Below are 57671 nucleotides of genomic sequence, written 5' to 3' on the forward strand. Positions count from 1 at the left end.
CAAGTATAATTTTTTTCAAAAACCTCTTGACTATTTATAGTTTGTCACCTCCTTTTGTACAGACATATCTAGAAACGTTTCATCTTATACCCTTTTTTATTGCCAATAAGTGCTTTTAATTTTTTCTTATAAACTTTATAACTAACTTTTACACCATTAATTTCTGTATGTCTCTTATTATTCTCATCTACAGTTGATGTATATGAGACACCTTTTGAAGAAAGTTTTCCATTTTTGTACTTGTAAAACATCCGGTCCAAAGAGCCATGACTAAAACCTCTGTCAATATAATTGCTTTTTTTGTATATTGCACAATAATCATCATGTTCATATGGATTGAAATATTGTGGCATCTTAATAACCGGTTTCACTTTTCCCTTTACAATGGAATATACTGCTGTTGTTTCACCAAAACTATATATGTCTGCCGTATTGCATTTGGATGCATCAACATAGCGCAAAATGCACTCATCCACACCATTCTTATCAATATCTGCAAACACATAAAATGTACGTGGTTTTTCCGTATAATTCTCCACTTTGGAACTTAATTTCTTCATACGTGTATCATACTTTTTGATAAGACTTTGATACATTTTGTGCTGCTTTTTCTTGCTTATTTTTGCACTTGACGCAGGACTATATAACTGACCTGCTATCACGCCAAAAATCAACATAAATACACATAGGATTTTTTTGTATTGTTTCATAAAATAAAACTCCTTTTTCAGAATTGATATCATGATGAAATATCTAATTTTGTTACTTTTCCATTTTTATCTACCACTATGCTCAACCCTAATCCATTGTAGAGTTTTGCCAGTTTTAAGAAACTTTTTTTAGTCAATTTATCTGGACGCCCTTCTCCTCCGCTGGATATCATTTTACATTTTTTCTTTAAAGGAAAAACTGTTTTTTTGTATTTGAGGTTAACTCTTTTACCTGCCCAAAAATTCTTCATTGACTTTGAATACTGAAACTTACCATATACAATTAAGCGATTTGCCTTCATTGAAAGTTTCTTAATATTAATATCGGAATATAAGTCTTTTCTTTTCCCAGTTAAACCACTAAAATATATGCCCTTCTTTAATTTAGCATGAACACCTTGTGGATACAATATTCCAGCTAATAAAACAACCATTAACAATACCATCATTGTTTTTTTCATTGCCATCTTAATTCACCGTCCCCTGATTTTGTTGTGAATATTTCATGTAATCAATACATTGCTGAATCATTTGATGTGCCGTTTCTGCCATCTGATTATTTTTTACCGCAATTCTTTGCTGGGTTCCCACCATATGAATAATCAAAACATTTTGATTTCTAGTAATTCCAGCAATATCTTGATATTTTACATAATAATCTCGACGGATTGTTAAACCTAATATCGGTATATAATAACTTCCTTCTAAATGATAATCATATACCATAAGTCTGGTTTTTGCAATTCCAAACAAACTACACAAAGATGCTATTGCCGCTAAAATACTAACGACACCAAATACAATAAGCATCGTCCTTGCCCCTTCACCAACTAAATATCCGCCTCCATAACTGCCGGAGTATGACATCGCACCACCATAAACTCCACTATACACCGAATGTGTTGCATGTTTCATCTGTGAAATCACAATAATAACAATTCCCAAAACAGCAAGTATTCCACCACCTACACCTGACATAACAACTGCCTTTGTCGGCGCACCTTTTGATTCAAATAATAATCTCTCCATTTTTTTTGCTCCTCATATTTTTAGTTTCTATTTTACCTTTGCACTTCTCTTTTTAGACCATTTGCCATACACTATTTTCCCATGTTCCTTTCTATATCCTCTTACCTGAACATAGTATTTTTTTCCCTTCTTAAGTTTCTTAACCGTTTTTCTTGTTGTATTTTTTCCTACTTTTATAACCTTAACAGACTTTTTAAATTTGGGGTTTGTTGAATAGCGGATTTGGTATCCACTTACATCATTAATCCTATAGTAACTAATCGAAAATCGTTTCTTTCCAGAAATCACTCCCCCAAAAGTACTGATTTTTCCTTTTGCCAACTTCTTTTTTGCTGTATAATTGCTCTTATACTTTTTCCCACACTCTCTGCATACATTAAGTGTATACCCTTTTTTTGTATAGGATGATTGAACTATGGTCTGTTCATAATCGTGTTGACAATACTTATACAAACTTTCTTTCGGAAACACACTAAATGAATATTTTCCTACTGGTATTGATGCGCCATTTCCATCACACCCTACCCACGCTGCCATTCCTGAATGCAACACAATGAAGTACTGTGTATTTTGTTCCAACTTAATATTCCCTGACATTTCTACATTATTGCTATACAGCGTGGCAATGCTTTCTCCCAGGTTACTGTACAAATGCATATGTACATAATATGGATGTCCTCCAATGCTGCCCGGGTTCAGTCCCATGCTCTTTGCATACATCCTATAGATACTTTTATTGCCAGTATTAAAACTATACCAATCATCATCACCAGTTCCATCTAAAGTATTAGTAATAATCTGGTCTGTTCCTATTTGTGTTGATGAATCTTTACTATCACTCACATTATCCTTATTACAATCAATCCGTAATCTGATAAATCCTACCGATGAGCTTTCACAAGACAAACTACTACCTGCGTGAACATTAACATAATACTTTGTATTCTTTTCTAATTTCACACTTTCGTTGTTCTCTCCATTTTCGTATATTCCATATACCTGTATTATCTCTTCTCCTAATTGAGAATACAAATGAACATGTGCTCCTTGCGTATGACCTCCTATTGTTACCGGTAACAAAGACACATTTTTTACATAAAAATTATAATATGCATCCTCATTAGGTGTAATGATATAAAACCACGAATCACTGTTTGCCGATGTTATCTGGTTAGCGTATGATTTATTATATTCTGTCAATTGAACTGCACTCTGTTTGGTCCTGCCTCCAGTCACTATCATATCTGCAGCTTTACTAATTATTGGACTTCCCAAACCTTCCCAAAGCACAACACATAACACAAATATAATTGCCATTCCCCTAATTTCTCGTATCACATTTTTTTGATTTTTCATAGTCAATTCCTCCATCGTTTTTTTAGGTAGTGTTAAAAAACCACCTCTTTTTTTGTTCTAAAATAACCATGGGCAAAACTCCACACATTAAGTATTTATACAGGTTTGCGAAGCATGGCAACCTCTTTTATCACTACAAATTTATAGTAACAACCCACTCCAAATGGTATAATTAAGTTGTCAAAATCAATTCACCGAAAGGAGCTGATTGTTATCTACCGTCAAGAAATTTTGAAAGACATCTGTCTTTTCACTTCACAACCAGTTGCAAAGTTTTACGATTCACTTTTTCTGAATCTTGATTTATCCTTTGTTCCGGAATATCCCCAAAATGGACGAAAAGGTTTTTCTAAGCACACCATGCCGGACTTGGAATTTTAAACTCAAAGCATCTCCATTTTCTTCTGTTTCAGAAAGGTCTTTATTATATATCCAAAAATTTGTGTACGGAGCTACATAGGACGAAAGTGAAAACACATAGTAAGCATTTTTCGGAATCACTACCTTAAACCAATCCTGGTCATCTGTTGCCGTAATTGCGCCCGTAATCGTAGTTCCCAAAGTATACGTTTGCGGCGAATCATAAGAGTGCGCATTATTATCGTTTACTCCATAACTGGTAAACGATGCATTTAAACGATATTTACCTATATATGACCCATTATCAACTTTTAAATAATAGGTTCCCTTTGATAATGAATAATTTGCTACCGCTGTATCCGGTTGTGTTATATTTCCATCATATGCATTATCCCTGTATAATTCTTCGGAAAAATCAGATGTATACAACTGAAAATATGTAAATCCATCAATATATGACATCACTTTTAACTCAACACGTCCATCTGATGAAATAACCAGTTTATACCAGTCCTCCTGTTCCTCTGACATAAGCCACTTATCACTGCTCCAAGTTCCTGTAAAACTCAAATTCTGTGCCAAACTGGCCGCATCCTGCTGAGCTTTACTTGTTGTCGGTTTATTTGTTATCTGATGTGATACTAGCAACACCATTGCTAAAACGATAGCAACTATTTTCTTTTTCATTTTTCCAACTTCCTTTCAGTTTCTAATTCTACTTTTATTACATACAATTTGTTTTTACTATCCCCACAAATATTTTTGTTCTTCCAGCCAGTGCATATGTTCCATGCGATTCGCAATTTGACTTTGATTGTACTGCATAATCTGATTGCTTTTTCGTATATCGCATAAAACCTGACCATTGATAACTTGCTGCTCAAACATACTTTTAGTCATTTTTTGAGATTCTGACACAACATCATACAACATTCTTTGATTCTGTTTTATTTCTTTTATGTCACTCGAAATGGAATCTAATGTGCTAATAATATGTCCCAAACGAAGTTCATTTTCATATAAATTGTATGCCCCCTCATGTCCTGTCAACCCATAACACCTTTCCGATAGCATATATTCAAACAACGATGCTATAGCTGGTAAAGAACGATATTTGGGATATATTACATTGGTGGAATAAAATTTATTAAGTACTGCTTTTGTCTTCTTTCTTTCATCTGCCAAAAGAGCATATTCATCGTTTAGTGTCTTTCCCTTTTCCAGTAAATTTTTTCTATAACGCTGAATTTCCTCAATATTTTCCTGATTTGTAATACGCACCTGCTGATTATATGATTGCGTCTGAACCACATTAGACACAACCAAAATAATTCCACCTACCACAAAACAAACAAATATACCAATAATTCCAAGCATAATGTTTAAAAACCATCCTGGAGCTCCACCTTCTGGTGATTTCAAAAAAACATAACCAAAATAAACTAAAATTGCAAAAAAAGCACATACAATTGCTGTTATAATTCCTCCCACCACACTTGGTCTTTTTTCTTGATAAATTTCTGGTTCCAACTTCATTTGATAATTCACACTACCAATAGAATCTCGTAAATGTTCTAAAATCTCATTCTGTTGGTATAACATTTTTTCTAAATCAAATACATGCTTAAGGTAATTCGTTATGTCTTTTGATGTTGCTAATTCATTCGCCATATTTTTTCCTCCATACTTTATTCTTTCCGTTCCACCATATCTAACAAACGGCTTTCATCCTTTTCATCCGAATTAATACTTACACTTTTATTCGTTTGATAATATGTAGTTCCATCTTTCTCAACCAATTCATCATCCTTCAGTTCAAGAGAATGACTTGTTACATCATTCTTCAAATTAATGGTATTTCCATCTATTTCATACTCAAATATTTGTTTTCCTTCTACACTCATCTCACCACCTTCTACAATTCCGATGTACGCTTTTCCTGATGAGGAAATACAACAGTATTTACGACTTTGACCTTGCCATGCACCAATAAATTTATTATTCTGCTCCGCATTGGTCTGATTGCTATTGTCACTACTTCCACACCCCACTAACACCAGAAAACACATACTAAATAACACAAATAATTTCTTTTTCATTTCTCCAACTTCCTTTCATTTAACATTTTGTTCCATTTTATCACTCCTGCCCCCAAACTTTTTTCCTAATTTTCAACAAAAAAAAGAAAATGTGAGATGTCCGCTATTTCATTAATAGACAACAATCTCACATTACCTTCAATCTCTTAAATCATTTTCCTAAATTTTAACACAGTGAAATTATTCTATTTATCCCCCCAACAACATATTTCGGTCATACGTTTCATCTCATTTTGTCCAAAAAGTATGCTCACAAAACTGAATACTTGGCACCAATTTACATTCTATGCAACTTTCCACCTCCCCCCTCGAACATTACTAAACAACAAAAAAACACCTCGTGGGAGACTATAACGCTCTGCGTTATCCCGTCTCACACGAGGTGTTTCTTTGTTGTTACTTACTGCTCTGTTTTTTCTTAGAAATTACATCAAAGGCAACGGTTGCTACTGCGGTAATGATAACACATTTTGCGATATCACCGTAAAGGTTACTCTGCTGATAACCATTTTTCTTTGCTTTGATTCGTTTCCAAATCACGGAAGCAATAAATCCTGCACAAATCAGGACACCGGCAATTCGTTTTTTGGCGTTTGAGCCTTTATGCTACGGCTTGTTTACAGCAATCTGGTCGCCACTTACACCGCAGGCAGTTAATAAAAATGTCATGATAACTGCCAACAGACAAACTAGCAGTGCTTTATGATAAAAAACACATTTTTGTTATTCTGTTAAATCGACACAAAAAAATACGAATCTACTTGATTTGTACCATCCTGTCCTAAGACATACACTTTTCCCAAAATTCATCTTCCGGGTTTTCTACAATAAACGCATAGTGTTTTTGATATACTTTTTTCTTCATCACCTAAACACCCTCAAATGAAAAGAAAACAATAAACCACAAACTGTAATTTATTGTTTTCTTTTTTATCAAATGATTTCTCGCCTAAAGATTAGTTTTTCTCAGCCAATTCTGCTTTCAGCATCTCTGTCAACTGAGGAACAATCTTATTCAAATCGCCTACCAAACCATAGTCAGCTACATCAAAGATTGGAGCTGTCTCATCTTTGTTAATAGCAACGATAATGTCAGATTCTTCCATACCTGCAACGTGCTGAATAGCACCGGAAATACCAATTGCGAAGTATACGTTAGGACGAACGGTTTTACCGGTCTGTCCTACCTGACGCTCAACCGGAAGCCAGCCATTCTCTACAACAGCACGGGAACAACTTACTGTTCCGCCAAGTACATCTGCCAAATCCTGAAGAAGTTTGAAGTTTTCTTCGCTTCCAACACCACGACCGCCGGATACCAAAATCTTAGCATCTGCGATATCTACTGTGTCAGCTACAGACTTCACAACATCAAGAATCTCAACATATTTATTGTCCGGAGTGAATCCCGGATTGTACTCGATTACTTCAGCTTTTGCACCCTTAATTGGGTCAATCTTCTGCATAACACCGGCACGAACGGTAGCCATCTGTGGACGGTTGTATGGACATGCAATCGTAGCGATTGTATTACCACCAAACGCAGGACGTGTCATAAGAAGCTGATTTGGAATGGTCTCCTTTGTCATGTTATCGGTGAAATCACCAATCTCAAGTACTGTACAGTCAGCAGTCAGACCAGTTGCTACACGTGCCGATACACGAGGACCTAAGTCACGGCCGATTGCTGTTGCACCAACCAACATAATTTCAGGTTTGTACTCATTGATTACAGAAGCAAGTGCATGAGCATATGGCTCTGTACGATATACTTCAAGTTCTTTGTCATCCACTACGATTACTTTGTCTGCACCATACTCAGCCAAAGAATCTGCAAGGTCTTTAACACCGTAACCAAGCAAAACAGCGGTAACTTCTGCGTTCAAATCTTTTGCCAGATCTTTTGCTTTACCAAGCAGCTCGTAAGCGATTCCGCTTACTTCTCCGTCTACCTGCTGTGCAAAGACATATACACCTTTATATTCTTCTAAACTCATTTTTTTCACCACTTTTCCTTTATAATAATTAGATTACATGTTTCTCTTTAAACTTATCTACAATATACTGAGCAGCTTCTGTTGGGTCAAGAGTAACGACTTCGCCGGCACCTTTACGAACCTTATCGGAAGCTCTAGCAATCTTTGTTGGAGATCCTTTCAAACCAAGGTTAGAATCATCTACATCCTTAAGGTCTGCACGTCCCCAAACGGTAATCTCTTTGTCAAATGCGTCCATGATTCCGCCCGGAGTCATATAACGTGGCTCATTCAACTCAGAAAGAGCAGTGATCAGGCAAGGCATTTTAGCCTTTACTACATGGTAGCGGTCCTCATACTGACGCTCAACGATTACGCTGTCACCTTCCACTTTGATATTCTGTGCATAAGAGATAACCGGAATATCCAAGTGCTCGGAAATCTGTGGACCAACCTGTGCAGTATCACCATCGATAGCCTGACGGCCTGTGATAATCAAATCGTAATCAATGTTACGAAGTGCACCGGCAATTGTTGTAGAAGTAGCCCAAGTATCAGCACCACCGAGTACACGGTCTGTTACAAGGATACCATTGTCAGCGCCCATTGCCATTGCCTCACGAAGAACTTCTTCTGCTTTTGGAAGTCCCATGGTAAGAACAGTAACTTCTGCACCTGTTTCTTCTTTAATTCTCAGTGCTGCTTCCAAACCGGCTTTATCATCCGGGTTCATGATGGTAAGCATCGCACCTCTATTCAATGTACCGTCCGGGTTAAATACAACACCGCCCTTAGTATCCGGCACCTGTTTAATACATACTACTATTTTCACGAGAGCACCTCCTATTTCAATAAGCTGCCAGAGATAACCATACGCTGAACTTCTGAAGTTCCTTCGTAGATTTCTGTGATTTTTGCATCACGCATCATACGCTCAACGTCATATTCTCTGATGTAGCCATAACCACCGTGTAACTGAACTGCTTTTGTTGTTACTTCCATAGCAACTTCTGCTGCGTACAATTTTGCCATAGCAGCTTCTACGCTGTAAACTTTCTGCGTAGCTTTTGCCATTGCTGCACGATACACAAGCATCTTAGCAGCTTCCACTTTTGTTGCCATATCAGCAAGCTGGAACTGTGTATTCTGGAACTGTGCAATCGAACGACCGAACTGTTTTCTTTCTTTTACATAATCGATTGTTGCCTGCAAAGCACCTTCTGCCAGACCAAGTGCCTGAGCAGCGATACCAATACGTCCACCATCCAGTGTATGCATGGCAATTCCGAAACCTTTGCCCTGTGCACCAAGAAGATTTTCTTTTGGAATACGGCAGTCCTCGAAGATTAACTCGTATGTGGATGAACCACGGATACCCATCTTCTTCTCCTTTGTACCAAAAGTAAATCCAGGAGTATCTTTCTCAACGATGAAAGCAGAAATTTCTTTTACTTTTCTACCACGTTTTTCGATGATACCGGTTACAGCAATGATAATATAAATATCTGCTTCTTTACCATTTGTGATGAAGCATTTAGAACCATTGAGTACCCATTCGTCACCATCTAAAACAGCCTTTGTCTGCTGTCCCTGTGCATCCGTACCTGCACCCGGCTCAGTCAAACCGAAAGCGCCTAATTTCTCACCACTTGCAAGTGGTACAAGATATTTCTTTTTCTGCTCTTCTGTACCGTACATCATAATTGGGTCAGCACCAAGAGAAGAATGAGCGGATACAATAACGCTTGTTGTACCACAAACTTTAGCTAACTCCTCAACGCACATTGTGTACATCAATGGGTCACAGCCCTGTCCGCCGTACTCTTTAGGAATCGCAATTCCCATGAAACCAAGTTTCATCATTTTGTCAACAGTCTCACGAGGGAATACTTCTGTTTCATCGGTTTCCTGCGCAAGTGGCTTTACTTCGTTCTCAGCAAAATCTTTGAACAACTGTCTCGCCATTTCATGCTGTTTGTCTAATTTAAAATCCATGATAACATGAACTCCTTTCTATAATATTATTTGGAATAATCAAAGAATCCAACACCAGTTTTACGTCCGAGTTTGCCGGCACGTACCATTTTACGAAGCAATGGATGTGGACGGTATTTCGGGTCACCAGTCTCTGCCTGAAGAACTTCCATAATAGCAAGGCAGATATCAAGACCAACCAAATCACCAAGTGCAAGAGGTCCCATTGGGTGGTTTGCACCAAGCTGCATAGCAGCATCGATACCCTCAGCAGAAGCAACACCATCAGCAAGGATGCCAACTGCTTCGTTAATCATAGGAATCAAGATACGGTTTACAACAAATCCGGCAGCTTCTTTTACCTCAACCGGTGTTTTACCAATTTCTTTTGCAATAGCAACTACTTTATCGTTTACTTCATCTGTTGTGTTCTCGCCGCGGATAACTTCAACAAGCTTCATAACAGGAGCCGGGTTAAAGAAGTGCATTCCGATAACCGGATGAGAAATGCCTGCACCGATTTCTGTAATGGACAAAGAAGAAGTATTCGTAGCGAAAATGCAGTCTTCTTTCTTTACGATATCCTGCAGTTCTTTGAATGTCTGTTTTTTAACATCCATAACTTCCAAAGCTGCCTCAACAATCAAATCACAATCAGTACAAATGTCTTTTACGCCAGTTGTAATCTTAGCTAAGATTGCATCAACATCTTCCTGTGTTTTCTTTCCTTTTGTAACCAGTCTCTGAAGACCTTTTGCAATCTTGTTTTTACCGTTTGCAGCAAACTCTTCATTGATGTCACACAAATATACTTCATAACCTTCTGTCTGCGCAAATGCCTGCGCAATTCCGGAACCCATTGTTCCAGCTCCAATAATACCAACTTTCATTGTATTTACCTCCATTGTATTTGATTCAAATCCCAGACGGGATGTCGTCACGAATTAACAGTTTTTGAATGGTACCACTTTTAATTTTTTCTCTTTATCTTTCTCTAAGAAGTTACCCATTCCGGCTTTCTGGTCTTCTGTCTCGAAGCAGTCACCGAACAATTTCTCTTCGATTACAATTGCCTCATCCATATTTACCTGAAGACCTTCATTAATTGCCTTTTTACAGTTGCGGACAGCAATCGGTGCATTCTTAGCAATACCGGATGCCATCTTCTTTGCTGCATCCATCAGTTCTTCCTGTGGATATACAGCATTTACAAGACCAATGCGGTAAGCTTCGTCTGCTTTAATATTTCTTGCTGTATAAATCATCTGTTTTGCCATACCAGGGCTTACTAAACGAGCAAGTCTCTGTGTACCGCCAAATCCAGGAGTAATACCAAGACCTGCTTCCGGCTGGCCAAATACGGCATTGTCAGAGCAGATACGGATATCACAGCTCATGGAAATCTCGCATCCACCACCAAGAGCAAATCCGTTTACTGCAGCAATTACAGGAATCGGAAATGTCTCTAACTTACGGAATACATCGTTTCCTTTTTTACCAAAGGCTTCGCCTTCTGCTTTTGTCAATGTGCTCATCTCTCCGATGTCTGCACCTGCAACAAAAGATTTCTCTCCGGCACCTGTCAAAATCAGGCAGCGGATTTCGTTCTGGTCAACTGCATCCAAAGTCTGATTCAGTTCATCCAAAACAGCACTGTTTAACGCATTCAATGCTTTTGGGCGGTTGATGGTAATAATACCAACTGCACCTTCTACTTCATATGTTACAAATTCCATTGAAAGTATCCTCCATTTAAAATTTCTTTTTTACATCACAGGAACGAACCGATAGAATACCGGCTCGTCCCAAAAGTAAAATTAGTCTCTCTCAACAATTGTGGAACATCCCATTCCACCACCGATACAAAGTGTTGCAAGACCTTTCTTTGCATCGCGTTTCTGCATCTCATGAAGCAATGTAACAAGGATACGGCATCCACTTGCTCCAACCGGATGTCCAAGTGCAATTGCACCACCGTTTACATTCAATTTGCTAAGGTCAAATCCAAGGTCACGACCTACTGCTACAGACTGTGCTGCAAATGCCTCGTTTGCCTCAATCAAATCAAAGTCATCAATGCTCATGCCTGTTTTAGCAAGAACCTTCTTTGTAGAAGCGACCGGTCCAATACCCATGATTTTTGGATCCACACCGCCAAGAGCACCGGCTACAAATGTTGCCATTGGTGTTACACCAAGCTCTTTTGCTTTTTCTTCGCTCATTACTACGATAGCAGCTGCACCATCATTAATACCGGAAGCGTTACCAGCTGTTACCACGCCGCCTTCTTTACCGGAGCAGCATCTAAGACCGCTAAGGCTCTCAACTGTTGTACCAGGACGTGGTCCCTCATCGGTATCAAATACGATTGTTTTCTTTTTAGACTTGATTTCAACAGGAACAATCTCATCTTTGAATTTACCTGCAGCAATAGCAGCTTCACATTTCTGCTGGCTGTTTGCAGAAAACTCATCCAACTCTTCGCGAGTAATTCCGTACTGCTCTGCTACGTTCTCAGCAGTAATCATCATGTGATACTGATTGAAAGCATCCCACAATGCATCGTTTACCATGGTATCCACAAATTTACCATTGTTCATACGGTAACCAAAACGAGCATTCATAGCTGCGTAAGGAGCCATGGACATGTTCTCCATACCACCGGCAACAACAATATCAGCATCTCCTGTCTGAATCATCTGAGCTGCCATATTTACACAGTTCAAACCGGAACCACAAACAACGTTTACAGTAACTGCTGTTGTCTCGATTGGAAGACCAGCACCGATGGATGCCTGACGAGCTACGTTCTGACCAAGACCTGCCTGGATTACACATCCCATGTAAACATGGTCAACGGCATCCTTTGGCACGCCTGCTCTCTTAAGAGCCTCCTCAATAACGATAGAACCTAATTTTGGTGCTGGAGTTGTGCTTAATGCACCACCCATTTTACCAATTGCCGTACGGCAAGCACCTGCTAATACAACTTTCTTAGACATGAATATATCCTCCTTATAAATTTTTTACTAATACTACTTAATTTATCATCACTGCTTTCGCAGTTTCTGATCATACTTTTCTCTGAATGCCTTCTGAACAACTTCCGGCACCAGTTTCGATACATCCGAGCCATAAAAAGCAACTTCTTTCGCAATGGTGGAACTTAGGAAAGCATACTCAAGACTCGTAGTAAAAAACATCGTATCAATCTCCGGCTCAATGCTGTGATTAGTCTGTGCAATCTGCATCTCGGATTCAAAATCCGTCACGGCACGGAGACCGCGGATAATCAGCTTTGCATCATTTTGTTTGGCAAAATCAATTGTCAATCCGGTAAATGTTAAAACCCTCACATTTGGAAATTCTTTCGTGGTCTGCTTTAACAGTTCTACACGCTCTTCCCTTGTAAATAAAGGCGTTTTTTCCTGATTCACAAGCACTCCTATAATCAATTCATCCACTACTTTGGATGCTCTCTTAATAACATCTAAGTGCCCATATGTAACGGGATCAAAACTACCCGGATATATTGCTTTTATCATATCTTTTTCCTATCTGTAAATCAAACTACAATTTACCACTTTTTATGATTCAATCCTTACTCATAATAACAAACGAAAACGATATTGTCAACAATTTAACAAACTTTTTCCATGAACATTTTGTGAACCGACTGGCTACTTGACCACACCATGCGATAATGCTAAAATAAACGTATTGCAAATATAGTTACCAGAATGGAGGTTTTACCAGATATGAACGAATTATATAAGAGTAAACTTGTGACTGCCAAAGAGGCAGCCGAAGTGGTAAAGTCAGGAAACTGGGTGGATTACGGCTGGACCGTGACAACACCTGTGGATTTCGACAAAGAACTTGCCAAACGTCTGCCGGAGCTTCACGATGTGAACTTCCGTGGCGGTATCCTGATGTGGGAACCGGAGATTTTCAAAATTGAAGATCCGGCTGCACACATGACATGGAACTCCTGGCACATGAGCGGAATCGAAAGAAAAGCTGTTGCAAAAGGATTTTCTTTCTACTCTCCAATCCGCTATTCGGAACTGCCACGTTATTACCGTGATTTAGAAAATCCTGTGGATATTGCTGTTATGCAGGTAGCACCGATGGATGAACACGGATACTTTAACTTTGGACCAAGTGCTTCCCATTTGGGAGCTGCCTGCGAGCGCGCGAAAACCATTATCGTTGAGGTAAACAAAAACATGCCACGCTGTCTTGGCGGATTTGAAAATGGAATTCATATTTCTAAAGTAGATATGATTATCGAAGGATCAAACCCACCAATCGCAGAAATGGGCGGCGGTGCTGCTGCAACAGAAGTTGACCACGCAGTAGCAAGACAGATCGTTGCGCAGATTCCAAACGGTGCCTGCCTTCAGTTGGGAATTGGCGGTATGCCAAACGCTGTCGGCTCACTGATTGCTGAATCCGATTTAAAAGATCTTGGTGTTCACACCGAAATGTATGTCGATGCTTTTGTTGACATTGCCAAAGCCGGAAAAATCAATGGTTCTAAGAAAAACTTAAACAAAGGCCGTCAGGTATACGCTTTTGCTGCCGGCACAAAGAAATTGTATGACTATTTGGATAACAATCCTGAATGCATGAGTGTTCCTGTCGATTATGCCAATGAAATTGATGTCATTTCCGCACATGATAACTTCATTTCAATTAACAATGCTGTTGACATTGATTTGTTTGGACAGGTTAATGCTGAATCCGCCGGCATAAAAAATATCAGTGGAGCAGGTGGCCAGCTTGATTTCGTATTAGGTGCTTATAAATCAAAAGGCGGAAAGAGCTTTATCTGTCTCTCTTCTACCTTTAAAAATAAGCAGGGCGAAGTACAGTCCCGTATCCGCCCAACTTTAGCAAACGGTTCCATCGTTACCGATACCCGTGCAAACACAATGTATGTCGTAACCGAATACGGTATGGTAAACTTAAAAGGACTCTCCGGCTGGCAGAGAGCTGAATCATTAATCGGCATCGCTCATCCGGATTTCCGTGATGAATTGATTAAAGAAGCTGAGAAGATGCATATATGGCGTAGAAGTAATCGATGATTAATCTTTTTGGGATCCGTAATTAAAAAGAAAAGTTTGTGATTCGTGGGCACTCCCGTTAAACAAACGCGTAAGGGTATCGGCGTGCAAAACACGCACGCCTGATACCCACGTGTTTGTACCCACTCATCGCAAATCTTTTCTTTTTTAATTACCGGAAACCAAATAGATTAGCATCGAATACATTCTTACAAACAGAATCACTTAGTTACTTGAGGGTATCGCATAATGGCAAGTTTACTCTGTAAACAAACAAAAGCTGTTTCATACGAACTAAGCATAAAACAACAAAAAAGAGGGTTCCTTTGTGGAGACTATAACGCAAAGCGTTATCCCGTCTCTCACAAAGGAACCCTCTTTTTTGTTGTTTTATTTAGTTAATGACTAACCGCTTTTTGTTATTTTACAAAGTAAACTTATCAGCAATCTTCTCAAGCTGCTCTACAGAATCCATACAGGTATCAACAAGTTCTGCATTCTGTGCTGCCTCAGTTACGACACTTCCGGTCTTTTCTGCAATATCTGTCACACCAACGGTTGCTTCGTCAATCGTTGTGTTAATACCGGTAATTGCGTCAGCAATCACACCAATCGAATCGGTAAGTGAAAGAATAGCATGCTCTACATTTTCCATGCTTGTCTTTACAACATCTGCATCATTATTATACTGGTTGCTGATAGCTCTGAACTGGTCATAATCTTTTAATACCACTTCGTCTAAGAACTTCGTTGTTCCCTCCATACTCTGAACCATTTCATCCACAGAAGAGTTTACTTCAAGTACAATCTCATTAATGCTTGTTACCGAATCTGATGTCTCGTTCGCAAGTTTACTGATTTCCGAAGCAACGACAGCAAATCCTTTTCCTGCCTCACCGGCACGGGCTGCCTCAATTGAAGCATTCAATGCCAAAAGGCTTGTCTGAGAAGAAATCTGCATAATGGATTCCGTCATCTCATTAATCTGTTTTACACAATCTGCAGCACTTACTGCTTTTTCTACCTGTGTCTTAATTGTATCGTACATAGAACCAGCACGATCCATCGCTGAATTTGCAGACTCACCAAGTGCGGTTGCTCTCTCCGAAATCTCATCGGAAAGTCTCACACCATCTTTGGAAAGCTTTGCGATATCGGATGCACCTTGTCGCATGTCTCCGATGTTCTGTGTAATTGTTCCCATCGTTGCAGAAGTTTCCTGCATGCCGGCTGCTAACTGCTCCGTAGTTGCAGAGTTATCCATACACTGCTCACGAATCTGTTCACTGACATCATTTACTTTACTTACTTCTTCGCAAATCTTCTGACTGGAATCCTTCAAATTCACAATACTCTGTCGAAGACTTTCTCTCATATCAGCCACGGATTTACCCATCAAACCAACTTCATCACGGCGAAGTGCAATCTTCTTCACTTTATCATCATTTGTAAAATCCAGTCTAGCCGTCTCATCAATAACATCCGTAAGCCTTACCAGCGGACGAACAATCAAAACAACTGCAAATAAACCAACTAAAACACTTAAGATAATTCCAATGCCAGCAACTGAAATTCCACGTACCCACATGGAATTTGCAACTGACATCACATCTCCCTTGTCTGCTGTGATAACCAAAATACTTTTGTCATTAAGTACATGATATGCAGCATATTTCGTTTCGCCCTTAAATTCATACATCACAAAATCGTTTGTGACTTTCTCCCCCTTTTTCATGCGGCTTACTGCGTCTTTTACAACAGCATTTTCTACTGACTTACCAACCTTTGATTCCGTTGGGTGAAAACGCATAATGCCTTCTTTATCAACCAGATACGCATAAGAAGTATCTAACCCGGAAATTTTAACATTTCTTAAAATATTAGCATAACCATCATAAGATAAGACACGTTTTTCCATCAACTTGTCATTTAAATCTGTTGAATACGCTTGTGCCAAATTTGTCATCTCATTCTTTGTCAAAATTTCAATCTGTTTGGTGCTGCGTGGAACAATCATTAACATTGTAACAGCTGAAATTACTGCTCCTGCCAAAGCAATAATTAGTACCATTTTAAAACCGATTTTGTTAAAGAAACCTACCTTTTTTCTGCTTGCCTTTTCCATGCTCAATTCCTCCATATTATTTAATAATCTGTTTTTCCATTACAGTTTTTGCACACGCAAGTGCTTCCGGAATCTTTTCCGGTAACTTTCCACCAGCCTGTGCCATATTCGGACGGCCACCACCGCCACCGCCTACAATGGATGCAACTTCTTTAATTAAATTGCCAGCATGGGCACCCTTTTTCATCGCACCATCAGTTGCCATGGCAATTAAATTCACTTTTTCCCCAATCTGGCTTGCAAATACAATAAATGCCTCACCAAGCTTCTGTTTTGCCTCATCGCCCAAATCACGCATGCCGTTCATATCAACATCCGTAAGCTGCTTTGTCAGAATATGGATTCCATCTACTTCTTTGGCCTCGGACAACAAGTCTCCTGCGGCTTCTTTCGCAAGTTTTGCTTTTAATTTATCATTTTCTTTCTGAAGTTGTTTTACTTCATCCTGCAATGAAACTATTTTTGCACTTACCTCTAACGGCACTGCTTTCAAAAGTTTTGCTGCCTTTTGCAGTTCACTCTCCATCGTATTGTAATACTCAAAAAGAGCTTTTCCTGTCAGTGCTTCAATTCGACGTACACCTGCTGCAACACCGCTTTCTGAAATAATCTTGAAAGCAGAAATATTTCTGGTGTTACTTACATGAGTACCACCACAAAGTTCAGAACTAAATGTTCCCATCTGAACAACGCGGACAACCTCGCCATATTTTTCACCAAACAGAGCCATAGCACCGGTCTTCTTCGCATCTTCTATTGACATTTCATTTGTCACAACATCAAGTCCTGCCGCAATTTCACGATTTACAATTTCTTCTACTTTTGCAATTTCCTCCTCCGTCATTGGCGAGAAATGCGTAAAATCAAAACGAAGCTTATCCTTGTCCACTAACGAACCTTTCTGCTCTACATGGCTGCCAAGCACCTCACGCAATGCCTGCTGCATCAAATGGGTCGCACTGTGGTTGTTTGCTGTCAGATTTCTCTGTTCTTCATCCACCGTAAGTTTTACGGTTTCACCTTTTTTGATAACACCTTTTGTCACACGTCCAACATGTCCAATCTTCGTTCCCTGAAGTTTGATGACATCTTCAACAACAAATGTACCATCTGCTCCTTCAATCACACCGGCATCTGCTACCTGACCACCCATCGTTGCATACATCGGGGTCTCTTCTACAAGAATCGTTCCCTCTTCGCCTTCTTTCAGCTCATCAACAATGGCATCTTGGGTTGTCAAAACTGTAACCTTCGACTCATGTGTCAAACGATCATAGCCGACAAATTTACTTTCGACAGAAGCATCAATGGACTGATAAATCGTAACATCTTTTCCCATGTAATTGGTTGTCTCTCTGGCATCACGTGCTGTCTGACGCTGGTTCTCCATCGCTTTCTTGAACCCATCTTCATCAACAGAAAATCCTTTTTCCTCTAAAATCTCAATCGTCAAATCAATTGGGAAACCATAAGTATCATACAGCTTAAATGTATTTTCACCGGAAAGAACTTTTTCACCGCTCTTTTGCAAATCTTCCATCATCGTATTCAAAATAGCGAGTCCCTGATCGATGGTCTTATTAAAGTTCTGTTCTTCCACGGTAATTAACTTAATAATATAATCTTTACGGTCTAACAATTCCGGATATCCTGTGTGAGACTCTGCCATCACTGTCTCGCTTAATTTAGCAAGAAACTCGCCCTGAATACCAAGCAGTCTTCCATGACGTGCGGCACGGCGGAGAAGTCTTCGAAGCACATAGCCGCGTCCCTCATTAGATGGCGTAATACCATCGGAAACCATAAAGGTTACAGAACGAATATGGTCGGTAATAACACGAATGGAAACATCTGTCTTGTATTCCTCTCCATAAGATACACCAGCAAACTCACAAATCTTATCACGGATTGCTTTTATGGTATCGACATCAAAAATCGAGTCTACATCCTGCATTACCGTAGCCAGACGCTCTAATCCCATACCGGTATCAATGTTTTTATTTTCCAATTCTGTGTAGTGGCCTTCCCCGTCATTTTCAAACTGAGTAAATACATTATTCCAAATCTCGATGTAGCGGTCACACTCACAGCCAACCGTACAACCGGGCTTTCCACAGCCGTATTTTTCTCCACGGTCGTAATAAATCTCAGAACAAGGACCACAAGGACCGGCTCCATGCTCCCAGAAATTATCTTCTTTTCCAAAACGGAAAATACGGTCTTTTGCCACACCAATTTCCTTATTCCAGATATCAAACGCCTCATCATCTTCTAAATATACAGACGGATACAGACGGTCTTCCGGGATTTCCAAAACCTTCGTCAAAAATTCCCATGACCAGGCAATCGCTTCATGCTTGAAATAATCACCAAAGGAGAAGTTACCAAGCATTTCAAAAAAAGTACCATGTCTAGCCGTCTTTCCTACATTTTCAATATCTCCGGTACGGATACACTTCTGACAAGTTGTCACACGTGTTCTCGGAGGAATCTCCTGTCCGGTAAAATATGGTTTCAGCGGTGCCATGCCGGCGTTAATTAACAACAAACTTTTGTCATTCTCCGGCACAAGTGAAAAACTTGGCAACGCCAAATGTCCTTTACTTTCAAAGAATTCTAAATATTTTTTTCTTAATTCATTCAATCCATATGGTTTCACGCCACTAGCCTCCTAAATGTGTCTTCAATAGCACAATTATAAGTTTTTTATAGTAAAATGTCAACCTTCTGACATTTGCCTGAGCGCAAGAATTTCGTCTCTTGCCATATCTGCAATTTTGGCGGCTGTCGGGGTTCCTTTTTCAACCTCGGACGGTGTAAAGAACGAGCCGATAAAAACAGCCACTCTCCCCTTTGGGACAATCCATCTTCCAATACTTGAGAGTCGTTCCGGTTTCATATAAACCGGAACGATTGGCTGCTTTGCATCCAGCCCGATAAAACCACCCTTTCGGAACTTATGCATCTGCTCATCATAATAGCTGCATTCTCCCTCCGGAAATAAGACCAGATTTCCCTTGGCAAGTGCCTGATGCATGGAAACAATATTGTTTTTTATCGTTTCCGGTTTTTTTGCTCCCCGTTCGAGCGCCACACAACCAATCGAATCCAAATAACGGGATAAAATTGGATAATGCCAAAGTTCTTTCGCCGCCACAAAACTAATCGTATCTTCAATTGCTGCCAGTAGAAAAACCACATCAAAAAAACAACGATGGTTTGACACGAGCAAAAAGTTTTCCAATTTTGGAAGTGCCTCTTTTTGAACAATCTCTAATTGAATTTTGGCAGATTCTACAATCTTTTGACAAATTTCTTTGCATATTAGGAAATTGTGGTCCGGGTCATTATTCAACTTCTTATAATTCCGTATCATTTCAAAAACAAGTCGAAAAAAAACACGAATTAACCGCAAGCCATTTCCTATCATCTTCATACGTCACCTCAAAAACTCATTTTTTTACTGCCTGATTTGTCCATCTCCTAAAATAATATATTTAGTCGTTGTCAGTGCCTTAAGTCCCATTGGTCCCCTCGCATGGAGTTTCTGGGTGCTGATTCCGATTTCCGCACCAAAGCCAAACTCAAAACCATCGGTAAATCTTGTCGAGGCATTGACATAAACCGCCGCTGCGTCTACATCATTCAAAAATGTCATCGCATTGTGATAGTCGGATGTGACAATTGCTTCCGAATGTCCGGTATTATAGTGATTGATGTGCTCAATCGCTTCCCCCAGGGAACCTACCGTTTTGATGGAAATAATGGCATCCAGATATTCGGTTCCATAATCTTCTTCTGACGCTTTAATAATTCTACGATCACACTGCATCGAGTATTCATCACCACGCATTTCCACACCATGTTCTGCTAAACGGTCAGCAATTTTTGGCAATACGTCCTTTGCAATTTTTTTATGTATAACCAGCGATTCACAGGCATTACACACACCATAACGCTGCGTCTTTGCATTTTCAATAATATTTACTGCCATATCAATGTCTGCACTCTCATCGACATACACATGACAATTTCCGGTTCCGGTTTCAATGACCGGTACGGTACTTTTTTCCACAACCGTCTTAATAAGTCCTGCACCGCCTCTTGGAATCAGCACATCAATGTACTCATTCAGACGCATAAACTTCTCTGCTGTCTCATGGGAAGTATCCGTCAAAAGTTGAATACTGTCTGCCGGCAAATTACACGCAGAAAGTGCCTCTGCAATCACTTTTGTAATCGCAAGATTTGAATTTAGGGCATCACTTCCTCCCCGCAGAATGACAGCATTTCCTGTTTTAAAACAAAGCCCAAACGCATCCGCTGTTACATTTGGTCTGGATTCATAAATAATACCAATCACACCAAGAGGCACCCTCTTTTGTCCAATCTGCATACCAAGCGGTGATGTCTTCATCTCCGACACCTCGCCAACCGGGTCTTCGAGTGCCACAATCTGGGTAAGTCCCTCTGCCATTGCCTCGATTCTCTCTTCTGTCAAAGAAAGTCTGTCCACTAACGATTCCTTCATCTGATTCTCTTTTGCCTTTTTCACATCTTTCTCGTTTGCAGCAAGGATTTTATCCTGATGTAAAATAAGTGCTTTCGCTACCGCTTCGAGCCCCTCATTTTTTCTCTTTACACCAAGTCTATTTAACTCACGGGACGCTTTTTTTGCCCGCACTCCAAGCTCTTTTAACATCTTTTCAGCTGATTCCATGATTTACCTCCTGTCTGTCAAAATCCGGTTTACCCGAATATCACATGCTTCTGCATCAATTTCTTTCACCCGCTGCATTTCAAATGCCAGCATAAAACGGCTTCCAATATATCCCCCCATCTGAGTTAAAAAGCGGTCATAATAACCGCCCCCATAGCCAATGCGGTTTCCCTTATCATCAAAGGCAGCCCCCGGCATCAACATCAGAACTTTCTCCGGTTTCAAAGACGCAAGTTTTTCTGTAAAGGGCTCTTTTTCCTGCGGCTCCAAAATCCCCTGATAGCCCGGTATTAAATCCGCATCCGAATATACCCGGTAAAATGCCATCTCTTTTCTGTCCGCATACGTTTTTGGCAGATAAAGAGATTTGCCGCTCTCACGGATTTTCCGATTCATTTCCGTCGTTTCCACTTCTGAACGGAATGATTGATATGACAAAACCACCTCTGCTTTTTGAAATTCTTCCAATGTAAATAGTCGTTTTGCAATCTCTCTGCTTTTTTCCCTGCGCTCCTTCTCCGATAAAGAATCCCGCAGAGAAAGCATCTTTTTTCGCATTTCTTTTTTTGTCATCAATGTGTTTCCTTTTTTCTCAATTTATGAATGGTGCCATCGGGCTCCTGAATCGAGGTATGCTCTAATGTATTTCGCAGATTATTGCGAATTGCAGCAAGATACTCTGCACGCAGAAGGGACTGCTCGTCTTTTTCCTCCGGCGTAATTGTCCCTGCCTTCTGCTTTTTATACAATTCATTAATACGGTTAATTTTTTCCTGATTCATTCTGTCTCTCCTATTTTCTATCGGTCTAAATAATTTTTCAAATGAAAATGTGTTGTCTTATGAGCCTTAAATAATGTACCAATTTCCTCACCGGCAAGAAGCTGATTGATGTGCTCCATGTCATCGCCATTGATAATTACCATATCCGCTCCGGCATCATTTGCAATACCGGCCGCTCCGACTTTGGAACTCATACCGCCGGTTCCCATATCGGTCGACGGTCCTTTTGCCATGCCTAACATTTCATCCGTAATCCGCTCTACATAAGGAATCAATTTGGCATCCTTATTTTTATTCGGGTCATCGGTATACAGTCCGTCAATATCACTTAATAAAACAAGCAAATCTGCGCCAATAATTGCCGCCACAATCGCAGACAAAAAATCGTTATCACTAAAACTTAAATCAATCTCATCGGTTGCCACGGTATCATTTTCATTCACAATCGGAATGACTCCTAAGTTTAATAATTCACGGAATGTATTTTGCGCATTGTGTCTGCTGATATCATTGGCAATCGTAATTTTAGTCATCAAAATCTGTGCGGTATTTTGATTGTATTCCGAAAAAAGTTTTTGATACACTGTCATCAGGCGGCACTGTCCAACCGCTGCACAGGCCTGTTTCACCGAACGCTCTGTCGGTCTTTCCATATTGCCAAGTGCCTTTCTTCCTACCAAAATTGCACCGGAAGAAACGACAACAATTTCTTTGCCCTGATTATGTAAATCGGTAAGAATCCGCACAAATTTCTCCATCTTGACAAGGTCAAGTGCTCCTGTCTCTTTATGCGTCAATGTGGAAGAACCCACTTTGAATACAATTCTTTTTTTATCCTTTAAATTCTCACGCATGATTTGATTCCTCTTTCTTTTTTTCCTGTATTTTCATTGCAATCCGTAATCCATCCATTGCCGCCGACATAATTCCTCCGGCATATCCGGCGCCCTCCCCGCAGGGATAAAGGCCTGCCAGAGAAACACTTTCAAAATCCTCATCTCTTTCAATACGAACCGGTGATGAGGTGCGTGATTCCAAACCAAGCAACAATGTATCCGGATGGTCAAATTCATGAATTTTCTCTGCAAACTGCCCCATTCCGTCAATTATACCATTGATTATAAAATTTGGCAACGCTAAGCGGATATTTGAAAACTGCCATTTTCCCTCAACACATGGCACAACTTTTCCAAGTGCTTTCGTCGGCTGATTGTTACAAAAATCTTCATAGCGCTGTACCGGAATTTCCCCATCAGCAAGTTCATACGCAAGTTTTTCATACTTTCTCTGCAATGCAACACCTGCCAGACAATCGTCTCCTTCAAAATCTTCTTCCGAAACAGAAACAACAATCGCACTGTTTGCAAATCCGGATGCTCTGTCAGCATTACTCATTCCATTCACGACAAGTCCGCCCTCTTCGGAGGATGCGTTTACTACATAACCGCCCGGGCACATGCAAAAAGAATAGACACCTCTTCCATCTGTTGTCTTTCCCGTCAGTTTATACGGCGATGCCGGCAGTTTTTCATCATTAAATCCATACTGTGCGCAGTCAATATCTTCCTGCCTGTGCTGCACACGAACGCCCATGGCAAATGGTTTCTGCGACATCGTAATATGTTCTTTCTTTAAGAGTTCAAACGTATCTCTGGCACTGTGTCCGATGGCAAGAATCACACGGTCACACAAAATAGGCTCTTCTTTTTCTCCATTCTGTGTAAGCACGCCACGCACACGTCCATTTTCTTCTAAAATCTTTATCATTTTCGTGTGAAACAAAAATTCACAGCCCTTTTGTTCCATTGCAAGTCTCATATTCGTAATCACCGTCTGCAAAACATCCGTACCGATATGTGGCTTTGCATCATACAGAATCTCTTCCGGCGCACCAAAATTCACAAAACTCTGTAAAACAAACTGTTTTCTTCCGGTTTTGTCTTTCACTCCGGTATTTAATTTTCCATCCGAAAATGTACCGGCACCTCCCTCGCCAAATGCCACATTGGAGTCCGGTTTTAAGACACCCTCCTGCCAGAATTTCAAAATATCATCATGGCGTTCTTCCATCTTTGCTCCCCGCTCAATGACAATCGGGGAATAACCGCACAGACTCAGATAGTAGGCACTAAAAAGTCCTGCCGGACCTGCCCCCACAACAACAACACGCTCGGGATTTTTAATTTCTTCTATCTGTCGCCACAAAGAAGGTTCTTTTTTGGCAATGGTTAAATTTTTATTCTTTCGATTTCTTTTCAGAACTTCCGATTCCCTGCGGCACAAAAATCTCACAGTATATAATACAAAAAGATTCGGCTTTTTTCTGGCATCCAGACTGCGTTTTACAATTGTAAACTGCGTAAAATCCTCCACCGAAATTCCAAGCAGTTTAGCTGCCTTTTTTTGCAGTTTAGAAAAAGAATCTTCCTGCCACGACAATTTACACTGAGATAATTGAAGCATTATTTTTCATTCTCCTTCCTCAACTGCAAAATATGTTTTGCTGCTATCATTGCGGTACTCCATGCAAAATGCAGGTTATAGCCGCCACAAATTCCATCCACATCCAAAAGTTCACCCAAAAGATACAACTGTTTTTCTTTTTTTGATTCCATGGAATCCTGCACCACTTCTTCTACCGGCACACCGCCTGCGGTAACCTGTGCACGCTCCATGCCAAAGGTATCACGGATTACAAACCGGAAGAATTTTACAAATTCCACCGGATTTTTTGCCCGTTTGCAAAGTGGCACCCATTTTTGTGGCAGTAAACCATCCACACCATGTTTCTTAATCCAGTTTTTTACCTCTTCCTTAGAAAGGGAAGGAACAAAATCAATCACACCTTCCACCAACCGGTTTTCATCCAGTGCTTTTGCTGCGATACGGCACATTTGAAAAACCGGGATGCCGGATACACCGTTTTTTACAATCTGGATTTCTCCGGTTTCAAAAGCCTCTGTCTTCCCATCAATCATCAACGAAATTGTTCCCTGAACCCTCGTTCCCGCCGTCTTATTCCATACCACACCATCGCATACAAGACCGGTTAATCCGGGATATAACTTAGTAACTGTATGGTGGAAACTTTCTGCCAGCGAATAACCGCTTTCACTTCCTCCGCTCTCTTTCCCTGCTTTTCCTCCGGTTGCTAAAACAACATAGGTACTATTAAAATCTCCTTTTGATGTATGGACAAGAAACTCTTTTTTCTTTGTAATCTGCTCTACTTCACAGTCTTCATAAATTGTTACACCAAACTGTGTGCAGGCATGATACAGCCCATTCACAACAGTCGCAGCCTGATTCGTATGCGGATAAACATAGCCATCTTTTTCCCGGTGCAAAATACCATACTTTTCAAACTCTGCAATCACGCATTTTGCTGACACCTCTGTCAAAAGATGAGAAATAAATTTCGAATTCCCATAATAACAATTCTCATTCATATGTAAATTGGTAAAATTGCATCTGCCATTTCCGGTTGCCGATAGTTTTTTACCAATTCGATGATTCTTTTCTAAAACTGTCACCTGCACGCCTTTCCTAGCAAGCATGACAGCACACAATAAACCAGAAGCTCCCCCTCCTACAACAATCACATCACACTGTGTCTTCATGACATCCTCCGTCTCTTCCTTTTATCTTCTCTATTATACCTTAACTGGAAAAGTTTTCAAGGACGGAATACAGCTCTTTTTCTGTCCGCACGGCGTATCCTCCCTGCAGTATCTTTTTATCCTGCTTGGATAAATTTTCTTCTTTCAGACCGGTTTTCTCAAACGGTTCTTTCTCGTCCTTTCGGTAGATAACCACTTCGCCATCCTTCAATCGTAAAATATATCCCTGCTCACTCGATTTGTTATATACCTTGCGAATAACAATTTTATCCTCCGAAAATGACTCCAGTGTAATTTTTACAAGACCTTCTTTTTCTTCCTCCCATGACTTATCTTTAATTTCTACAGTCAGCTGCTTTTCCAGTTCTTCCCTTGTAAGACCGGCATACTCCGGTGGCATGTCTCTTTCTTCTTTTACCAGTTCTTCGGATTCTTCTTCCCACTTTTCAATCACTAATTTTGTCTCGCTTGTAACCCGCTGCTCCTGCTTGGTGCTTGTCTGAGCTGCATTTTGCTGCGCCAGTTTTTTCTGTTCCTGCTTTTTTGCATACTCAAAACTTCCGTAACACAATAACGACAATACAAAAAACGCCACAAAAAAACTGCATATCACAATATATTTTCGATTCATGTTGTCCACCATCCATTCTTTTCAATCAGTCGTTGCTCTTAGGGACAGTATCGTCAAAAATATCTGCCTTTATACAAAAAAGCACAAAACAACTGCGCGAACGCCTTTGCTTTGTGCTTTTAACATTTACTGTTTTATAGAACTAATTCATAACTCGTCCGATTTTAGCCGGATGACGATAATAAGCATTACTAATCTTAATACCATCACGAGGGTTGCTGGCATGAATTACCATACCGCCGCCAATATACATCGCAACGTGGTTAATACGGCTTCCGTTGCTGTAGAAGAACAAATCGCCCGGTTTTGGTGACGAAACTTTTCTTGTGCAGCCAGCCTGTGCTGCAGCGTTATGCGGCAGGGAATGTCCATACTTCGCATACAGACTCATTGTAAATCCAGAACAGTCTGTTCCGTTTGTAAGACTTGCGCCTCCCCAAACATAACGGTTACCTAAGAACTGTTTTGCATATTCCACAATCGATGCCTGACTTGACGATACACCGCTTGATGAAGATGCTTTCACAGTGCTTACCTTTGTCGCACGTTTCAGCGTATACTGCTCTTTCACAAAATCTTTTGCAACAAATGCATAATCATCATCCACATAAATGCAGATAAAGTCTTTCAACTGTTCCTGCATTGCCTCATATCCGCCGGCTCTCTTAATTGCATCTTTGGATATTTTCTGTTTTTTCACAATCTTTTTCACATAATCTAAAGTTAGTTCGCCCTCTTTCATGGTGAACTCCTCGCCTTCCGATACAACGGAATAAATCGGAGCAGATGTCGATGGAAGGGCACGTACACGGAGTGAATCTGTCTGGATTTCTACACACTCACGGCCTACTTTCGTCGCCAGTTTTTCTGCTTTCTCATCCGTTGTCAGATAAGACGCCTTTACATAGCCTTTTACCTTACCGGAAACAATCTTAGCCCAGCCTTTTTTGATGTGGTATACATGACATCCGGCATTCTTTGTCATCTTGCCTACTACTTTACCACTTTCCGATGGCTTCTTTCTAACATTCAAATAGGTATCCACTTTATTGGCAACACCTAGTCTTGAATAATTTAAATTCAGTTCTACATGTGTATCCTTGTCCGTTTTCTTTGCTGTATCCGCTGTCTGCTCTGATGCTGGTGCTGCAGTCGGTACAGCTGTCGCATTTGGCTCCGATGCTACCAATACTTCAGATGTCTTTACATCTACAGTACCATTTGCCACATTGCTGCAATACTGCTCCAGCAATACGGTAGCACCCTCTACCTGCTCTTCTGAACCTACCATGGCAGCCTGCACGGAACATACACTGCCTACAATCAAACCACTCGCTAATGCAAGTGCAAAAAGTTTCTTTCCATATTTTTTCATCTTATTACCTTCTTCTTTACAAATTGTAATTGTTACAAAATTGTTACATTTGTTAAGAATTATAGCAACATCTATGTAATCTGTCAACCTTTCTTTCGCATTATTTCCTCATGTACTTCTTCCAACTCCATACGCATCATGGAAAACAAATCAATCAGACGCGGATTAAACACACCGCAATCACCTTCAATAATCATTTCAAATGCTTCTTCCGGTTTGTATGCCGGCTTGTAAATTCTCTCACTGATAAGTGCATCATAGGCATCTGCCACCCCCACAATCTGAGCTGCAATCGGAATTTCGTCTCCCTTTAATCCCAGCGGATAGCCATCACCATCATAGCGCTCGTGATGATACATACAAACCTCTGCACAACATTTATACAGTGCATAATCCGCACTGTCTTCTCTTGTAAGTTTCATCAGACGCTCAAAAATCTGTCTGCCCTTTCTCGTGTGATTTTTCATAATTTCCAATTCATTAAAATCAAGTCTTCCTGCCTTATGTAAAATCCGATCCGGAATAACAGTTTTTCCGACATCATGTAACATTGCCGCAAAGCAGATTGTATCCACATCCTCTTCCGATATTTTATAATCCGGACAGAACCGAATCACTTTTTCAAGCAAAATCCTCGTAAAACGCTGCACTTTTTCACAATGATACTCTGCATAAAAATCTCTATTTTCGATAACAGAAATCACATAACTAAACAACATATCTTTTCCCTGTATCATATCTTCACCCCCTAATGAGCCAATGTATCAATGCGGTTATCATGTTTTACAAATTCCACATTGTTGTATATTTCCTTAATTGCAAATGGATCCTCATTCAAAAACAGTAACGTACCCGGATAAGCCCGCCCGGACACCTGAATCCTTGCCTCTTTTTGCTTTGTCATCTGTTCCATCTGGGCATTCCGTTCTGAAAAAAGCTCCTTACGGCTGCTCTTTAACGTATATACTGCTCGTGTCAGCCGCTGTATCATCATCGAAACTTTTTCATCATGCACCGGTTTCGCCATTAATTTATTCAATCCATTTTCACACGTCTGCAATTCCGCCTGTGTCTGCTCAATCTTTTTCTGTAGTTCCTGATAAGCCGTCATATCTTCTTTGTCAATTCCCACACTGACAACGGTTGCAATTTCTGCTATATTTCCAATTCCATTACATGAAACACCTAATTTTGCACAGGTTTTGCCACCAATAATCACACCTTTTCTTCCTTCCACCAGAAGTTTTCCGTTTGCTTTTAATTGGCAGTTCAGCAAATATGTTGCTTGCACATCTTTTCCCGCCGTCAGAACTGCCGACTCAAAAAACTGGCCCACAATACTTTTTCCTGCGATAATCTTTCCAAGCCCCTTTCCCTGACAGCCCTTTCGGATAATTACATCGCCACCGGCTTCAATCTGGCTCGCTTCACAGTGTCCGTCAATTACAATGTTTCCAGCCGCCTGCACAGAAAATCCGGACGTCACATTCCCCATGATATTTACATCACCATTAAAACGAATGTTTCCGGTTGCGGCATCGACATTACCGGGAACCGTATATAAATTTCGTATTTCTAACTTATTTTCACCCTCGTGCCACTCAATAATTCCATCAATATCCGCATAATATTTCTTTTTATCTTCCGATACGCGCACGCCAATCACACGAAGTGCCGGAAGCTCTTTCCCTGGTTTTGGACTAATCATCTGTCCTGTTACATTATAACCAAAAGTCCCCGCCGTCGCCGGAAAATATTCCGCAACCAATGTATCTTTTTTAATAAATTCAAATAATTCCATATTTTTGTAATCCACAGTTCCATCCGCAAGCACTTTCGGTTTCGGATTCACTTCTTTTTTAAAATAATAGGAAAAATGTGCATCCTCACCATCAACCGGCTCTTTTCCTTTGGCTACAACAACTTCTTTATCAAACTGTTTTTCTCTTAGCATCGCAATAATTGACTCTCGCAAAATTCCCTGCTTGACATCCTTGTGTTTGAGAAGTTTTAAAACATCTCCCACATCCATTTTCGAAAGTTCTTCTTTCAATACTTCACTTGCAAGCGAAAAATTAATACTTGCCTGCATCTTATCTTCTGATACAAACACACAGGATTCCAGCAAATAATCATCTGTCTGTTTCTCCGGTACTTCCTCCTCTTGTTCTACTACTTCTGCTTTTGTTTCACTTAGGAATTTACCCACTTCATCATCTAATAGAAGTTCACTCTGGCGTTTTTTTTCAATTTTCTCAAGCATCTGCTCCGGCTCAAAATATTCTTTGGCAAATTCGGTAACATCAATTCCTTCTAGTAATCCTTTGCGAAGAATTTCCATCTGTTTTTGTGAAAAACACGGTTTTGCATAGACTTTTACATCAAGCCCCTGCTCTAAACCGTACCGGATTTCCCGCATCTGAAACCAATTTAACTCCGGGTCTGCATACACTGCCACATTCAGATTCTTCTGTAAACCAAGAATAATTTCATGAAGCTGAACCCCATGAAAACTTTTTCGTATGTATGGAAGCAGATTCACTCCCGCTTCAAACGCATCATTAATTTCTTTTAACTGTTCCTCATCATAACCATCTTTCAAATATGGGGTAATGTCATGGTTCATCCGGATACCACGTCCAATTTCAAACAAGAGTTTTCCGGCATATCCCTGTTTAGCAAAAGGTGCCAGTAAAATTCCCTCTTCCATGCCTTTACGCACTGCACGCATCGTCGTATATTTGTAGGATGGGTCCGCATAACAGGAAATATCCATTTTACTTTCTAATCCCTTGCGGATTTCCCGCATCTGGTACCAGTCATAACGAGTATCACAATAACTATCTACCACAATGCCCCGCTCTAATCCCTTGCGGATTTCTTTCATCTGTGGTGCCAGAAAATGCACATTCAAATATTTTTTTACATCCAGTTTTTCCTCCACACCTTTTACAATTTCCTGACACTGAAGCCAGCTAAATCCCTGCTCGATATATTTTTCAATGTCAATTCCAGCCTCTAAGGACGTACGGATTAGTTCCATCTCTAGCCAGCTTTTTGCCGGATCCATAAATAGTTCAACATCAACTTTACTCTCCAATCCCTTACGAATCTGCTCTAACTGCAGGGCATTAAAAGAAAGACGGCGATATCTTTCAATATCACCGCCTGCTTTTTTGCACAACAATAACTCCTTCTCATAATTCTTCTTTTGAATTTCCGCATCAATCTGTCGTTTCATGTACACCCCTTCTTCCCATGTAATTCTTCCATCGAACCTCAAATCATTCTCTTTTATAAGAATACCATGATTTTATGCTCTTTGTCAATTTATCATATGATAATGCAGACTAATCCGCCGTTTGAATCGTTTACCACTTTTTGTATGGTATCCTGCAACTTCACCTGACTTTCTTCTGTCAAGCGGTTTACCTTGGAATGGATTCCTTCATCCACTAATTGGCGGATTGTTTTTCCGAAAATATTAGTATCAAAAATGCCATCCGGATTTTCTTTTGCATTCTGACTGATGTAATCAATCAAATCCTTCGCCTGTTCTTCGCTGCCGACAATCGGTGCAATCTCCGTCTCAATGTTTGCCTGAATGATGTGCATGGACGGGCAGCTTGCTTTGATTTTTACACCATATTTATTGCCATGACGAATCAGTTCCGGGTCAGCAATCTGGATTTCCTTCTCCTCCGGCGGTACAATGCCATATCCTTTTCCCCTTACCTGATTGCAGGCAACTGCAAGAGATTCATAATTGTTTCTCATGCCTGATAGTTCTTTCAACAGCGAAATCAAATCGTATTCTCCCTCTATATTGGTTCCCACCATTTCACTCAAAATTTCATAATAATAACGGTCTTCAAAATCCACCGATAGATTGACAACACCATTTTCCAATTGTTTATCGCGGATGTACACGTCTTTGATATAAGGTGCCTGCATCTGAATGGAATCGTCCTGAATATCCTTCATGGTATGCACCTTCTGTATGACATTTCTGCACTTTTCAATCAAATCCTGTTTCAGCCAGTTATCCGGCTGCAAAAATTCAACCCACTTAGGAAGCAGGAAATTGAGCCTTGTAATCGGAAAATCCGCCAACAGCTGCTCCATGATACGAAACACATCCTCTCTATCCATTGTCTTACAATTTACCGCCATCACGGTTTTTCCATACTGTGCCTCCAGCCGTTTTGTAAACTGTATAGTTTCCTGCGGATCCGGACGACTTGTGTTTACAAGAATCAAAAAAGGCTTTCCTGCTTTTTCGCACTCCATCACCGTTTTCTGCAGTGCCTCTTCAAAGTTTACTGCAGGAATATCACCAAAAGAACCATCTGTTGTAATAATCAATCCCAGATTGGAATGTTCCCTGATTACTTTACTCGTGCCAATTTCTGCCGCCTTTGAAAAAGGAATTTCTTCTTCCGACCACGGTGTTTTTACCATGCGCTCTTTTTCTTCCTCAATGGCACCAACGGCTTCCGGAACCAAATATCCCACACAGTCAATCAGTCTTATTTTCCCGGTTTCCTGATTGGAAAAATGAATCACTGCCGCCTCTTTTGGAATAAATTTCGGTTCTGTTGTCATAATCGTTTTTCCGTCTGCCGACTGTGGCAGCTCATCAATTGTTCTCACTTTTTCGTTGTCATCCGACATTTCCGGAATCACAACAAGCTCCATAAAACGTTTGATAAAAGTCGATTTACCGGTGCGAACCGGTCCGACTATTCCCAGATAGATTTCGCCTCCTGTACGCCGGCTCATATCCTGGTAGACATTGTATTTGTCCATAAAAAAATCCCCCTTGCATTGCTGGAGACACACTCGTATCTGCCTTCTGCTAAACTATATGCAAGGGGAATCTTAGTTATTCTAAGGTTTTATTTTTTCACCAAAGTTTTTTGTACTAAATCAGAAAAATATTCATATTTCATCATGTAAACAATGTAGTCTTCCAAAGAAGCATTATCGCTTGTTGCCGATTTGAAATTCTTGCGGTAATCGGCTTCTGTGATATTATTGCTCTTGCAGATTTCTGCAATTTTATCTTCAAAATCCTGCTTTGTCACACGATAGCCTTCTGCCTGTGCTACCGCTTCAGCCAAAAGTCTTTCTTTGGCAATGCTTTCATAGTAGCTGTCCTCAGTCATACCATACATGCTAAGAAGTGTGCTCACATCCGTTCCGGACTGTGTTGCCTGACTCTCCAATGATTTTGACTGAATTGCCTTAATCTTTTTAATGAGTTCATCCGGCACTTTACTAATCTTTGCTTCGCTCGTAATCTTACTCATCGCCGTTGAAAGCATCTGCTGCTCGTTCTGGCTCTCTAATTCTTTCTTTGCTGCCTCTTTAAAAGCTTTCACGGTTTTCGTATTATAAGTAGAATCCAGTTTGGCAACTAAAGCATCCGTTGCTTCTTTGTAAATGTAATTTACTTTCAGTGTAAATACGGCTTCTTTTCCTGCCAGTGATGTCTCACGGTAATCTTTCGGGAAAGTCACTTTGGCATCTTTTTTCTCGCCAACTTTCATACCAACTAAGGCATCTTCAAAGCCGTCAATCATTTTACCGGAACCAACACGTAAAAACTGTGACTCAGCCGTTCCACCGTCAAAAGCTTTGCCATTCACTTTTCCTTCATAATCAAAGTTAATCAGCTGATTCTTCTTTACCAGCGTATCCGAACTTTTCACTTCTTTTTCATCACCGGCCGCAATCATAGAATCCAGTGCGGACTGAACATCACCATCGGAAACGCTCTTCTCAACTTCGATGTTTTTGTATTTGCCAAGAGTTACATAATCCGACGGGTCATACCCGAGAGATACATATTCCTCTTCACCAAATAACATCGCATGGAAACTTGGGATACTGTCAGTCGAGCATCCGGTCAGCATACAGGTCATAAGACCAAGTAAAATTGCTACAATATATTTCTTCTTCAATTTTCTTTCCTCCTTAGATAACGATAATCTTTTATCAGTATAGCACAAGATGGGAAGTATGAAAAGTGATTTTTTAGTGTCCTTATTGTGTCCTTTTATGCTCTCTCAACTGCTTGTTTCATAGACTGCACATATTCTTTCACATAAGGAACGCAGTTTTTACCGTATTTAGCTACAATTTTTACGATTGCGCTGCCAACAATTGCTCCATCCGATATCTTTGCCATTGCTTCTGCCTGTTCCGGTGTTGAAATTCCAAAACCAATCGCACATGGAATGGAACACTCTTCTTTCACTGTTTGAATCAAATCTCCAATTGCTGTTCCGATTTCCGTTCGGACACCGGTTACACCAAGTGAGGAAACACAGTATAAAAAGCCTTTTGCCTCTTTTGCAATCATCCGCACACGGTCTGCCGAAGTCGGTGCCACCATTGAGATAACCACCAGTCCTTCTGCTTCAAAACTGCCACGGATTTCTTCTTTTTCTTCAAACGGCACATCCGGTACAATAACGCCGGCAGCACCGCATGCTTTCGCGCGTTTTGCAAATTTCTCCACGCCGTATACATAAATCGGATTAATATATGTCATAAAAACAATAGGCACATGGATTTTGTCTGCGATACCATCCACCATATCGAAAATTTTATCCGTTGTTACCCCGGCGGATAAGGCACGGTCATCTGCTTCCTGAATGACCGGTCCCTCTGCTACCGGATCCGAAAACGGAATTCCGATTTCAATTAAGTCAGCGCCAGCTTCCTGCATCGCCAAAACCAATTCACGGGTAACATCAAGAGATGGGTCCCCTGCCGTAACAAACGGTATAAATGCTTTTTTATTTTTGAATGCGTCTTCTATCTTATTCATCGATTTCAATCCCCCTGTATCTGGCAATCGCTGCCACATCTTTGTCTCCTCGTCCGGAGATATTAACTACAATTATTTTATCCTTATCCATCTGCGGTGCTAATTTTCTTGCATAAGCCAAGGCATGAGAACTCTCAATCGCAGGAATAATTCCTTCAATCCGGGATAAATACTCAAATGCTTCCACTGCCTCATCATCGGTAATCGGTACATATTCTGCTCTTTTTGTGTCATACAAATAAGCGTGTTCCGGTCCGATTCCCGGATAATCAAGTCCGGCAGAAATCGAGTAAACCGGTGCAATCTGTCCGTATTCATCCTGACAGAAATAGGATTTCATGCCGTGGAAAACACCCATTGTTCCGGTTGCAATTGTCGCTGCTGTTTCCGCTGTATGGATTCCTCGTCCCGCAGCCTCACATCCAATCAAACGGACACTTTCATCCGGAATGAATTCATAAAATGCACCCATCGCATTACTTCCGCCACCTACACAGGCAAGCACGGCATCCGGAAGTCGTCCCTCTTTTTCCATTAACTGCTGTTTAATCTCGCGTCCAATCACACTCTGGAAATCGCGCACCATCATCGGAAATGGATGCGGTCCCATAACGGACCCAATTACATAGTGGGTATCCTCAATGCGTTTTGTCCACTCTCTGAGTGTTTCGTTGACGGCATCTTTTAATGTCTGTGTGCCGCTTGTCACAGCATGTACTTTCGCCCCTAATAATTCCATGCGGTATACATTCAAAGCCTGCCTGTCTGTATCCACTTTTCCCATGAAAACTTCACATTCCATTCCGAGAAGTGCTGCTACAGTCGCTGTTGCCACACCATGCTGGCCGGCACCGGTTTCCGCAATCAGACGGGTCTTTCCCATCTTTTTTGCTAACAAGGCCTGACCCAGTGCATTATTCAATTTGTGGGAACCGGTATGGTTTAAGTCCTCACGCTTTAAATAAATTTTCGCACCGCCCAAATCCTCGGTCATATGTGCCGCATAGTAAAGCCCTGACGGTCTTCCTACATATTCATGAAGCAGTGTATCTAACTCCTTAATAAATTCCGGATCTTTCTTATAATGTTCGTATGCTTCTTCCAATTCAATGACTGCATTCATTAAGGTTTCCGGTATATACTGTCCACCGTGAATGCCAAATCTTCCTTTTGCCATAATCTCTATTCTCCTTTTAATTGTTGTAACATTTGTTCTTTGTTTTCGCTTCGCATAAAGGTCTCACCAATCAATACCGCATTGACACATCCCTTTTCCAGTTCGACAATATTTTCTCTTGTCTTAATACCGCTTTCTGCCACAAAAAGGATTTCTTTTGGCACCTTTTCGCGAAGTCGGATTCCGTTATGAATATCCACCGTGAAATCTTTTAAGTTCCGGTTATTTACACCGATAATTCTTGCTCCTGCCCGGACTGCCATCTGAATTTCTTCTTCATCATGTGCTTCCACCAATGCAGACAATCCCAGTTCATCACAGTGCTTGTGGTAATGGGTCAGTGTCTCTTCATCTAACAGAGCACAAATGAGTAATACAGCACTGGCTCCTGCCGCCTTTGCCTCATCAATCATGTATTCATCCACGACAAAATCTTTACGAAGAAGCGGCGTCTGTACGTGCTCCGCAATTTCTGCCAGATAATCAATACTGCCTAAAAAGTAATCGGGCTCCGTCAAAACAGAAATTGCATCGGCACCTGCTTTTTCATAGTCTTTGGCTATTGCCAGATAATCAAAATCCTCGGCAATTACACCTTTGGACGGTGACGCCTTTTTCACTTCGCAGATAAAAGAAACGCCATCCTTTGCCAGTGCTTTTTCAAAACGAAACGGCTCTGTCGCTTTTGCTTTTTGTTTCGCTTTTTCTGCCATCACATCCGGAGAAATTCTCTTTTTTGATTCTGCTACACGCACTCTTGCTTTTTCTGCAATTTCATCCAGTATCATGTCGTCCTCCTTTATTGCTGTGTTGCTTTTACAAACTCTTCCATCTTCTCATATGCCTTGCCGCTGTTAATGAGCTCTTCTGCCTTTTTAATTCCCTCTTCCATCGTCAAATTTTCAGAGCCATGATAAATACCGATACCGGCATTCATAAGAACAACGTCACGTTTCGCGCCTTTTAATGTTCCGGAAAGAATATCCTTTGTAATCTGTGCATTTTCTTCCGGTGTGCCGCCAACTAACTCAGCCAATGGGTACGTAGAAAGTCCAAACTGCTCCGGTGTAATCTCATATGAAGTCAGTTCTCCATCCTTAATCTCACAGCAGTATGTAGGACCCGTTACCGTAATCTCATCAAGTCCATCGCTGCCGCATACCGACATTCCTCTTGTGACACCAAGATTTGCTAAAACTTCTGCCAGTTTTTCCACCAGTTCTTTATCATAGACACCAAGAAGCTGACGGGAAGCATTTGCCGGATTCGTAAGTGGTCCAAGAATATTAAAAATCGTTCTCTCTCCCATTTCTTTACGAACCGGTCCGACATTTTTCATTGCCGAATGATATTTCTGTGCGAACAAAAAAGCCATATCCGTCTCTTCGAGCACTTCTTCTGCCCGGTCTGTCTCAAGCATTAAATTCACTCCTAATTTTTCAAGAATATCTGCGGCACCGCTTTTACTGGAAACACTACGGTTTCCGTGTTTTGCTACCGGGATTCCCGCTGCTGCGATAACAAAGGCTGATGTTGTGGAAATATTAAAGGTTCCGACTTCGTCACCACCGGTTCCAACAATTTCAAGAACTTCTTTCTTTGGCTGCAAATGAGTTCCAACAGCTCTCATTCCTTTGGCACATGCCGTTATTTCCGTAATGGTTTCACCTTTCATACGAAGTGCCGTCAAAAACGCTGCCATCTGAATCTGAGAAGCCTCTCCGGTCATAATTTCTTTCATCGTCTCAAGTGCTTCCTCGTAAGTTAAATCCTCATTGTTAATTACTTTGTGTAATGCTTCTTTAATCATAACAGTCACTCCAATCTAATGTATTTTCAAAAAATTATTTACCAGTGTCATCCCCTGCGGGGTAAGAATTGATTCCGGATGGAACTGAAGTCCGTATACCGGATATTTTTTATGGCAGACTGCCATGACTTCATCATTTTCGTCTTTGGCAATCACCTGTAACTCATCCGGCATGGAAGCAAGGTCAGCAATCAGTGAATGATATCTTGCCACCGGAATCTGTTTGTCCAATCCCATAAAAATAGGGTTTTCGTTATCAATCGTTACCACACTTTGTTTTCCATGCATTAACTGTTTCGCATGACAGATTGTAGCGCCAAACACTTCACAAATTGCCTGGTGTCCAAGACACACACCAAGAATTGGAAATTCACCTTTTAACTGCCCGATTACTTCCTCACAGATACCGGCATCTTTCGGATATCCGGGACCCGGTGACAAAATAATGTGCGTTGGCTTCATCGCCCGAATTTCATCAATGGTGCATTCATCGTTGCGGACCACTTTGATATCCGGCTCAACTGTTCCAAAAAACTGCACCAGATTATACGAAAAGCTATCGTAATTATCAATTAGAAGTATCATGGTTTCAGCGCCTCCTTTGCATTTTCAATCGCAAGCATCACAGCCTTTGCTTTGTTGGCTGACTCTTCGTATTCCATCCGTGGTTTGCTGTCTGCCACGATACCGCCGCCTGCCTGAACATAAACTTTACCATTCTTTTTCACTGCCATACGGATGGCAATGCAGGTGTCTAAGTTTCCACTGAAATCAATATATCCAAGCGCTCCACCGTAAATGCCGCGCGGTTCTTTTTCCAGTTCATCAATAATTTCACAGGCGCGGATTTTCGGTGCTCCCGATAAAGTTCCCGCCGGCAATACGGAAGCGATGGCATCCAGCGCATCCTTATCTTTGCGGATATTGCCTTCCACCTGTGAGCAGATGTGCATGATTTTGGAATACTTGTGAATCATTTTGTATTTGGTCACTTCCACCGAACCAAACTCAGAGATTCTTCCCAAATCATTTCTTCCCAAATCCACTAACATGTTGTGCTCCGACAATTCTTTTTCATCGGATAACAAATCTTCAACAAGTGCTTCATCTTCTTTTTCATCATTTCCTCGCGGTCTTGAACCGGCAACCGGGAATGTGATTAAACGCCCATTCTCTAAACGAACCAAAGTTTCCGGTGAGGTACTCATGATTTCTACATCTTCCAAATTCATATATACCATGTATGGTGACGGATTCGTTGTCCGTAGCACACGGTATGGATGAATCAGACTTCCCTCATAATCACTGGAAAAGCGTCTTGATAAAACTGCCTGAAAAATATCACCATCGTAAATATATTCTTTTGTCTTTTCAACAATCTTCGTATATTCATCTTCTGTGACATTGCACTCAAATTTCACTTTGTCATAAATTGGCTCTTCCGGAATCCTCGACTCATCGCGAATCAAAGCAATCATTCCTTTGATATCCGCTTTTGCCTTTGCATAGTTGGCGGCAATATCACCATCCGCCCGGACATTTACAATGAGGACAATTTTTTGTTTCAAATGGTCATAGGCAATCACCTTATCAAACATCATCAAATCATAATCCTCAAATTCGCCCCGCTTAACCGAGAGTTTCTTTTCCGCCTGAGCAATCATCGCATAGGCAAAATATCCGACAAACCCACCGGCAAATGGTGGCATTCCTTCAATCTTAGGAGCTTTATGCTCTGCTAAGATATCTCTTAATATCCGGAAACAATCGTCTGTCTCAACCGTTTTTGTCTCCTGTCTTTGTTTTATCGTTACTGTATTTTCCCTGCAGGAAACCCGCATAACAGGGTCATATCCGAGGAACGAATACCGTCCCCATTTCTCTCCTCCCTCAACACTCTCTAACAAGTAATAATTCTTTTTTCCTGCCGCGATTTTTCTTAATAACTGAATCGGCGTAACCAAATCGGCAAAAATTTCTTCCTGAATCGGTACTAAATCGTACCCTTTTGCCAGTTCTTTCACTTCTTCTAACGTTTTTGTTGTCATACTTACCTCCATTCTAAAGCATTTATCGCTTTTTGGAACGGTGTGATTGAATCAGAAGTATAATCAGTAATCTTAGGAAATAAAAAAGCTCTTATCCCTATCCTTCTTCGGATATAGGGACAAGAGCTGTAAATTCTCCTGCGGTACCACCCACATTGATTACAAAGTAATCCACTCAATCATGCACCATCATGCATTCCTGTAGATAACGGTCCAGGTTTCCGTCAGCGTCTACTCTCAGACTTGATTTCAAGCTGCCCTCCCGAGTCCATTCACTGTCCACTGGCTATTGCCTCGCACCTGCCGGCAACTCTCTGAAAACGACATAGACACCTACTATTCTCGGTCAACGGTTTTTCCATCTGCTACTAATATACTCTCATTTTTTTTTGATGTCAACATTTTTTATAAATTTTTCACTTTAAACTCCCGTTCTGCCGCTCGGCGCTGATCTTTTTTAGCAATATCCTGACGTTTGTCATATAATTTTTTACCTTTTGCCAAAGCAATCTCGACTTTTATCAAACTTCCCTTAAAATATACACTGAGCGGAACTAACGTATAACCTTTTTGATTCATCTTTCCAATCAGTTTACGAATCTCATATTTGTGAAGCAGAAGTTTTCTTACACGCAGCGGATCTTTGTTAAAAATATTTCCTTTTTCGTACGGATTGATATGCATACCGTAAATCTGCACTTCATTATTTTTGTCAATCCGGATAAATGCCTCCTTAATGCTGCAATGCCCCTGCCTGACGGATTTCACCTCCGTGCCAACAAGTTCTATACCTGCTTCATACTTTTCTTCTATAAAATAATCATGCCATGCTTTTTTATTATTTGCAATTAATTTGCGTGTTTCTTTTCCCATGCTTTTTTCTCCTTTATTCACTGTCTTTTGGCGAATTATCGGCAATCGCAAAATCAATCGTTCTGGTCAGCCGGTCCGCTCCAATCACACGAATCTTTACGGTTTGCCCCATACTATATTCTTTTCCGGAATAATGCCCAATCACGCGGTACTTTTCCTCCTGATATTCGTACTGGTCATCATCCATATCCGCAAGGCGAATCATTCCTTCCACCGTGTTGTCAAGTTCTACATAAATTCCCCACGACGTGACACCGCTGATAATTCCCTCATACATTTCTCCGATATGAGCCTGCATATATTCTACCTTTTTCATTTTATCCACTTCACGCTCTGCCTCATCAGCAAGACGCTCACGGTCGCTGCATCGCTTTGCAACTCCCGGCAAAATGGATTCATAATGGGCAATTCTCTTTGGGGAATGTCCATACCGCAAATTCTCTTTAATAATTCGATGAATCTGCAAATCCGGATAACGGCGGATTGGCGAAGTAAAGTGACAGTAATACTGCGTCGCCAGACCAAAATGTCCGGTGTTTACCGTTGTATATTGTGCCCGCTTCATTGCCCGCAAAGTCAGACGGCTCAAAAAAGCCTCTTCCTTAGTTCCTTCTATTTCCTCAATTAATTTTTGAATTTCCCACGGATGAATCTCTCCCTGGCTCAGTTTGATATGATGTCCAAAGCCAGCCGTCATGCGCGCTAAATCCTGAATCTTCTCCGCATCCGGATATTCATGTGTACGATATAAAAACGGAATGTCCATCCAGAAATATTCTTCTGCCACAACCTGATTTGCCGCCAGCATAAATTCTTCAATTATTTTGGTTGCAATATTTCTGTCGTATGGCTCAATAGCAACCGGATGCCCTTTGTCATCTAATTTTATTTTACACTCCGGAAAGTCAAAGTCAATGGAACCTTTCTTTTTTCTCTTTTTGCGAAGAATCAAAGCCAGTTCTTTCATTGACTCAAACATCGGCACAAGTTTCTCGTACCGCTCGCAGGTTTCTTTTTTATGGTTGGTAACGATGTCATTCACATCCGTATAACTCATCCGCTCATTCACACGAATCACCGTCTCCGCAATACGGTGGGATTTCACCTGTCCCTTTTTATCAATTGTCATCATACAACTTAACGCCAGACGATCAACACCCGCATTTAACGAGCAAATTCCGTTGCTAAGTGCCAACGGAAGCATTGGTATTACGCGGTCGACTAAATAAACACTTGTCCCACGATTGAGTGCTTCTTTATCAAGCGGCGAATGTTCCGTGACATAATGGGATACATCCGCAATGTGAACACCAAGTTCATACTCACCCTCTGCCGTCTTATTTAGCGTAATCGCATCATCCAAATCTTTGGCATCTTCCCCGTCAATGGTGACGGTGTCCTGATTTCTTAAATCCACACGTCCACCAATCTCAGACGGCTCCACAACAAGTGGAATTTTTGCCACCTGTGCCATCACTTCATCCGAAAATGAATCCGGCAGACCAAACCCTTTTACAATCGACATAATATCTACGCCCGGATCACTTGGCCGTCCTAATATCTGTGTCACATAACCTTCCGGACTTTTTTTGTCATCTCCGTAATCCGTAATTTCAACAACTACCTTATGTCCATTTTCTGCCTCTAAAGTCGCTCCCTTTGGAATATAAATATCCTGATTCCATTTCAAATTATCCGGTAAAACAAATGTGATTTTTCCTTTTCTCTGAAACGTTCCAACAACTGTATGAATGGCACGTTTCACAATCTGGATTACCTCGCCTTCCGGCCGTCTTCCAGACATCCAGGCACTCTTTTTCAAAAGAACTTTTACTAAATCACCATGAAAGGCATGGTTGCAATAAGGTTCCGGAATGAAGATATCTTCTTTCTGTCCTTCCACTCTTACAAAGCCAAATCCTTTCTGGGTTGCCATAAATTCTCCAACAACAATATTTTCCTCCGGCATTCCGACAAGCCCCCTGCGGTTTATTGCAATTTTTCCTTTTGCAATAAGGCGGTCAAGAACCTCATGAAATTCTCCTCTCTGTTTTTTCGGAACATTCATAAGTGCTGCCATTTCTTTTATTTTCATCGGGCGGTAATGTTCATCTTCCACAAAAGATAAAATCATGTGTTCCCGCTCGTGCATTCTTTCTTCCTGCATTTTATTTCTCCTCATATCTCTATTTCCAAAGATAAAACAAAACACCTCCTCAAACTGCTGTGAGGAAGTGTCTTACTTTGTTATCGTATGCCTGATTCACAAACAAATCTTTTTTAGTCTAACCATGAAGTACAAAGAACTACCGATAATACAACAAATAATACGGCAAGTACTCTGGTGATTTTAACAAGCATTCCCTCCTGGGAACGACCTTTGTTCTTTGACCAATAACTGTCTGCAGCACCGCTCAAAGCGCCAAGACCTGATGTTTTACCTTCCTGCATTAATACTACAATTACGAGTGCAATACAAATAATAATATATGCTACTGTCGCAATCATCTTCAATGTTGACATTTTTTAGTCCTCCTGTTTCTTATTAGTAAGGAATGTAGGAATCTTAATATCATCCATTCCCTGTTTGTCATTTGACATTGGATTTGCAATTCCACGGCTCACTACCGGCATCTCTTCTTTTACCGCTTGACGTTCTGTGGCTCTTGTCGGAGAAACTCCGGAAACCTGGCTTTTCTTTGCCTGACTGTTAAATCCATCTAAAAAGCTCAAACCGCTTTTCTGTGGAGTCGTTTGACGATTTTTCAAAAAACTTGGTGTACCAGATGCACCAAAATTGGAACTGAAAGCGGAAGCAGGTTTTGATTCCTGATCAAGTCCGGTTGCAATTACTGTAATCATAACAGAATCCGAACTTGTCTCATCATACATGGCACCGAAAATAATTGTTGCATCTTCTCCTGCCAGTTCCTGAACATAAGTAGCAGCCTCATTGGCTTCAATCAGACTAACCTCACCGGACACATTAATAATAACATGTGTTGCGCCGTCAATGGATGTCTCCAGAAGCGGACTAGTGATTGCCTGTTTCACAGCATCGATGCACTTCTCATCGCCCTTACCTTCACCGATACCAATATGTGCAATTCCTTTATCTTTCATTACTGTTACAACATCGGCAAAGTCAAGATTAATCAGTGCCGGTGTGTTAATCAAATCGGTAATACCCTGAACACCCTGCTGTAATACTTCATCTGCTTTTTTCAATGCCTCAGGCATCGTCGTTCTTCGGTCGCAGATTGCAAGCAGTTTATCGTTTGGAATTACAATCAGTGTATCCACGCACTCTTTGAGTTTCTCAATTCCACCGAGTGCATTTTTCATACGTATTTTACCTTCAAAATTAAATGGCTTTGTGACGATACCTACCGTCAATTTACCCATATCTTTTGCAATTTTAGCAACAACAGGTGCTGCACCGGTTCCGGTTCCACCACCCATACCGCAGGTAACGAATACCATATCGGCATCTTTTACAATCTCAGCTAATTCATCACGGCTCTCTTCTGCAGCCTTCTCACCGATTTCAGGCTTTGCTCCGGCACCAAGTCCCTTTGTCAGTTTTTCCCCAATCTGCATACAAATCGGTGCCTTGCAGCGTTTCAAAACCTGCTTGTCCGTGTTAATACATACAAACTCGACACCTTTGATGCCCTCATCTATCATTCGATTCACGGCATTATTCCCAGCTCCACCAACACCAATTACAAGTAGATTCGCTGTTTCATTCTCTGCCTCACTCGTCATAATCTCTAACACAACAGTTCCTCCTTCTATATTCAATAGAAATCATTATGCACAGTCACATATAATTATATAATACGTTTTTTTGCATGAATAATCAAGTACAAATTTACAAAAATAGCAACTTATTCATTTTTGGGGCTGTTTTAAAATGACATCACCGCCAACTTTATAATTTCTCAAATCAATTTCGCCGGTCTGTCCGTTTTTCTCAACCTTGGCAAGCACGCTCGACAGCGCAGAAATTTCTTCATCATAATTCTCTTTTTTACCAAGAGACACCTGAATTTCACCGGCGTACAGATAAGCTTCGTTCTTACTGTCAAATACAACTTTATCCCAGTTCACGTTATAGTGCTTAAAAAGATTTGCCAAATTTAAAATCTGGTTTAAAAGGGAATCATCTTCCATCTGCACTTTTGAATATAACGTAAAAGTCGTCAGATTCTTCGTCTCAAACAAAGGAATCTCCTTTACGGCTTTGTCCGAGCTTTGCAGTACAATACCATCTTTATCAAAGTAAATATACTGGTTCGAATACGCAATTCCTGCCACAATGCTTTTCTCATACAGTTTAATATGAATCTCATTCGTAGACGGATAATTCACTTCATATTCACGTACAAATGGCAAATCCGGGGTTAACGATAACTTCTGCATAAGCCAGAATGTCAAAATATTTTTCTCAAATATATTTGACTGGAATTTTTCTTTCATTTCACGGCTGCTGTAATAGGTGTTTCCCTCAATCGATACTTTTTTCACACGAAAGAAAAAAGCACAGAATAAGAGTATCACAACAACCGCTCCGATTACCCACAGTCCTTTATGACTTTTCCTTTGTTCTTCCATTGAAGCCATCCTTTCTCACAAACATTTTTTTGCTCGGATTCCAATCTCACTGACACGGGAAACTAAATTTTCATAACCGCGCTCAATCAGATTTTCCTGCTCAATCCGGGTTTTTCCATCTGCCATTGCTGCCGCAACCACAAGTCCCGCTCCGCTTCGCAAATCCCATGCTACAACATTTGCCCCGTGAAGCTTTGTCACGCCAATAATTCTTGCACGGTTACTTACAAAATCAATGTTAGCCCCCATTTTATGAAGCTGCCCAATCAGACGGAAACGGTTTTCAAACACTTTTTCCTCTATCGTACTTACCCCGTTTGCTTTTGCCAAAACCGGAAGAAGCAATGACTGGTCATCCGTAGGAAATGCGGGATATGGCCCGGTAGCAACGTAAGAAATAGCTTTTGCCGGTCTTTTTTTCTCTAACCGGACATAGTGCTTTTCTCTTGTCTCCTCGCCACCCAGACAATGCCAGATTTCTCTTTCCTTTTCGCCAAACAAATCCTCAGACCTTAAGGTAAGACTGCCGCCGCAGCCCGCCACTAACATGGCAAAGGTAAAAAACACAATCCGGTCACCGCATACAGTCCACGGAACACCGCAGAGTTTCTTCTGTCCCACAATTCGGATTCGTCTGGTTCCCTCACCAAAAATCTTTGCTCCTGCCACTTTTAAAAAGCGGCACAGTTCTACAATTTCCGGTTCACGTGCAGCATTTCCAATGATGGTTTCTCCCTCTGCCAAAGAAGCTGCTAAAATAATATTTTCCGTTGCTCCTACACTCGGAAATGGAAGTTGAATATGTGCACCATGAAGTGGTGTTATACACCGGCAAATCATCTTATCTTCCTCTTCCACAATCTCTGCTCCCATTTTCTGAAAGGCGTGAATGTGAAAATCAATCGGACGCTTTCCAATCGAACAGCCTCCCGGATAAGAAATTGTCACCTCACCAAATTTTGCAAGACATGCCCCCATTAACAAGACAGAAGCTCGCAGTTCTTTTACGGCATCCTGACAAATCACCGTCTTGTCGAACGTATGCGAATCAATCATCACCTGGTGTCCTTCAACCAAAACGCTGCCCCCTAATTCTTCCACTAGAGACAGCATCACTTCTACATCATGAATTTGGGGACAATTTGTGAGCATCGTCTGTTCACCGCATAAAAGCGCAGCCGCAATCAGCGGCAGGGCTGCATTTTTACTACCCTGTACCACGCTTTCTCCATGTACGCATTGTCCGCCCCATATTTCAATCGCCATAAAGTCACCACATCAATACGTTCTCAAACTTATTGTATGCCTGCTCGTGCCTTACGTGCTTTTACATTTTGTGGAAATTCCGAGAACCAGGCCCATTTCCGCCATCAAAATCATGACTGATGTACCACCATAACTAATAAACGGAAGCGGAATTCCGGTTGATGGCATAGAGTTCGTAACAACGGCAATATTAATGACAACCTGGGCCGCAATGTGAATCATGACGCCGGTGCAGATAAGACCGGAGAACAAATCCGGTGATGTCATGGCAGAATTCAAAATACGCCACATCATAATGACAAACATTATGATGACAATTCCGGCACCAATCATGCCAAGTTCCTCACATATAATAGAAAAAATCATATCGTTATGCGATTCCGGAATAAATCCGAGTTTCTGCATACTTTCACCAAGTCCGGTTCCAAATAAACCGCCGGAAGCAATGGCGTATAATCCCTGTAAAATCTGATATCCTTTTTCGGTTCCTTCTACATTCCGCCACACTTCAATACGGTCGGAACGAAATCCCGCACCAAAGGATATGTAAATCGCCACCAGTGCGGCAGCGGCAAGAAATACACCAACATACCACCATTTTTTCTTTGCTGAAACAAAACACATCCCAAACCAGATAATAAAAATAACAATCGCGGTACTTAGGTTTTCCATGGCTACTAAAACTGCCAAAAATCCAATCGGAAGAAATACGCGGATAATTCCAATTGGTTTACTCATATCCTGTGGTCTCTTTTGAATCAAATAAGCCGTTATCAAAATAACAACAATCTTCGTTATCTCGGATGGCTGAATGGAAATTGGTCCGATAAACAGCCATCGTTTCGCACCATTTAATTCTGCCCCTACAAACAATACTGCCAATTGAAGGACAACGGCAACCAGATACAAAAAAGTCACAAACCGCATCCGCAGTAAAGGCAGTCGTTTCGTAAACAGCCGGTAATCAAATTTCGCAACAATTAACATCGCCACGACACCAACAATAACACCAACTGCCTGTTTTTTAAGAAAATAAGCAGAATCCCCATATTTTACCTGCGACGTATAGGAACTGGCACTGTAAATCATCAGCATACCAAATCCAACCAGACACAGCGTAATCAACAGCAGACTGTAATCAAATGAACTCTGTTCTGTTTTGCCGGCTCTTGCCCTTTTCTTATTCACAGCAGTCCCTCCTGACTCCCTTTATAAATTTCGAACATACTCTTTAAACAAAGTTCCTCTCTGCTCGTACGAATCAAACATATCCCAGCTCGCACAAGCCGGAGATAACAGCACCGCATCACCTTCGGATGCAAGTTCTGCACCACGTGATACCGCCTCCTGCAAAGATTCAACAAACTCGTAATCGGTAAATCCAAGTTTCTCAGCAGTCTTTGCAATTTTATCTTTGGTTTCACCCATAAGCAAAAGTTTTTTTACTCTGCCGCCAAAACTTTGAATCCACTCATCGAATTCGCCGCCTTTATCATAGCCGCCGCCAATCAGGACCGTCGGTTTGCTCATCGACTGAATTCCCTTAATCGCAGCATCCGGATTCGTTCCTTTCGAATCGTTATAATAATCAACACCTCTTACCGTTTTGACAAATTCAACACGGTGCTCCACCGCCTGAAATTTCTTTACAACAGAAAGAATCGTATCCATCGGAACGCCTAATTTTCTTGTAATTAAAATAGCCGCCATAATATTTTCGCAATTGTGGTCACCCGGCAGATTGCACTCCGACATATTCATCAGAACCTCACCTGTTTTGGCGTCCACAATATCTTTATTGTCATTCTGGTACAAACCATTTGCAATCTTTTGTTTACTGCTAAAGAATGTCACTTCACAAGGCATTTCTTTCGCACTGTCACGTAAAACGTCATCCTCATAATTAAGTACACACAAATCCTCTTTTGTCTGATTTTTCGTAATGGATAATTTTACCCGTATGTACTCTTCCATTGTTTTATGCCGGTTTAAGTGGTCCGGTGTAATATTCAAAACCGCACTCACAACCGGATGGAACGTATCAATCGTCTCCAACTGGAAACTACTGATTTCTGCCACCGTAACCGAATCGGCAGCGCTTTTCTCCACTTCTTTCGTATACGGATTACCAATATTTCCGACAACAAAAACTTTTTCTTTGTAAGCTTTCATAATCTCACCAACAAGCGTTGTTGTCGTTGTTTTACCATTTGTTCCGGTAATTCCTGCCACAACTCCTTTTTCACAGAGAAAAGCAAGTTCAATCTCACCAATGATTGGAATGTTTAATTCACGCAGTTCACTTGCCAAATCAATATCCAACGGAACACCCGGACTAAACACCGCACAGGCAAAACCGGCAAGTTCCTCTTTTGTCATTTTGCCAAGAAAAACCGGTGCGTCATAACCGGACACATCCAAATCTTTTTTTCCGTCAAACAAACTGACCTTAGCGCCCATATTTTTCAGCAGTTCATATGCTGCCATGCCACTTTTTCCTAGTCCGGCAACTAATACTTTTTGATTCTCTAAATCCATTTTATTCATCCCTTCTCCGGTAAATTACAATGCCATAATACCAACCAGACATAATAATGCTGTAACAATACTAAATGCTGCTACAACCTGTGTCTCTGAATAACCGCACAACTCAAAATGATGATGAATTGGCGCCATTTTGAAAATTCTCTTTCCGTGAGTCAGTTTAAAATAACCAACCTGCAAAATAACAGAAAGGACTTCTACCAGATAAATCAAGCCGATAATCACAATAAATAACGGCATATGAAGCATCAGCGCAGTGGAGGACACAAAACCACCAAGGGCTAACGAACCGGTATCACCCATGAAAACTCTCGCGGGATATGTGTTAAACAGTAAAAATCCCAAAAGACTTCCTACCACGGCTCCTGTAATCGGTGTCATTGATGGATTCAGACTCAGTGCAGCAATCGTAAAGAATGTTGCTACAATTACGGTTACACCGGATGCCAGACCATCTAAGCCATCGGTAAAGTTTACACCATTTACCGTACCAAGTACGACAATAAAAACAAAAATGATAAACAGCCATGTTGGCATAACGAATCCATCTCCGCTTACAAACGGAATTTTAATGGATGTATCCAAACCGGCAATTTTGAAGTAATAGTAAATAAATACACCGGTCACAACAAACTGCAATGCCATCTTCTGCAAAGGAGTCAACCCAAGCGAACGTTTTTTTACCACCTTGATGTAGTCATCCAGAAAACCAATCAGACCAAAACCAAGTGTCATAAATAAAACGGGAAGAATTTCCGTAAATTTGCCAATATAAATTAAGGAGGTCAGCAAAATACTTGCCAAAATCACAAGACCACCCATTGTCGGTGTTCCATTCTTTTTCAAATGAGACTGCGGTCCTTCTTCACGCTCGGTCTGTCCAAACTTTAATTTCCTCAGAAAAGGAATCAAAATCGGGCAAAATACCACGCTGATTAAAAAAGAAATTATAACCGGCATAAACACACTAAGACTTAGATTATTCATTCATATCCACCTCTTCTTATCTTATTAAGTACGTCAACGCACGTGTCTATTTTATACCATTACGAGCCTTACCGCAAGCACTTATTCAGCAAATCAGTTTTTGCATAAATAAGGGAGAATGTTTTCAAACAGCGCAGCAATTGCCGGTGCTGCCACAGTACCTCCATAGTATAGGCCCTGCGGTTCATCAATCCGCACAAGTGCAATAACTTTTGGATTCTCGACCGGAGCAAAACCAATGGTTGACGCAATATATTTTCCATTGCCGCGCGGAAGTTTCTCACTTGTTCCGGTTTTTGCGCCAACGGAAAACCCTTTCACAGAAGCCTTATGTCCGGTTCCTTCTGAAACAACCTTGCCAAGTGCCATCCGAATCAAATCCGAAGTTTCTTTTGAGACAACACGCTCTTTCTTTCCGTATGAAAAATGTTTCATATGACTGCCATCGGCACTAACTGCGCTGACACCGAAATGCGGTGTAATGGAATACCCTCCGTTTATCATGGAACCTGCAAGGCTTACAAGTCTGATCGGTGAGAGCTGGAAGGACTGCCCAAAAGACATCGTTGCCAGTTCAACTGCTCCAACATTTTTCTCTTTATGTATAATGGTCGACGCCTCCCCCGGCACATCAATCCCCGTCCGATTCATCAAACCAAAATCCGACATCTTGCGAAAAAAGTCAGACACACCAACTCGTGCACCCACTTCAATAAAAACCGGGTTGCACGAATTCATAATACCATCTAAAAAAGTCTCGCTGCCGTGTCCGCCTTTTTTATGACAGCGTATCCGTCTGTCTTCCACTATTTTATAACCGGGACAGTGAAAGCGGTCTGTCATCTTTACAACACCTTTTTCGAGTGCTGCCGCCGTTGTCAGTATCTTAAATGTGGAACCCGGTTCGTAAGTATCCGACACACAAGGGTTCCGCCACATGGCATTTCTCTTTTCGCTTTTTTCCTTTGCCGGCATTTTATTCAAATCCCCGGGAATCCGGTATGGGTCATTTAAGTTAAATTCCGGTGCCGATGCCATTGCATAAATCTCTCCATTCTGAGGATTCATAACAATAATATCCACGCTTTTCGCCTGTTTCTTTTTCAGCAGATAATTGGCTAACTGGTCCGTGTATTCCATCACCGGTAAATCAAGACTGGTATTTAATGTCCAGCCCGCCACCGGCTCAATGCGGTCTTCGGCTCCATTTTCAATTTCCGTACCATAAGCGGTCGTCATTGTCAAAATCGATCCATCCAATCCTTTTAAATATTTTTCATAAGATACTTCCAAACCGATAATTCCCTGATTATCACCGCCGGTAAAACCAAGCACCTTTGATGCCAGCGAGTCATAGCGGTACTCTCTTTTATAGTCCTCATCGACGGTAACACCCGCCAATTTGTAATTTCGTATCCGATCCGAAGTTTCCTTATCCACGTTCGATTTGATTTTTTCACGCAGAGAAACCTTCTCCACTTTTTTCCGAACCTCTTTCTCGTCTAACATCAATTCCTTCGACAAAAGGGTTATCACCCGTTCCGGCTCTTTCATCTGACTGTGGATTACGGATATAGTCGATACGGACCGATTTGCCGCTAATACATTGCCGTGACAGTCCTTGATTTCTCCTCGTTCCGCCTTAATCTTTCGCTCACGCTCATGAAGTTCCTTCGCCTGTACTCCATAATAATCCGCTTTTCCTATCATGAGATAAAAAAGCCTGCCAAGCAGTGTTAAAAGTACAAGCACAAAGAGAAAAAATACCAACCCCATTGACTGACGTTGGTATGTTCGATGTCGGTTTTCCATAAACAAGCTCCCGATTTTCTCATTATTACAGTGTATTGTATGGAGAACTCAGATATGCCCCATCATCATTCCTATTCTTGTTTCGCATCCTGCTTTGTTTGAGACGAAGAAGCATATTGTCCCAAAAACGGAAGAACACGTTTCATCACCTTCGACGAAAATTCGGTCGCATAGGTAGAGTGCGCCTGGTCTTTTACATGAGGCTCATCAATAATCACATAATAAGCCACTTCCGGGTCTTCTGCCGGCTCACAGCCAATAAAGGAAACTAAGTACTTCTTTGCCGATACCGGTCGTTTTTCCGCCGTACCGGTCTTTCCGCCAATGGAATATCCTTTTACCTGTGCCGGTGCCGCAGTTCCTTCTTCTACCGTTGATTTTAGGTAACTTCTTAATTTCGAACTGGTATCCTCACTCGTTGTTCGTTTCACAACAACCGGATCAATCGTTTTTACCACATCACCATTACTGTTCTGAATTTCTTTTACCAAATGCGGCTGATAATAATTTCCGCCATTAATCAGGGATGAAAAACCACTGAGCATCTGAACCATCGTAACCGTCTGCGTCTGTCCAAAACTACTTGTCGCCAATTCTACCGGATTCAATTCTTCTTTCGTGTGAATCAAACCGGAAGTTTCACCCGGCAGATCTACACCGGTGCGCTGTCCAAATCCATACAATTTGTTATACTTACTAAATTTATTTCGTCCCAATCCAAGTCCGATATCCATAAGGGCTGCATTGCAGGATTCCATCAGAGCATGACGCAAATCTAGCATGCCATGTCCATTTCGGTTGCTGCAGTGAATTTCTCTGTCAGCCACTTTCTTTACACCGTTACACTGAAATGTGGATTTTCCGGAGATAATATTTTCATCTAACGCCGCAGCAATTGTAAACGGCTTAAATGTAGAACCCGGCTCATAGGCAGAGCCAACGCAAAAATTCGACCACATAGACAGAAGATTTTCGTTTTTCTCTTTGTCTGTCATCGCTGCAATCTTCTGTTCCGAATACATGGACGCCAGATTCTGTGGGTCATTCAAATCAAATGTGGAGTTGGATGCCATAGCAAGAATTTCTCCATTTTTCGGATTCATGACCATCATCGCAATCGTCTTCGCACCGGTTCCGTTCTTTTGGAAATCCGCAATTTCATCCTCTATAATTTTCTGCACATTGGCATCAATCGTGAGAACAACCGAATTGCCGTCTTTTGCTTCTTTAATGGTTCGCTGTAAATTCATATTGGAATCAAAATAACCATACTCTCTTCCTGTCGTTCCATTCAAAACGGAATTGTACTGTTCTTCCACACCGTAAGTTCCCTGATTATTTGAATTCATAAAACCAATAATACTTGCACCAACGGTTTTCAGCGGATAATTTCTTTTGTACACTTCCTCAAACCAAACGCCCTCTAAACGCTCTTTTTTTATCTGCTTTTTGAACTTGTCCACCTTTTTTGCAGGCAGTTCCTTTAAACCATCAATATGCTCGTACATCGAGTTTGGCTTTTTCTGAATTACTTCTTCCACAACAGACGATGCCACGCCAAATGTTTTTGCAATTGCATCTACCGTTGCCTGTTTTTTCTTTTCATCTTTGCCAAGTGTCCGTGGCTCTAACACCAAATCATATTTGCGCACGCTGACTGCCAATGTAGTATTGTTACGGTCCTTAACATCACCGCGCTGGTAATTCAACACCGTATTTGTATATGACTGCTGCGAAAGTGCCTCTTTGCGGTAACGGTCTCCATCCTTACTGTTGATGCGGTAAATCTTAAACAACAACACCCCAAAAGTAAACAAACAAACGCAAAAGACGAGAAATACCGTAATACACATTTTTCTGCTAAAACGTTTCGGCTTTCCTCTTCTTCTGCGTCTTCGATAGGAGTATCGTCCTTGATTATACTGTGTAGCCATATCTTACTCTCCATTCCGGTTGTGCTTTTCACAATTATTCTGCCGGAATATCCCCATGAGTGCGAACCTGCGTACTCTTCCGGCTCTCATAAGTATCCATCTGGTTTTCACTTGCTGCCACCATACCAAGCTGTTTCGTTGCTTTATTATAAATGGCAGTCAAATCAACCGAGTCGTCCAATTCTTTCTCGGCAGTTGCATTTTTCTTTTCCATTTCAACTACTTCACTTTGCAATTTTACCACACTTTTATTCAAATAGGTAGACTGAAATTGCAAACGCAGATAAAAGATACCGGCAGCCATTACAACAAAAAAAGTAAGTGCTGTCAGTAACACAGCAACTTTATCAATTTTTGCCTTCCGTTTTGGTCTTGGTCTGGAAACGGGTCTTGTCTGTCTCCTTCTCTCGTAATCATCCTCCCTGCGCGGCATTACCTCAATGTTCGGTGCCGCACTCCCATATACGTATGGCGTTCTCTGTGTTGCCATGTAACTTCCTCCTAACTTTCTATTTTTTCAAACACTCTTAATTTCGCACTTTTTGAGCGTGTATTTCGTTCTAATTCCTCTTCTGATGGAAGAATCGGTTTTCTTGTAACAACTTTTCCTTTTGGTTTCTTTCCACAGACACATACCGGGAAATCCGGCGGGCAGGTACATGGATTTTCCTGCTTCTTAAAGCTTGTCTTTACCATGCGGTCTTCCAATGAATGAAAGGTGATGATGCTAAGTCTTCCTCCATCACAAAGCAAATCAATCATGTCGTCAAGCGCCTGTCTTAACACATCCAATTCGCGGTTGCATTCAATTCGGATTGCCTGAAAGGTTCTCTTTGCCGGATGGCTTTTTCCGTTTCTTGCTTTCGCCGGCATAGAAGTGCGTATTAAATCGACTAATTCCAAAGTCGTCTCAATCGGTTTTTCTTTTCTTTGTCTGCAAATGTTTCTCGCAATATTTCTTGCAAACCGCTCCTCGCCATATTCTTTGATAATACGGAAAAGTTCGGATTCCGGGTATTCATTTACAATGTCTTTGGCAGTTGTGCTCTGCTCTCTGTCCATCCGCATATCAAGCGGTGCATCTTCCCGATAGGAAAATCCCCTCTCGGCATTGTCTAATTGATAAGAAGAAACACCTAAATCTAAAACGATGCCATTTACTTTTGGTATCGACAACTCCGAAAGCACTTCTTTCATATGTACGTAGTTGCTTTTTACAAAAGTTATTTTTTCCTCAAAAGGTGCCAGTCGCACGCGTGCCGCAGCAAGTGCCTCCGCATCCTGGTCGATGCAGATTAAACGCCCCTTGTCTCCTAATCGCTTTGCAATTTCATACGAATGACCGCCGCCACCGGTTGTACCATCAACATAGATTCCATCCGGACAAATATTCAGACTGTCTATGGTTTCTTCTAACAGAACCGACACATGCTTAAATTCCATAACTGCCTCCTTGCCTGCACCGACTAAAAACTAAGGCCAAACTCTGACATATGTTCGGCAATGTCATCGATGTTGTCATAATCATCATTTTCATCCCAGCGCTCTTTACTCCAAATTTCAATTTTAGAAAGGACGCCGACAAAAACGGTTTCTTTGGCAAGTCCGGCATATTCACGTAATTTTGCCGGTATCAAAGCACGTCCCTGCTTGTCCAGTTCACATGGTGCCGCATTTGCCAAGAAATGTCTCTGAAGCATTCTGGCCTCTTTCGTGCCGGGAAGTTCTTTTAATTTTTCGATGAAACCCTCCCATTCGTTCATTGGATACGCAAACAGACAACCGTCTAATCCAAGCGTCACAACAAAAGACTCCCCTAAGTCTTCTCTTAATTTCGCCGGAATAATCACACGTCCTTTCGCATCAAGGCCATGCTCATACGTTCCCATAAACATCGTGCTTCACCAACTTCCCATCATGGCTTTGTGAACCTGCCACATAAGTCATAAAATTTACCACTTCGTGACACTTTACTCCACTTCTCACCACTTTTATATTAATAATACACCACTTAGTGGGAATTGGCAAGCCTAATTCCAATTTTTTTCCTGTTTGTACGCAAAAAAAGGCCCCGCTTATCTACTTTATATCGTAGATAAACAGAACCTTTTTCCTGTTTTGTTATTTTTCTTTCTTTTTCAACCGTCTCATCCGATAAATCCAGACAACCACGCCAGCCACTACAAGAACCGCCGAAAATACCTGTGATACAGCAATTCCGGTTGTTCCAATCTGTAACTGGTCGGTACGCAGTCCCTCAACCCATGCTCTGCCAAGACCATATCCGATGAGATAAATGAGAAAAATCTCTCCATCAAATTTCTTTTTCTTCGTATAAAGAAGCATTGCCGTCAACACCAACACATTCCATGCCGCTTCATACAAGAACGTCGGATGCACCTGAATATAACGAATGCCATCTTGTATGCTGATATGCTCTCTCATCGTAGAAGTAATATTTGCCGATGTGACATCACTAACCTTTAGGCGCATGGCAAACAACGAATCTGTATATTCTCCAAATGCCTCCCGGTTCATAAAATTACCAAACCGTCCGATAATCTGTCCAAGCACCAGTCCCGGCACAGCCGTATCGGCAAACAAAAAGAAACTGTATTTTTTCTTTTTACAATAGACAATTGCAGTAAGTACAGCAGCAATTACACCACCATAAATCGCAAGTCCGCCGCCTCGTGTGTTAAAAATCTGCAATAAATTGTTCTTATAGGCATCCCAGCTAAACGCTACATAATATAAGCGTGCTCCGATAATCGCAAAAATAATTCCCCAAATCGCATAATCGGAGTAAACATCCGGCTCCTGCCCGGTTCTCTTTGCCTGCCATCTCGCCAGCATAAGCCCGGCAAGCATACCACAGGCAATGATAATACCATAAAAAGCAATCGTGAATCCACCGATGGTAATTCCTTTTGGCAAATGTCCAATGGTAATTCCCAAATGTGGAAATGCAATATCTGCCCCTTGACTCATCCCAAATACCCCTCTTTCATTTTATAATCGATTTTATACATTAAAGCGGAACAATACAACATCGCCATCCTGTACAACATACTCTTTTCCTTCGGAGCGCACAAGACCTTTTTCTTTTGCTCCGTTATATCCATTGTACTCTACCAGATTATCATAGCTTACCACTTCCGCACGAATAAATCCGCGTTCAAAATCCGTATGAATTTTACCAGCTGCCTGTGGTGCCTTCGTTCCTTCTGTAATCGTCCATGCACGCGTCTCATCCGGACCGGTTGTCAAGAAACTAATCAAACCAAGAATGCGGTAGCTGGCGCGAATCAGTTTCTCAAGACCGGACTCAGTAAGTCCCAAATCTTCCAAGAACATCTTCTTCTCATCATCATCCAGTTCCGCAATCTCCTGCTCAATCTGTGCACAGATAACAAACACTTCTGATTTTTCCTCTTTTGCAAACTCACGCACCTTTGCTACCTGTTCATTGGATGCACCATCGTCAGCCAAATCATCTTCTGATACATTTGCCGCATAAATAACCGGTTTTGCTGTCAAAAGATTATATTCCTTAAACCACTCTTCTTCCTCTTCATCCAAAAGTTCAAAATTCTTTGCCAAATGTCCTTCTTCCAAAAAATCTTTCAAACGCTTCATCATTTCTACTTCTTTGGCAAGTTTCTTATCATTATTCGCACCGCGTGCTGTCTTAGCAATACGGCGGTCCAAGATTTCAACATCCGAAAAAATAAGTTCCAGATTAATTGTCTCAATATCACGCAGCGGATCAATACTTCCGTCTACATGAACAATATTCGTATCTTCAAAGCAGCGGACAACATGTACAATGGCATCCACCTCTCGAATATTTGACAAGAACTGGTTTCCTAATCCTTCTCCTTTGGATGCTCCTTTTACCAATCCTGCAATATCTACAAATTCAATAACTGCCGG

Annotated in this window: 53 protein-coding genes and 1 other annotated feature (1 of these 54 running past the window's edge); of the genes, 1 reads left to right on the forward strand and 52 read right to left on the reverse strand. The window is 41.1% G+C overall.

Annotated elements, in window-relative coordinates; genetic code table 11:
- Window positions 1-68: 68 nt before the first annotated feature.
- The 15 genes from DW019_RS04470 to coaD form a co-directional block, all read right to left on the reverse strand.
- Window positions 69-710, reverse strand: coding sequence for a hypothetical protein (locus tag DW019_RS04470; protein WP_118442653.1), 642 nt, complete (start codon window positions 708-710; stop codon window positions 69-71).
- 29 nt (window positions 711-739) lie between these two features.
- Window positions 740-1177: a hypothetical protein gene (locus DW019_RS04475; protein WP_022376669.1), complete on the reverse strand. Its 438-nt coding sequence runs from the start codon at window positions 1175-1177 to the stop codon at window positions 740-742.
- Between the two features lies 1 nt (window position 1178).
- Window positions 1179-1739 carry a hypothetical protein gene (locus DW019_RS04480; protein WP_022376670.1) on the reverse strand — a complete coding sequence of 187 codons (561 nt, stop codon included), beginning with the start codon at window positions 1737-1739 and terminating at the stop codon, window positions 1179-1181.
- Window positions 1740-1766: 27 nt separating this feature from the next.
- Window positions 1767-3095, reverse strand: coding sequence for a hypothetical protein (locus DW019_RS04485; RefSeq protein ID WP_118442654.1), 1329 nt, complete (start codon window positions 3093-3095; stop codon window positions 1767-1769).
- Between the two features lie 303 nt (window positions 3096-3398).
- Window positions 3399-4142, reverse strand: coding sequence for a hypothetical protein (locus tag DW019_RS04495; protein WP_118442656.1), 744 nt, complete (start codon window positions 4140-4142; stop codon window positions 3399-3401).
- A gap of 57 nt (window positions 4143-4199) precedes the next feature.
- A complete protein-coding gene (locus DW019_RS04500; RefSeq protein ID WP_118442657.1) occupies window positions 4200-5126 on the reverse strand; it encodes a DUF2975 domain-containing protein in 927 nt (308 codons plus the stop codon).
- A gap of 17 nt (window positions 5127-5143) precedes the next feature.
- The gene (locus DW019_RS04505; RefSeq protein ID WP_118442658.1) at window positions 5144-5554 is read right to left on the reverse strand and encodes a hypothetical protein; all 411 of its coding nucleotides are present in this window, start codon (window positions 5552-5554) and stop codon (window positions 5144-5146) included.
- 396 nt (window positions 5555-5950) lie between these two features.
- Complete coding sequence (locus DW019_RS14965; RefSeq protein ID WP_182431043.1) at window positions 5951-6094, reverse strand: hypothetical protein; 144 nt, start codon at window positions 6092-6094, stop codon at window positions 5951-5953.
- A gap of 416 nt (window positions 6095-6510) precedes the next feature.
- Window positions 6511-7551, reverse strand: coding sequence for an electron transfer flavoprotein subunit alpha/FixB family protein (locus DW019_RS04510; RefSeq protein ID WP_118442740.1), 1041 nt, complete (start codon window positions 7549-7551; stop codon window positions 6511-6513).
- 28 nt (window positions 7552-7579) lie between these two features.
- Window positions 7580-8362 (reverse strand): electron transfer flavoprotein subunit beta/FixA family protein, encoded by a 783-nt coding sequence (locus DW019_RS04515; RefSeq protein WP_118442659.1) that lies wholly within the window; start codon window positions 8360-8362, stop codon window positions 7580-7582.
- Window positions 8363-8373: 11 nt separating this feature from the next.
- On the reverse strand, window positions 8374-9525 hold the full coding sequence (locus tag DW019_RS04520) for an acyl-CoA dehydrogenase (RefSeq protein ID WP_022375828.1): 1152 nt from the start codon (window positions 9523-9525) through the stop codon (window positions 8374-8376).
- Window positions 9526-9551: 26 nt separating this feature from the next.
- Entirely contained in the window at window positions 9552-10394 is an 843-nt protein-coding gene (locus tag DW019_RS04525) for a 3-hydroxyacyl-CoA dehydrogenase NAD-binding domain-containing protein (protein ID WP_117478006.1), read from the reverse strand.
- 54 nt (window positions 10395-10448) lie between these two features.
- Window positions 10449-11240 carry an enoyl-CoA hydratase-related protein gene (locus DW019_RS04530; protein WP_022375830.1) on the reverse strand — a complete coding sequence of 264 codons (792 nt, stop codon included), beginning with the start codon at window positions 11238-11240 and terminating at the stop codon, window positions 10449-10451.
- An 81-nt stretch (window positions 11241-11321) separates the two neighbouring features.
- On the reverse strand, window positions 11322-12506 hold the full coding sequence (locus tag DW019_RS04535) for an acetyl-CoA C-acetyltransferase (RefSeq protein ID WP_118442660.1): 1185 nt from the start codon (window positions 12504-12506) through the stop codon (window positions 11322-11324).
- Window positions 12507-12554: 48 nt separating this feature from the next.
- A complete protein-coding gene (coaD, locus tag DW019_RS04540; RefSeq protein WP_022375832.1) occupies window positions 12555-13049 on the reverse strand; it encodes a pantetheine-phosphate adenylyltransferase in 495 nt (164 codons plus the stop codon).
- A gap of 213 nt (window positions 13050-13262) precedes the next feature.
- Here coaD and DW019_RS04545 point away from each other — a divergent pair, with 213 nt between their 5' ends.
- Window positions 13263-14597 carry a butyryl-CoA:acetate CoA-transferase gene (locus DW019_RS04545; protein WP_118442661.1) on the forward strand — a complete coding sequence of 445 codons (1335 nt, stop codon included), beginning with the start codon at window positions 13263-13265 and terminating at the stop codon, window positions 14595-14597.
- 403 nt (window positions 14598-15000) lie between these two features.
- Here DW019_RS04545 and DW019_RS04550 read toward each other — a convergent pair whose 3' ends face one another.
- From DW019_RS04550 to ychF, 37 genes are all read right to left on the reverse strand, one after another.
- The gene (locus DW019_RS04550; RefSeq protein ID WP_182431044.1) at window positions 15001-16701 is read right to left on the reverse strand and encodes a methyl-accepting chemotaxis protein; all 1701 of its coding nucleotides are present in this window, start codon (window positions 16699-16701) and stop codon (window positions 15001-15003) included.
- 16 nt (window positions 16702-16717) lie between these two features.
- Complete coding sequence (alaS, locus tag DW019_RS04555) at window positions 16718-19360, reverse strand: alanine--tRNA ligase (protein ID WP_118442663.1); 2643 nt, start codon at window positions 19358-19360, stop codon at window positions 16718-16720.
- 60 nt (window positions 19361-19420) lie between these two features.
- A complete protein-coding gene (locus DW019_RS04560; RefSeq protein ID WP_118442664.1) occupies window positions 19421-20137 on the reverse strand; it encodes a lysophospholipid acyltransferase family protein in 717 nt (238 codons plus the stop codon).
- Between the two features lie 24 nt (window positions 20138-20161).
- Window positions 20162-21421, reverse strand: a complete 1260-nt coding sequence (locus tag DW019_RS04565; RefSeq protein WP_117478012.1) for a glutamate-5-semialdehyde dehydrogenase — start codon at window positions 21419-21421, stop codon at window positions 20162-20164.
- Between the two features lie 3 nt (window positions 21422-21424).
- Window positions 21425-21994, reverse strand: a complete 570-nt coding sequence (locus DW019_RS04570) for a 5-formyltetrahydrofolate cyclo-ligase (protein WP_118442665.1) — start codon at window positions 21992-21994, stop codon at window positions 21425-21427.
- Complete coding sequence (locus DW019_RS04575; protein WP_022375839.1) at window positions 21994-22203, reverse strand: DUF896 domain-containing protein; 210 nt, start codon at window positions 22201-22203, stop codon at window positions 21994-21996. Before DW019_RS04575 ends, DW019_RS04570 begins: the two co-directional genes overlap by 1 nt.
- Window positions 22204-22220: 17 nt before the next feature.
- The gene (gene proB, locus DW019_RS04580; RefSeq protein ID WP_022375840.1) at window positions 22221-23057 is read right to left on the reverse strand and encodes a glutamate 5-kinase; all 837 of its coding nucleotides are present in this window, start codon (window positions 23055-23057) and stop codon (window positions 22221-22223) included.
- Window positions 23050-24666 carry an FAD-dependent protein gene (locus tag DW019_RS04585; protein WP_118442666.1) on the reverse strand — a complete coding sequence of 539 codons (1617 nt, stop codon included), beginning with the start codon at window positions 24664-24666 and terminating at the stop codon, window positions 23050-23052. Before DW019_RS04585 ends, proB begins: the two co-directional genes overlap by 8 nt.
- Window positions 24666-25823, reverse strand: a complete 1158-nt coding sequence (locus tag DW019_RS04590) for an aminoacetone oxidase family FAD-binding enzyme (RefSeq protein WP_118442667.1) — start codon at window positions 25821-25823, stop codon at window positions 24666-24668. Before DW019_RS04590 ends, DW019_RS04585 begins: the two co-directional genes overlap by 1 nt.
- Before the next feature lie 40 nt (window positions 25824-25863).
- Window positions 25864-26454: a hypothetical protein gene (locus DW019_RS04595; RefSeq protein ID WP_118442668.1), complete on the reverse strand. Its 591-nt coding sequence runs from the start codon at window positions 26452-26454 to the stop codon at window positions 25864-25866.
- Window positions 26455-26596: 142 nt separating this feature from the next.
- The gene (locus tag DW019_RS04600; RefSeq protein ID WP_147353007.1) at window positions 26597-27829 is read right to left on the reverse strand and encodes an SH3 domain-containing C40 family peptidase; all 1233 of its coding nucleotides are present in this window, start codon (window positions 27827-27829) and stop codon (window positions 26597-26599) included.
- Between the two features lie 83 nt (window positions 27830-27912).
- Window positions 27913-28566, reverse strand: a complete 654-nt coding sequence (locus DW019_RS04605; protein ID WP_022375845.1) for an HD domain-containing phosphohydrolase — start codon at window positions 28564-28566, stop codon at window positions 27913-27915.
- Between the two features lie 11 nt (window positions 28567-28577).
- Window positions 28578-31070 carry a FapA family protein gene (locus DW019_RS04610; RefSeq protein WP_118442670.1) on the reverse strand — a complete coding sequence of 831 codons (2493 nt, stop codon included), beginning with the start codon at window positions 31068-31070 and terminating at the stop codon, window positions 28578-28580.
- A gap of 92 nt (window positions 31071-31162) precedes the next feature.
- Window positions 31163-32638, reverse strand: coding sequence for a stage IV sporulation protein A (gene spoIVA, locus DW019_RS04615; RefSeq protein WP_118442671.1), 1476 nt, complete (start codon window positions 32636-32638; stop codon window positions 31163-31165).
- An 89-nt stretch (window positions 32639-32727) separates the two neighbouring features.
- Window positions 32728-33795: an FKBP-type peptidyl-prolyl cis-trans isomerase gene (locus tag DW019_RS04620; protein WP_118442672.1), complete on the reverse strand. Its 1068-nt coding sequence runs from the start codon at window positions 33793-33795 to the stop codon at window positions 32728-32730.
- Between the two features lie 95 nt (window positions 33796-33890).
- Complete coding sequence (gene trpA, locus DW019_RS04625) at window positions 33891-34667, reverse strand: tryptophan synthase subunit alpha (protein WP_118442673.1); 777 nt, start codon at window positions 34665-34667, stop codon at window positions 33891-33893.
- Window positions 34660-35844: a tryptophan synthase subunit beta gene (gene trpB, locus DW019_RS04630; protein WP_118442674.1), complete on the reverse strand. Its 1185-nt coding sequence runs from the start codon at window positions 35842-35844 to the stop codon at window positions 34660-34662. Before trpB ends, trpA begins: the two co-directional genes overlap by 8 nt.
- A gap of 5 nt (window positions 35845-35849) precedes the next feature.
- On the reverse strand, window positions 35850-36632 hold the full coding sequence (gene trpC, locus DW019_RS04635) for an indole-3-glycerol phosphate synthase TrpC (protein ID WP_118442675.1): 783 nt from the start codon (window positions 36630-36632) through the stop codon (window positions 35850-35852).
- Between the two features lie 11 nt (window positions 36633-36643).
- A complete protein-coding gene (trpD, locus tag DW019_RS15365) occupies window positions 36644-37654 on the reverse strand; it encodes an anthranilate phosphoribosyltransferase (protein ID WP_118442676.1) in 1011 nt (336 codons plus the stop codon).
- Window positions 37655-37669: 15 nt separating this feature from the next.
- The gene (locus DW019_RS15370) at window positions 37670-38239 is read right to left on the reverse strand and encodes an aminodeoxychorismate/anthranilate synthase component II (protein WP_118442677.1); all 570 of its coding nucleotides are present in this window, start codon (window positions 38237-38239) and stop codon (window positions 37670-37672) included.
- A complete protein-coding gene (gene trpE / locus DW019_RS04650) occupies window positions 38236-39702 on the reverse strand; it encodes an anthranilate synthase component I (protein ID WP_118442678.1) in 1467 nt (488 codons plus the stop codon). The genes DW019_RS15370 and trpE overlap by 4 nt, the downstream gene beginning before the upstream one ends.
- A 112-nt stretch (window positions 39703-39814) precedes the next feature.
- Window positions 39815-40061 (reverse strand) — a binding site (T-box leader).
- A gap of 46 nt (window positions 40062-40107) precedes the next feature.
- A complete protein-coding gene (smpB, locus tag DW019_RS04655; RefSeq protein ID WP_022376544.1) occupies window positions 40108-40575 on the reverse strand; it encodes an SsrA-binding protein SmpB in 468 nt (155 codons plus the stop codon).
- A gap of 13 nt (window positions 40576-40588) precedes the next feature.
- The gene (gene rnr / locus DW019_RS04660; protein ID WP_118442679.1) at window positions 40589-42742 is read right to left on the reverse strand and encodes a ribonuclease R; all 2154 of its coding nucleotides are present in this window, start codon (window positions 42740-42742) and stop codon (window positions 40589-40591) included.
- Between the two features lie 113 nt (window positions 42743-42855).
- Window positions 42856-43098, reverse strand: coding sequence for a preprotein translocase subunit SecG (secG, locus tag DW019_RS04665; protein WP_022376546.1), 243 nt, complete (start codon window positions 43096-43098; stop codon window positions 42856-42858).
- Between the two features lie 3 nt (window positions 43099-43101).
- Window positions 43102-44355, reverse strand: a complete 1254-nt coding sequence (gene ftsZ / locus DW019_RS04670) for a cell division protein FtsZ (protein WP_022376547.1) — start codon at window positions 44353-44355, stop codon at window positions 43102-43104.
- Between the two features lie 114 nt (window positions 44356-44469).
- Complete coding sequence (locus DW019_RS04675) at window positions 44470-45192, reverse strand: cell division protein FtsQ/DivIB (protein WP_118442680.1); 723 nt, start codon at window positions 45190-45192, stop codon at window positions 44470-44472.
- 15 nt (window positions 45193-45207) lie between these two features.
- Entirely contained in the window at window positions 45208-46458 is a 1251-nt protein-coding gene (gene murA, locus DW019_RS04680; RefSeq protein WP_118442681.1) for a UDP-N-acetylglucosamine 1-carboxyvinyltransferase, read from the reverse strand.
- 51 nt (window positions 46459-46509) lie between these two features.
- Window positions 46510-47646, reverse strand: coding sequence for a putative peptidoglycan glycosyltransferase FtsW (locus DW019_RS04685; RefSeq protein WP_243024098.1), 1137 nt, complete (start codon window positions 47644-47646; stop codon window positions 46510-46512).
- Window positions 47647-47667: 21 nt separating this feature from the next.
- On the reverse strand, window positions 47668-49005 hold the full coding sequence (gene murD, locus DW019_RS04690; RefSeq protein WP_347461360.1) for a UDP-N-acetylmuramoyl-L-alanine--D-glutamate ligase: 1338 nt from the start codon (window positions 49003-49005) through the stop codon (window positions 47668-47670).
- A gap of 15 nt (window positions 49006-49020) precedes the next feature.
- Entirely contained in the window at window positions 49021-49989 is a 969-nt protein-coding gene (gene mraY, locus DW019_RS04695; RefSeq protein ID WP_118442682.1) for a phospho-N-acetylmuramoyl-pentapeptide-transferase, read from the reverse strand.
- Window positions 49990-50082: 93 nt separating this feature from the next.
- Window positions 50083-51801 carry a penicillin-binding transpeptidase domain-containing protein gene (locus DW019_RS04700; RefSeq protein ID WP_118442683.1) on the reverse strand — a complete coding sequence of 573 codons (1719 nt, stop codon included), beginning with the start codon at window positions 51799-51801 and terminating at the stop codon, window positions 50083-50085.
- Window positions 51802-51872: 71 nt separating this feature from the next.
- Window positions 51873-53735 carry a penicillin-binding transpeptidase domain-containing protein gene (locus DW019_RS04705; RefSeq protein WP_022376554.1) on the reverse strand — a complete coding sequence of 621 codons (1863 nt, stop codon included), beginning with the start codon at window positions 53733-53735 and terminating at the stop codon, window positions 51873-51875.
- Window positions 53736-53769: 34 nt separating this feature from the next.
- A complete protein-coding gene (locus DW019_RS04710; RefSeq protein ID WP_022376555.1) occupies window positions 53770-54225 on the reverse strand; it encodes a septum formation initiator in 456 nt (151 codons plus the stop codon).
- Window positions 54226-54236: 11 nt separating this feature from the next.
- Complete coding sequence (gene rsmH, locus DW019_RS04715; RefSeq protein WP_118442684.1) at window positions 54237-55178, reverse strand: 16S rRNA (cytosine(1402)-N(4))-methyltransferase RsmH; 942 nt, start codon at window positions 55176-55178, stop codon at window positions 54237-54239.
- 23 nt (window positions 55179-55201) lie between these two features.
- Window positions 55202-55630, reverse strand: a complete 429-nt coding sequence (mraZ, locus tag DW019_RS04720; RefSeq protein ID WP_117478037.1) for a division/cell wall cluster transcriptional repressor MraZ — start codon at window positions 55628-55630, stop codon at window positions 55202-55204.
- A gap of 226 nt (window positions 55631-55856) precedes the next feature.
- Entirely contained in the window at window positions 55857-56726 is an 870-nt protein-coding gene (gene lgt / locus DW019_RS04725) for a prolipoprotein diacylglyceryl transferase (RefSeq protein WP_118442685.1), read from the reverse strand.
- A gap of 33 nt (window positions 56727-56759) precedes the next feature.
- A protein-coding gene (ychF, locus tag DW019_RS04730; RefSeq protein WP_022376559.1) for a redox-regulated ATPase YchF crosses the window boundary here: on the reverse strand, window positions 56760-57671 show its 3' portion. 186 nt of this gene lie beyond the right edge of the window; only the last 912 of its 1098 coding nucleotides appear in the window; its start codon lies off the right edge, out of view; its stop codon occupies window positions 56760-56762.

The organism is Clostridium sp. AF37-5 (genome assembly GCF_003477605.1).
In the GTDB taxonomy this organism is placed as follows: Bacteria; Bacillota; Clostridia; order Lachnospirales; family Lachnospiraceae; genus Eubacterium_F.

What these genes read in the sequence shown, in the direction of transcription:
- DW019_RS04470 (WP_118442653.1), bottom strand. Translation starts at nt 710, where the DNA reads ATGAAACAATACAAAAAAATCCTATGTGTATTTATGTTGATTTTTGGC.
- DW019_RS04475 (WP_022376669.1), bottom strand. Translation starts at nt 1,177, where the DNA reads ATGGCAATGAAAAAAACAATGATGGTATTGTTAATGGTTGTTTTATTA.
- DW019_RS04480 (WP_022376670.1), bottom strand. Translation starts at nt 1,739, where the DNA reads ATGGAGAGATTATTATTTGAATCAAAAGGTGCGCCGACAAAGGCAGTT.
- DW019_RS04485 (WP_118442654.1), bottom strand. Translation starts at nt 3,095, where the DNA reads ATGAAAAATCAAAAAAATGTGATACGAGAAATTAGGGGAATGGCAATT.
- DW019_RS04495 (WP_118442656.1), bottom strand. Translation starts at nt 4,142, where the DNA reads ATGAAAAAGAAAATAGTTGCTATCGTTTTAGCAATGGTGTTGCTAGTA.
- DW019_RS04500 (WP_118442657.1), bottom strand. Translation starts at nt 5,126, where the DNA reads ATGGCGAATGAATTAGCAACATCAAAAGACATAACGAATTACCTTAAG.
- DW019_RS04505 (WP_118442658.1), bottom strand. Translation starts at nt 5,554, where the DNA reads ATGAAAAAGAAATTATTTGTGTTATTTAGTATGTGTTTTCTGGTGTTA.
- DW019_RS04510 (WP_118442740.1), bottom strand. Translation starts at nt 7,551, where the DNA reads ATGAGTTTAGAAGAATATAAAGGTGTATATGTCTTTGCACAGCAGGTA.
- DW019_RS04520 (WP_022375828.1), bottom strand. Translation starts at nt 9,525, where the DNA reads ATGGATTTTAAATTAGACAAACAGCATGAAATGGCGAGACAGTTGTTC.
- DW019_RS04525 (WP_117478006.1), bottom strand. Translation starts at nt 10,394, where the DNA reads ATGAAAGTTGGTATTATTGGAGCTGGAACAATGGGTTCCGGAATTGCG.
- DW019_RS04530 (WP_022375830.1), bottom strand. Translation starts at nt 11,240, where the DNA reads ATGGAATTTGTAACATATGAAGTAGAAGGTGCAGTTGGTATTATTACC.
- DW019_RS04535 (WP_118442660.1), bottom strand. Translation starts at nt 12,506, where the DNA reads ATGTCTAAGAAAGTTGTATTAGCAGGTGCTTGCCGTACGGCAATTGGT.
- coaD (WP_022375832.1), bottom strand. Translation starts at nt 13,049, where the DNA reads ATGATAAAAGCAATATATCCGGGTAGTTTTGATCCCGTTACATATGGG.
- DW019_RS04545 (WP_118442661.1), top strand. Translation starts at nt 13,263, where the DNA reads ATGAACGAATTATATAAGAGTAAACTTGTGACTGCCAAAGAGGCAGCC.
- DW019_RS04550 (WP_182431044.1), bottom strand. Translation starts at nt 16,701, where the DNA reads ATGGAAAAGGCAAGCAGAAAAAAGGTAGGTTTCTTTAACAAAATCGGT.
- DW019_RS04560 (WP_118442664.1), bottom strand. Translation starts at nt 20,137, where the DNA reads ATGAAGATGATAGGAAATGGCTTGCGGTTAATTCGTGTTTTTTTTCGA.
- DW019_RS04565 (WP_117478012.1), bottom strand. Translation starts at nt 21,421, where the DNA reads ATGGAATCAGCTGAAAAGATGTTAAAAGAGCTTGGAGTGCGGGCAAAA.
- DW019_RS04570 (WP_118442665.1), bottom strand. Translation starts at nt 21,994, where the DNA reads ATGACAAAAAAAGAAATGCGAAAAAAGATGCTTTCTCTGCGGGATTCT.
- DW019_RS04575 (WP_022375839.1), bottom strand. Translation starts at nt 22,203, where the DNA reads ATGAATCAGGAAAAAATTAACCGTATTAATGAATTGTATAAAAAGCAG.
- proB (WP_022375840.1), bottom strand. Translation starts at nt 23,057, where the DNA reads ATGCGTGAGAATTTAAAGGATAAAAAAAGAATTGTATTCAAAGTGGGT.
- DW019_RS04585 (WP_118442666.1), bottom strand. Translation starts at nt 24,666, where the DNA reads ATGCTTCAATTATCTCAGTGTAAATTGTCGTGGCAGGAAGATTCTTTT.
- DW019_RS04590 (WP_118442667.1), bottom strand. Translation starts at nt 25,823, where the DNA reads ATGAAGACACAGTGTGATGTGATTGTTGTAGGAGGGGGAGCTTCTGGT.
- DW019_RS04595 (WP_118442668.1), bottom strand. Translation starts at nt 26,454, where the DNA reads ATGAATCGAAAATATATTGTGATATGCAGTTTTTTTGTGGCGTTTTTT.
- DW019_RS04600 (WP_147353007.1), bottom strand. Translation starts at nt 27,829, where the DNA reads ATGAAAAAATATGGAAAGAAACTTTTTGCACTTGCATTAGCGAGTGGT.
- DW019_RS04605 (WP_022375845.1), bottom strand. Translation starts at nt 28,566, where the DNA reads ATGATACAGGGAAAAGATATGTTGTTTAGTTATGTGATTTCTGTTATC.
- DW019_RS04610 (WP_118442670.1), bottom strand. Translation starts at nt 31,070, where the DNA reads ATGAAACGACAGATTGATGCGGAAATTCAAAAGAAGAATTATGAGAAG.
- spoIVA (WP_118442671.1), bottom strand. Translation starts at nt 32,638, where the DNA reads ATGGACAAATACAATGTCTACCAGGATATGAGCCGGCGTACAGGAGGC.
- trpA (WP_118442673.1), bottom strand. Translation starts at nt 34,667, where the DNA reads ATGAATAAGATAGAAGACGCATTCAAAAATAAAAAAGCATTTATACCG.
- trpB (WP_118442674.1), bottom strand. Translation starts at nt 35,844, where the DNA reads ATGGCAAAAGGAAGATTTGGCATTCACGGTGGACAGTATATACCGGAA.
- trpC (WP_118442675.1), bottom strand. Translation starts at nt 36,632, where the DNA reads ATGATACTGGATGAAATTGCAGAAAAAGCAAGAGTGCGTGTAGCAGAA.
- trpD (WP_118442676.1), bottom strand. Translation starts at nt 37,654, where the DNA reads ATGATTAAAGAAGCATTACACAAAGTAATTAACAATGAGGATTTAACT.
- DW019_RS15370 (WP_118442677.1), bottom strand. Translation starts at nt 38,239, where the DNA reads ATGATACTTCTAATTGATAATTACGATAGCTTTTCGTATAATCTGGTG.
- trpE (WP_118442678.1), bottom strand. Translation starts at nt 39,702, where the DNA reads ATGACAACAAAAACGTTAGAAGAAGTGAAAGAACTGGCAAAAGGGTAC.
- smpB (WP_022376544.1), bottom strand. Translation starts at nt 40,575, where the DNA reads ATGGGAAAAGAAACACGCAAATTAATTGCAAATAATAAAAAAGCATGG.
- rnr (WP_118442679.1), bottom strand. Translation starts at nt 42,742, where the DNA reads ATGCAGGAAGAAAGAATGCACGAGCGGGAACACATGATTTTATCTTTT.
- secG (WP_022376546.1), bottom strand. Translation starts at nt 43,098, where the DNA reads ATGTCAACATTGAAGATGATTGCGACAGTAGCATATATTATTATTTGT.
- DW019_RS04675 (WP_118442680.1), bottom strand. Translation starts at nt 45,192, where the DNA reads ATGGAAGAACAAAGGAAAAGTCATAAAGGACTGTGGGTAATCGGAGCG.
- murA (WP_118442681.1), bottom strand. Translation starts at nt 46,458, where the DNA reads ATGGCGATTGAAATATGGGGCGGACAATGCGTACATGGAGAAAGCGTG.
- murD (WP_347461360.1), bottom strand. Translation starts at nt 49,005, where the DNA reads ATGAATAAAATGGATTTAGAGAATCAAAAAGTATTAGTTGCCGGACTA.
- mraY (WP_118442682.1), bottom strand. Translation starts at nt 49,989, where the DNA reads ATGAATAATCTAAGTCTTAGTGTGTTTATGCCGGTTATAATTTCTTTT.
- DW019_RS04700 (WP_118442683.1), bottom strand. Translation starts at nt 51,801, where the DNA reads ATGGAAAACCGACATCGAACATACCAACGTCAGTCAATGGGGTTGGTA.
- DW019_RS04705 (WP_022376554.1), bottom strand. Translation starts at nt 53,735, where the DNA reads ATGGCTACACAGTATAATCAAGGACGATACTCCTATCGAAGACGCAGA.
- DW019_RS04710 (WP_022376555.1), bottom strand. Translation starts at nt 54,225, where the DNA reads ATGGCAACACAGAGAACGCCATACGTATATGGGAGTGCGGCACCGAAC.
- rsmH (WP_118442684.1), bottom strand. Translation starts at nt 55,178, where the DNA reads ATGGAATTTAAGCATGTGTCGGTTCTGTTAGAAGAAACCATAGACAGT.
- mraZ (WP_117478037.1), bottom strand. Translation starts at nt 55,630, where the DNA reads ATGTTTATGGGAACGTATGAGCATGGCCTTGATGCGAAAGGACGTGTG.
- lgt (WP_118442685.1), bottom strand. Translation starts at nt 56,726, where the DNA reads ATGAGTCAAGGGGCAGATATTGCATTTCCACATTTGGGAATTACCATT.